Origin of the sequence: Chryseobacterium sp. S0630 (assembly GCF_024158915.1) — a bacterium.
Taxonomy (GTDB): domain Bacteria; phylum Bacteroidota; class Bacteroidia; order Flavobacteriales; family Weeksellaceae; genus Chryseobacterium.
In genome coordinates this window covers 1-57,671 of the sequence record NZ_JAMZGF010000020.1, presented here as the reverse complement: position 1 = coordinate 57,671, position 57,671 = coordinate 1, and the positions used below count along the sequence as shown (strand labels likewise).

At 33.9% G+C, this 57,671-nt stretch carries 53 protein-coding genes and 1 pseudogene (1 of these 54 running past the window's edge); 42 read left to right on the top strand and 12 right to left on the bottom strand.

Going from position 1 to position 57,671, the window contains the following annotated elements:
* The 26 genes from NK356_RS11105 to NK356_RS10980 form a co-directional block, all read left to right on the top strand.
* Window positions 1-2,275, top strand: partial view of a polysaccharide biosynthesis tyrosine autokinase gene (locus NK356_RS11105; RefSeq protein ID WP_034699085.1) — the 3' portion only. It extends 113 nt beyond the left edge of the window; the window shows 2,275 of its 2,388 coding nt (coding positions 114-2,388); its start codon lies beyond the left edge, outside the window; it ends in the stop codon at window positions 2,273-2,275.
* On the top strand, window positions 2,275-3,570 hold the full coding sequence (locus tag NK356_RS11100) for a nucleotide sugar dehydrogenase (protein WP_079242932.1): 1,296 nt from the start codon (window positions 2,275-2,277) through the stop codon (window positions 3,568-3,570). The genes NK356_RS11105 and NK356_RS11100 overlap by 1 nt, the downstream gene beginning before the upstream one ends.
* 6 nt (window positions 3,571-3,576) lie before the next feature.
* Window positions 3,577-4,767, top strand: coding sequence for an L-2-hydroxyglutarate oxidase (lhgO, locus tag NK356_RS11095; RefSeq protein ID WP_034699090.1), 1,191 nt, complete (start codon window positions 3,577-3,579; stop codon window positions 4,765-4,767).
* A gap of 34 nt (window positions 4,768-4,801) precedes the next feature.
* Window positions 4,802-5,926 carry a DegT/DnrJ/EryC1/StrS aminotransferase family protein gene (locus NK356_RS11090; protein WP_253316989.1) on the top strand — a complete coding sequence of 375 codons (1,125 nt, stop codon included), beginning with the start codon at window positions 4,802-4,804 and terminating at the stop codon, window positions 5,924-5,926.
* Window positions 5,927-5,938: 12 nt separating this feature from the next.
* The gene (locus NK356_RS11085; RefSeq protein WP_034699094.1) at window positions 5,939-6,511 is read left to right on the top strand and encodes an acyltransferase; all 573 of its coding nucleotides are present in this window, start codon (window positions 5,939-5,941) and stop codon (window positions 6,509-6,511) included.
* A 10-nt stretch (window positions 6,512-6,521) separates the two neighbouring features.
* A complete protein-coding gene (locus NK356_RS11080) occupies window positions 6,522-7,532 on the top strand; it encodes a Gfo/Idh/MocA family protein (RefSeq protein WP_034699096.1) in 1,011 nt (336 codons plus the stop codon).
* A gap of 107 nt (window positions 7,533-7,639) precedes the next feature.
* On the top strand, window positions 7,640-8,707 hold the full coding sequence (locus NK356_RS11075) for a hypothetical protein (protein WP_253316988.1): 1,068 nt from the start codon (window positions 7,640-7,642) through the stop codon (window positions 8,705-8,707).
* Window positions 8,677-9,420: a PHP domain-containing protein gene (locus tag NK356_RS11070; RefSeq protein WP_051934593.1), complete on the top strand. Its 744-nt coding sequence runs from the start codon at window positions 8,677-8,679 to the stop codon at window positions 9,418-9,420. The genes NK356_RS11075 and NK356_RS11070 overlap by 31 nt, the downstream gene beginning before the upstream one ends.
* Window positions 9,417-10,598 carry a lipopolysaccharide biosynthesis protein gene (locus NK356_RS11065; RefSeq protein WP_034699100.1) on the top strand — a complete coding sequence of 394 codons (1,182 nt, stop codon included), beginning with the start codon at window positions 9,417-9,419 and terminating at the stop codon, window positions 10,596-10,598. Before NK356_RS11070 ends, NK356_RS11065 begins: the two co-directional genes overlap by 4 nt.
* 13 nt (window positions 10,599-10,611) lie before the next feature.
* Complete coding sequence (locus NK356_RS11060) at window positions 10,612-11,952, top strand: polysaccharide deacetylase family protein (protein ID WP_253316987.1); 1,341 nt, start codon at window positions 10,612-10,614, stop codon at window positions 11,950-11,952.
* A 105-nt stretch (window positions 11,953-12,057) separates the two neighbouring features.
* On the top strand, window positions 12,058-13,233 hold the full coding sequence (locus tag NK356_RS11055) for an O-antigen ligase family protein (protein ID WP_081906518.1): 1,176 nt from the start codon (window positions 12,058-12,060) through the stop codon (window positions 13,231-13,233).
* 97 nt (window positions 13,234-13,330) lie between these two features.
* Window positions 13,331-15,163, top strand: coding sequence for a glucosamine 6-phosphate synthetase (locus tag NK356_RS11050; RefSeq protein WP_034699108.1), 1,833 nt, complete (start codon window positions 13,331-13,333; stop codon window positions 15,161-15,163).
* Between the two features lie 19 nt (window positions 15,164-15,182).
* A complete protein-coding gene (locus NK356_RS11045; RefSeq protein WP_034699111.1) occupies window positions 15,183-16,448 on the top strand; it encodes a hypothetical protein in 1,266 nt (421 codons plus the stop codon).
* A 122-nt stretch (window positions 16,449-16,570) separates the two neighbouring features.
* The gene (locus NK356_RS11040; protein ID WP_034699119.1) at window positions 16,571-17,698 is read left to right on the top strand and encodes a glycosyltransferase; all 1,128 of its coding nucleotides are present in this window, start codon (window positions 16,571-16,573) and stop codon (window positions 17,696-17,698) included.
* 1 nt (window position 17,699) lies between these two features.
* A complete protein-coding gene (asnB, locus tag NK356_RS11035; RefSeq protein WP_051934595.1) occupies window positions 17,700-19,550 on the top strand; it encodes an asparagine synthase (glutamine-hydrolyzing) in 1,851 nt (616 codons plus the stop codon).
* Window positions 19,550-20,794 (top strand): glycosyltransferase family 4 protein, encoded by a 1,245-nt coding sequence (locus NK356_RS11030; protein WP_051934597.1) that lies wholly within the window; start codon window positions 19,550-19,552, stop codon window positions 20,792-20,794. Before asnB ends, NK356_RS11030 begins: the two co-directional genes overlap by 1 nt.
* A 37-nt stretch (window positions 20,795-20,831) precedes the next feature.
* Window positions 20,832-22,013, top strand: a complete 1,182-nt coding sequence (locus NK356_RS11025; protein ID WP_253316986.1) for an O-antigen ligase family protein — start codon at window positions 20,832-20,834, stop codon at window positions 22,011-22,013.
* 42 nt (window positions 22,014-22,055) lie between these two features.
* On the top strand, window positions 22,056-22,661 hold the full coding sequence (locus NK356_RS11020) for a sugar transferase (protein WP_034699125.1): 606 nt from the start codon (window positions 22,056-22,058) through the stop codon (window positions 22,659-22,661).
* A gap of 3 nt (window positions 22,662-22,664) precedes the next feature.
* Window positions 22,665-23,306 carry an acetyltransferase gene (locus NK356_RS11015; protein WP_034699128.1) on the top strand — a complete coding sequence of 214 codons (642 nt, stop codon included), beginning with the start codon at window positions 22,665-22,667 and terminating at the stop codon, window positions 23,304-23,306.
* A 1-nt stretch (window position 23,307) separates the two neighbouring features.
* The gene (locus NK356_RS11010) at window positions 23,308-24,444 is read left to right on the top strand and encodes an aminotransferase class I/II-fold pyridoxal phosphate-dependent enzyme (protein ID WP_034699131.1); all 1,137 of its coding nucleotides are present in this window, start codon (window positions 23,308-23,310) and stop codon (window positions 24,442-24,444) included.
* Window positions 24,445-24,458: 14 nt separating this feature from the next.
* Window positions 24,459-25,028 (top strand): sugar transferase, encoded by a 570-nt coding sequence (locus NK356_RS11005; RefSeq protein ID WP_034699133.1) that lies wholly within the window; start codon window positions 24,459-24,461, stop codon window positions 25,026-25,028.
* 14 nt (window positions 25,029-25,042) lie between these two features.
* Window positions 25,043-25,588 (top strand): dTDP-4-dehydrorhamnose 3,5-epimerase, encoded by a 546-nt coding sequence (rfbC, locus tag NK356_RS11000; protein WP_034699135.1) that lies wholly within the window; start codon window positions 25,043-25,045, stop codon window positions 25,586-25,588.
* A gap of 95 nt (window positions 25,589-25,683) precedes the next feature.
* Window positions 25,684-26,985, top strand: a complete 1,302-nt coding sequence (gene rimO, locus NK356_RS10995) for a 30S ribosomal protein S12 methylthiotransferase RimO (protein WP_034699137.1) — start codon at window positions 25,684-25,686, stop codon at window positions 26,983-26,985.
* Window positions 26,986-27,355: 370 nt separating this feature from the next.
* Complete coding sequence (locus NK356_RS10990) at window positions 27,356-27,994, top strand: hypothetical protein (RefSeq protein ID WP_156106571.1); 639 nt, start codon at window positions 27,356-27,358, stop codon at window positions 27,992-27,994.
* Window positions 27,995-28,014: 20 nt separating this feature from the next.
* On the top strand, window positions 28,015-28,734 hold the full coding sequence (locus NK356_RS10985) for a hypothetical protein (RefSeq protein ID WP_034699141.1): 720 nt from the start codon (window positions 28,015-28,017) through the stop codon (window positions 28,732-28,734).
* A gap of 567 nt (window positions 28,735-29,301) precedes the next feature.
* Window positions 29,302-29,673, top strand: a complete 372-nt coding sequence (locus NK356_RS10980; protein WP_034699143.1) for a septal ring lytic transglycosylase RlpA family protein — start codon at window positions 29,302-29,304, stop codon at window positions 29,671-29,673.
* Window positions 29,674-29,742: 69 nt separating this feature from the next.
* Here NK356_RS10980 and NK356_RS10975 read toward each other — a convergent pair whose 3' ends face one another.
* The 5 genes from NK356_RS10975 to NK356_RS10955 all read right to left on the bottom strand — a co-directional run bounded on the left by NK356_RS10975 (window position 29,743) and on the right by NK356_RS10955 (window position 34,659).
* The gene (locus NK356_RS10975; protein WP_034699145.1) at window positions 29,743-30,507 is read right to left on the bottom strand and encodes an exodeoxyribonuclease III; all 765 of its coding nucleotides are present in this window, start codon (window positions 30,505-30,507) and stop codon (window positions 29,743-29,745) included.
* Complete coding sequence (locus NK356_RS10970; protein ID WP_034699147.1) at window positions 30,507-30,797, bottom strand: YciI family protein; 291 nt, start codon at window positions 30,795-30,797, stop codon at window positions 30,507-30,509. The genes NK356_RS10975 and NK356_RS10970 overlap by 1 nt, the downstream gene beginning before the upstream one ends.
* A 101-nt stretch (window positions 30,798-30,898) precedes the next feature.
* Window positions 30,899-31,276 (bottom strand): MliC family protein, encoded by a 378-nt coding sequence (locus NK356_RS10965; RefSeq protein ID WP_051934600.1) that lies wholly within the window; start codon window positions 31,274-31,276, stop codon window positions 30,899-30,901.
* Window positions 31,277-31,398: 122 nt separating this feature from the next.
* Window positions 31,399-32,943, bottom strand: a complete 1,545-nt coding sequence (locus tag NK356_RS10960) for a bifunctional response regulator/alkaline phosphatase family protein (protein WP_034699150.1) — start codon at window positions 32,941-32,943, stop codon at window positions 31,399-31,401.
* Between the two features lie 132 nt (window positions 32,944-33,075).
* Window positions 33,076-34,659, bottom strand: coding sequence for a S41 family peptidase (locus tag NK356_RS10955; protein ID WP_253316985.1), 1,584 nt, complete (start codon window positions 34,657-34,659; stop codon window positions 33,076-33,078).
* Window positions 34,660-34,953: 294 nt separating this feature from the next.
* Between NK356_RS10955 and NK356_RS10950 the strand changes: the two genes are divergently transcribed.
* From NK356_RS10950 to NK356_RS10905, 10 genes are all read left to right on the top strand, one after another.
* The gene (locus tag NK356_RS10950; protein ID WP_034699155.1) at window positions 34,954-36,180 is read left to right on the top strand and encodes an HD domain-containing protein; all 1,227 of its coding nucleotides are present in this window, start codon (window positions 34,954-34,956) and stop codon (window positions 36,178-36,180) included.
* A 71-nt stretch (window positions 36,181-36,251) separates the two neighbouring features.
* A complete protein-coding gene (gene lpxD, locus NK356_RS10945; RefSeq protein ID WP_034699157.1) occupies window positions 36,252-37,283 on the top strand; it encodes a UDP-3-O-(3-hydroxymyristoyl)glucosamine N-acyltransferase in 1,032 nt (343 codons plus the stop codon).
* On the top strand, window positions 37,276-38,673 hold the full coding sequence (locus NK356_RS10940; protein WP_034699159.1) for a bifunctional UDP-3-O-[3-hydroxymyristoyl] N-acetylglucosamine deacetylase/3-hydroxyacyl-ACP dehydratase: 1,398 nt from the start codon (window positions 37,276-37,278) through the stop codon (window positions 38,671-38,673). Before lpxD ends, NK356_RS10940 begins: the two co-directional genes overlap by 8 nt.
* A complete protein-coding gene (gene lpxA, locus NK356_RS10935) occupies window positions 38,674-39,468 on the top strand; it encodes an acyl-ACP--UDP-N-acetylglucosamine O-acyltransferase (RefSeq protein WP_034699162.1) in 795 nt (264 codons plus the stop codon).
* 27 nt (window positions 39,469-39,495) lie between these two features.
* Window positions 39,496-39,834, top strand: coding sequence for a hypothetical protein (locus tag NK356_RS10930; protein WP_253316984.1), 339 nt, complete (start codon window positions 39,496-39,498; stop codon window positions 39,832-39,834).
* Window positions 39,835-39,849: 15 nt separating this feature from the next.
* The gene (efp, locus tag NK356_RS10925) at window positions 39,850-40,413 is read left to right on the top strand and encodes an elongation factor P (RefSeq protein WP_034699164.1); all 564 of its coding nucleotides are present in this window, start codon (window positions 39,850-39,852) and stop codon (window positions 40,411-40,413) included.
* A gap of 70 nt (window positions 40,414-40,483) precedes the next feature.
* Window positions 40,484-41,383, top strand: coding sequence for an LpxD N-terminal domain-containing protein (locus tag NK356_RS10920; protein ID WP_034699166.1), 900 nt, complete (start codon window positions 40,484-40,486; stop codon window positions 41,381-41,383).
* On the top strand, window positions 41,383-41,949 hold the full coding sequence (locus NK356_RS10915) for a hypothetical protein (RefSeq protein WP_034699168.1): 567 nt from the start codon (window positions 41,383-41,385) through the stop codon (window positions 41,947-41,949). The genes NK356_RS10920 and NK356_RS10915 overlap by 1 nt, the downstream gene beginning before the upstream one ends.
* Before the next feature lie 90 nt (window positions 41,950-42,039).
* Entirely contained in the window at window positions 42,040-42,912 is an 873-nt protein-coding gene (gene sucD, locus NK356_RS10910) for a succinate--CoA ligase subunit alpha (protein ID WP_034699171.1), read from the top strand.
* Window positions 42,913-42,927: 15 nt separating this feature from the next.
* Window positions 42,928-43,599 (top strand): porin family protein, encoded by a 672-nt coding sequence (locus tag NK356_RS10905; protein ID WP_034699173.1) that lies wholly within the window; start codon window positions 42,928-42,930, stop codon window positions 43,597-43,599.
* Window positions 43,600-43,669: 70 nt separating this feature from the next.
* On the opposite strand, the gene NK356_RS10900 is transcribed toward NK356_RS10905, so the two are convergent.
* The 3 genes from NK356_RS10900 to NK356_RS10890 all read right to left on the bottom strand — a co-directional run bounded on the left by NK356_RS10900 (window position 43,670) and on the right by NK356_RS10890 (window position 46,357).
* Window positions 43,670-44,980: an ABC transporter permease gene (locus tag NK356_RS10900; RefSeq protein ID WP_034699175.1), complete on the bottom strand. Its 1,311-nt coding sequence runs from the start codon at window positions 44,978-44,980 to the stop codon at window positions 43,670-43,672.
* 4 nt (window positions 44,981-44,984) lie between these two features.
* Window positions 44,985-45,896: an ABC transporter ATP-binding protein gene (locus NK356_RS10895; protein ID WP_034699178.1), complete on the bottom strand. Its 912-nt coding sequence runs from the start codon at window positions 45,894-45,896 to the stop codon at window positions 44,985-44,987.
* A gap of 110 nt (window positions 45,897-46,006) precedes the next feature.
* Window positions 46,007-46,357, bottom strand: coding sequence for a T9SS type A sorting domain-containing protein (locus tag NK356_RS10890; protein WP_034699180.1), 351 nt, complete (start codon window positions 46,355-46,357; stop codon window positions 46,007-46,009).
* Between the two features lie 118 nt (window positions 46,358-46,475).
* Here NK356_RS10890 and hemB point away from each other — a divergent pair, with 118 nt between their 5' ends.
* The gene (hemB, locus tag NK356_RS10885; protein WP_253316983.1) at window positions 46,476-47,465 is read left to right on the top strand and encodes a porphobilinogen synthase; all 990 of its coding nucleotides are present in this window, start codon (window positions 46,476-46,478) and stop codon (window positions 47,463-47,465) included.
* 80 nt (window positions 47,466-47,545) lie between these two features.
* Here the strand turns inward: hemB and NK356_RS10880 are convergent, their stop codons facing one another.
* Window positions 47,546-47,839 (bottom strand): TM2 domain-containing protein, encoded by a 294-nt coding sequence (locus NK356_RS10880; protein WP_034699184.1) that lies wholly within the window; start codon window positions 47,837-47,839, stop codon window positions 47,546-47,548.
* A 154-nt stretch (window positions 47,840-47,993) separates the two neighbouring features.
* Here NK356_RS10880 and lptB point away from each other — a divergent pair.
* Window positions 47,994-48,719, top strand: a pseudogene (gene lptB / locus NK356_RS10875) (LPS export ABC transporter ATP-binding protein); the annotation flags it as partial.
* Window positions 48,720-49,142: 423 nt separating this feature from the next.
* A complete protein-coding gene (locus tag NK356_RS10870; RefSeq protein ID WP_034699407.1) occupies window positions 49,143-50,951 on the top strand; it encodes an ATP-binding cassette domain-containing protein in 1,809 nt (602 codons plus the stop codon).
* Between the two features lie 49 nt (window positions 50,952-51,000).
* On the opposite strand, the gene NK356_RS10865 is transcribed toward NK356_RS10870, so the two are convergent.
* Together NK356_RS10865 and NK356_RS10860 are read right to left on the bottom strand one after the other, a co-directional pair.
* On the bottom strand, window positions 51,001-51,465 hold the full coding sequence (locus NK356_RS10865) for a carboxymuconolactone decarboxylase family protein (protein WP_034699190.1): 465 nt from the start codon (window positions 51,463-51,465) through the stop codon (window positions 51,001-51,003).
* A 188-nt stretch (window positions 51,466-51,653) separates the two neighbouring features.
* Window positions 51,654-52,226, bottom strand: a complete 573-nt coding sequence (locus tag NK356_RS10860) for a Crp/Fnr family transcriptional regulator (protein ID WP_253316981.1) — start codon at window positions 52,224-52,226, stop codon at window positions 51,654-51,656.
* A gap of 84 nt (window positions 52,227-52,310) precedes the next feature.
* On the opposite strand from NK356_RS10860, the gene NK356_RS10855 reads away from it, so the two are divergent.
* Window positions 52,311-53,264: a YafY family protein gene (locus tag NK356_RS10855; RefSeq protein WP_253316980.1), complete on the top strand. Its 954-nt coding sequence runs from the start codon at window positions 52,311-52,313 to the stop codon at window positions 53,262-53,264.
* Window positions 53,265-53,490: 226 nt separating this feature from the next.
* On the opposite strand, the gene NK356_RS10850 is transcribed toward NK356_RS10855, so the two are convergent.
* Window positions 53,491-53,982 (bottom strand): DinB family protein, encoded by a 492-nt coding sequence (locus NK356_RS10850; RefSeq protein WP_034699199.1) that lies wholly within the window; start codon window positions 53,980-53,982, stop codon window positions 53,491-53,493.
* 171 nt (window positions 53,983-54,153) lie between these two features.
* Between NK356_RS10850 and NK356_RS10845 the strand changes: the two genes are divergently transcribed.
* Both NK356_RS10845 and NK356_RS10840 read left to right on the top strand, forming a co-directional pair.
* Window positions 54,154-54,738: a hypothetical protein gene (locus NK356_RS10845; RefSeq protein WP_156106573.1), complete on the top strand. Its 585-nt coding sequence runs from the start codon at window positions 54,154-54,156 to the stop codon at window positions 54,736-54,738.
* 346 nt (window positions 54,739-55,084) lie between these two features.
* Window positions 55,085-57,505 (top strand): TonB-dependent siderophore receptor, encoded by a 2,421-nt coding sequence (locus tag NK356_RS10840; RefSeq protein WP_034699204.1) that lies wholly within the window; start codon window positions 55,085-55,087, stop codon window positions 57,503-57,505.
* The last annotated feature ends 166 nt before the right edge of the window (window positions 57,506-57,671 follow it).

Below are 57,671 nucleotides of genomic sequence, written 5' to 3'. Positions count from 1 at the left end.
TGCAATGGTAGCTTTAACGATTGGCTATTTTGCCATAAGATTTATGACTCCAGTCTATTATGTGGAAACCACCTTACTTATAAAAGATTCCAAAAATTCATCTTCAAATAACGAATTGGGTGTTCTTTCTGATTTATCAGGACTGGGAGGAATGAAAACTAATAGTATTTCCAATGAGATTGAAGTTTTGAAATCAAAAAAGCTGATGAGGGATGTGGTTATCAATAAAAACCTTCAGGCTAATATCATTGTTAAAGGAAAAGTAAGTCGTGTTGAGCTATACAAAGAATCTTCGCCTATTGAAGTAAAAGTTATAAATGAGAAGGTATCCAAAAAAGCAAATAATCTTATTAATGTAGAATTAAAAGGGGAAGAAATTATAATACATGATGAAGAGCAGAAAAAAGATATTATTTCTGGTTATGGAAGAATGATAAATCTTCCTTTTGCTAATATTATCATTACTAAAAATAAAGAATATAACCCTAAAGCATCACCCAATATTGATAAGAAAAATTTAGAATTACTCATATCATCGGTTGAAGCAAAAGTGAATGCATTAACAAGTGCTCTTAATGTAGATTTAGCAAACAAAGAAGCTACTGTACTTAGGCTTTCAATGAATTATCCGGTAATTTCAAAGGCACAAGATATTCTTAATTCATTAGTTGTTGCTTATAATAACGATGCTATCTTGGATAAAAACCAGGAGTCTAAAAAAACATTAGATTTTATTGAAGATAGAGTAAAAAAACTTTCAGTAGAGCTTGGTCAGGTTGAAAATGAAAAAGAGAGTTTTAAATCAAAGAATAATCTTACTGACCTTGAAACAGAAGCTAAAATAGATCTTGAAAGTTCTGCAGAAGCTCGCGGAAAACAATTGGATCTTGATGCCCAATTGGAATTGACAAATTCTTTGATTTCTTTCATGTCCAAGCAAGGACAGTATCAGGTTTTACCAATGAATATCGGATTAAATAATCCTGAAGCTGTTTCTGCAATTACATCCTACAACCAATTAGTAATGCAAAGAGCGAGATTATTAGAATCTGCAACTACAGAAAACCCTATAGTTGTTGAAACTAGTAAACAAATAAATTCAATGCGTACTTCAGTTGTTCAAACTCTACAGAGAAATAAGGCAGGATTAGAACTTGCAAGAAATGAATATGTAGGAGAGCAAAATAAGGTAACAGGAAAAATAGCTAAAATTCCTTCCATAGAAAAAATATTCAGGGGAATAGAAAGACAACAAAAAATTAAAGAAAACTTATATTTATTATTATTACAGAAAAGAGAAGAAACAGCTATTGCGCAATCTATTACGGCACCAAAAGCGAGAGTCATTGATATGGCGTATGCTTTTGCAAACCCTGTTGCACCAAAAACCCAAGCTATTTTATTCGTTTCATTATTTCTTGGATTGTTAGTTCCTTTTATTATTATTTACATGTCTCAACTGTTTAATAATAAAATTGTTACAAAACATGATCTTGAGAAGTTAGTTCATGCACCTATTATTGCAGAATTACCAAGTCTTGAAAAAGGAGATTCTGAAATTGTTAAAATGAATGATATTACGCCTATGGCGGAAGCATTTAGAATTCTTATTACCAATATGAATTTCATGCTTTCAAAAGAGAAAAAAGGGAAAGTAGTATTTGTTACTTCAACTGTAAAGGGAGAAGGAAAAACATTCACCTCCGTGAATTTAGCTTTAACACTGGCAAACCCTAAGAAAAAAGCAATTATCATCGGATCTGATATCAGAAATCCTCAGCTTCAAAGATATAATCCTGCCAGAAAAGGACTTGCTGGGCTTACGGAGTATCTTTACAATGACGACACTAAACTTACAGATATTATTCATGTATCATCTTTTAATCCTTATCTGGATGTAATTTATTCAGGAATGATTCCTCCAAATCCAACAGAATTATTATCCAACGGTCGTTATGAGATTCTTCTCAGCGAACTGAAAGATAAATATGAATATATTATCCTGGATACCGCGCCACTACTTCTTGTAACAGATACTTTCCTTATTGCTGAACTTTCTGATGTTACAATTTATGTATCCAGATCTAAATACACCGAAAAAGCATTATTAGAATTTGCTAATAACAATATTGATCAGAAAAAAATCAAAAATGTTGGATTTGTACTTAACGATGTAAGCCGAGAAAATTTAGGATACAGTAACAAGTATGGTTATGGTTATAACCAACATACAGAACAATCATGGTTTCAAAAAATAAAAAATAAACTTAGTTAATGATAACAACATATAAAATAGCAGTTATAGGCCAAGGTTATGTAGGTCTTCCTTTATCTCTTGAATTTGCAGATCACTATCCTGTTTTTGGATTTGATATCAATACTCAGCGTGTAGATCAGCTTAATAACGGAAAGGATATAACGCTTGAAGCTGATGTTGATAAATTAAATAATGGACTGAAAAAATATAATGAATCCAATGGTTCTTTAGGTTATAAAGCAACAAGTCTGTTATCTGATATTTCTGAAGCTAATGTATTCATTGTAACAGTTCCTACCCCTATTGATAAATATAATGCTCCAGATCTGAACCCATTAATTTCTGCTTCAAAAATGTTAGGAGAAATTATCAAAAAAGGAGATATTGTTATTTATGAATCTACAGTTTTTCCAGGATGTACAGAAGAAGAGTGCGTACCTGTTCTTGAAAAATATTCAGGACTTACCTTTAACGAAGACTTTTTTGTGGGGTACTCTCCGGAAAGAATTAATCCGGGTGATAAAGTAAATACTCTTACAAGTGTTAAAAAAGTAACATCTGGTTCTACCGACAAGATTGCTGAGGAAGTAGATAGTCTATATAAGAAAATTATTACTGCAGGAACCCATAAAGCACCTAGCATTAAAGTAGCAGAAGCTTCAAAAGCGATTGAAAATGCACAAAGGGATGTTAATATTTCTTTTGTTAACGAATTGGCTTTAATTTTCGATAGAGTAGGTATCGATACCAATGATGTATTGGAAGCGGCAGGTACAAAATATAACTTCCTAAAATATAAACCAGGATTGGTGGGAGGACACTGTATCTCCGTAGATCCTTATTACCTTGCACACAAAGCAGAACAGTTAGGATATCACCCGGATGTTATTTTATCTGGAAGACGTGTAAATGACTCTATTGCAAAGTTTGTTGCAGCTAAAGTAGTGAAACTTCTTATTGCAAAAGGGGGAGTGATCAAAAACTCAAATGCTTTGATTTTAGGAGTTACATTCAAAGAAAACTGTCCGGATGTCAGAAATACTAAAGTTGTAGATATTTACAGAGAACTTGCAGATTATGGAGTTAATGTAGATATTTATGATCCCTGGGCGAGTAAAGATGAAGTAAAACATGAATATGGAATTGATATTCTGGACGCTCTTGAGGATGGGAAAAAGTATGATTCTTTAGTGATTGCAGTATCTCACAATGAGTTCCTGGAAATGGATCTGGATCAGCTTAAAAAAGAAAATGCTGTGGTTTTTGACACCAAAGCATGTTTAGACAGAAATCTGGTAGATGCAAGATTATAACAGATCATGAACTATGATATCATAATCATTGGTGCAGGTTTGGTAGGTTTGGCTACAGCCTACCAGACTCAACTTAAAAATCCTGATTCTAAGATTCTTATTTTAGAAAAAGAAAATGACGTGGCATTGCACCAGTCAGGACATAACAGTGGAGTAATCCATAGCGGGATTTATTATAAACCGGGAAGCCTTAAAGCTAAAAATTGTATTGAAGGGTATAATTCAGTCATTAACTTTGCTGAGAAACACGGTATACGATATGACCTTTGCGGAAAGATTATTGTAGCTACTTCGCAGGAAGAATTACCCCTTCTAGATAATATCTATAAAAGAGGAGTAGAAAACGGATTACAAGACTTAAAATACCTTTCAAGAGAAGAGTTCCGTGAAATCGAACCGCATTGTGAAGGAGTAAGAGCAATTAAAGTGCCACAAACCGGAATTATCGACTATCCGGGAATTGCAAAAAAAATAAAAGAACTTTTTGAAGCATTAGGAGGAGAAGTAAGATTTAATCATGAAGTAAAAAATATCATTGATAAAGGATCTGAAATTATTGTCAATACCAATATTTCCGAATTTAAAACCAAAAAGTTAATTTCCTGCGCAGGATTGTATTCCGATAAGATAACCAGAATGACCAACGAAAAAAACGATGTGGTCATTATTCCTTTTAGAGGAGAATATTATAAAATTAAGGATGAAAAAAAATACCTGGTAAAACATCTTATTTATCCGGTACCTGATCCTAACTTTCCGTTTCTTGGAGTTCACTTTACCAGAATGATTGATGGTAATATAGAAGCTGGCCCTAATGCTGTTTTGGCCTTCAAAAAAGAAGGATATAACTTTTTTGATTTCAATTTTAACGAAACCATGCAAACCATGCTATGGCCGGGATTTAGAAAAATTGTAGCAAAATATGGAAAAACCGGAATGGGAGAAATGCACCGTTCACTTTCCAAATCTGCATTTACAAAAGCCCTTCAAAAGCTTTTACCGGAAATACAGGAAAACGATCTTGTTACAGGAGGTTCAGGAGTAAGAGCTCAAGCTTGCGACAGAAATGGAGGTTTGATTGATGATTTTGATATCGTGAAAAACGGAAACATTATTCATGTTAGAAATGCTCCTTCTCCAGCAGCTACGTCCTGCCTTTCTATAGGAAATAAAATAAGTGAGCTGATCATGAATTAAAAAATGCACTCTGTGCACTCAAAAAACTAAGAATATGAAAATTCAAATGGTTGACCTTAAAGGTCAATACCTGAAAATAAAAGAAGACGTAGATATCAGTATTCAGGAATGTATCGATAGTACCGCATTTATTAATGGTCCTGCAGTAAAAGAATTTCAACAGGATTTTGAAAAATATCTGGGAGTAAAACATGTTATTCCATGTGCTAACGGAACAGATGCTCTTCAAATTGCCATGATGGCACTTGATCTGCAGCCAGGTGATGAAGTAATATGCCCTGCTTTCACGTATGTAGCCACTGCGGAAGTTATTGGGCTTTTAGGATTAAAACCAGTAATGGTAGATGTAGACAAAGATACTTTCGATATAGAGTTAAATGGTCTTGAAAAATATCTGACACCCAAAACCAAAGCCATTGTTCCTGTTCATTTATACGGCCAAAGTGCTGATATGGAGAAAATTCTTGAATTTGCGGAAAAGTACAACCTTTTTGTGATTGAAGATAATGCTCAGGCAATAGGTTCTGATTATACTTTTTCTGATGGAACTGTGAAAAAAACGGGAACTATTGGGCATATCGGATGTACCTCATTTTTTCCTTCAAAAAATCTCGGATGCTATGGCGATGGTGGTGCATTGATGACAAATGACGATGAATTAGCTTTTAAAATCAGAATGATTGCCAACCACGGTCAGGAAAAGAAATATTATCACAAAGTTTTAGGCTGTAATTCAAGATTGGATACCATTCAGGCAGCCGTATTAAAAGTTAAGCTTAAGCATTTGGATGAGTATTCTGCTTCCCGAAACAGAATGGCAGATTATTATGATACAAACCTTGCAGAGATAGCTGAAATTCAAACTCCTAAGAGAGCTGTAAATTCTACCCATGTATTTCATCAGTATACCCTTAGAGTGAAAAATGGGAAAAGAGACGAATTACAAAAATATTTGGCAGAAAAGAATATTCCAAGTATGGTATATTATCCTTTGCCTCTTTACAAACAAGAAGCTTTTCTTCAATATGTAGAAGAAGGTTTTAGTCTTCCGGTTACGGAGCAGCTTTGCAAAGAAGTTATTTCCCTTCCTGTACATACAGAATTTAATCAGGAAGTACTGGATGTTATTATTACAGAAATTAAGAACTATTTTAATTAATATAAAGCAGATATGTCGGATTTTTTTGCGCACGAAACAGCCGTTATTGACGAAGGATGTCAAATAGGTGAAGGAACCAAAATTTGGCACTTTTCACACCTTATGACAGGTTGCATTTTAGGTGAAAAATGTAATATAGGTCAGAATGTTGTCATCTCACCTAAAGTAGTTTTAGGACAGAATGTGAAAGTTCAGAATAATGTATCCATCTATGAAGGAGTAACATGTGATGATGATGTTTTTTTAGGCCCTTCTATGGTTTTTACCAATGTGATAAATCCGAGAAGTGCAGTAAACAGAAAAAATGAATATCTGAAGACCCATGTAGGAAAAGGTGCATCTATAGGCGCTAATGCAACCATTGTTTGTGGACATAATATAGGTCAGTATGCCTTTATTGGAGCAGGAGCCGTGGTTACAAAAGAAGTTCCGGATTATGCATTGGTAGTAGGAAACCCTGCAAGACAAATGGGATGGATGAGTGAATTCGGGCAAAGACTTGAATTTGATGCAGAAAATATAGCTGTTTGTGAAGAAAGTGGAGAAAAATACAAATTAGAAAATAATAAAGTTTCAAAGATTTAAAAACATACAAATGAGTGAAAAAATAAAATTTGCAGTCGTTGGCTGCGGACATATCGGAAAAAGACACGCCGAAATGATCACAAGAAATGAAGAATGTGAATTAGTAGGCTTGATTGATGTTAAAGATAAATCTCAATTGGGAATCGAAAGTTATGACGCTCCCTTTTTTGCATCTCTGGATGAGTTTTTAGCTTCCGGGATTGAAGTAGATGTTATTAACATTGCTTCTCCCAACGGATTCCATTTTGAGCAATCTTATAAAGTGATAGATGCAGGTAAGCACGTTGTAGTAGAAAAGCCAATGGCTCTGAAAAAACAGCATGCGGAAAAACTTATTTTTCAGGCTTTGCACAAGCATAAACAGGTTTTTGCAGTAATGCAAAACAGATATTCACCACCTTCTGCATGGGTGAAAGAAATGGTAGAAAGCGGAAAACTAGGGAATATATATATGGTTCAGCTTAATTGCTACTGGAACCGTGATGACAGATATTACAAGACAGAATCATGGCACGGGAAAAAAGATCTTGACGGAGGAACCTTATTTACACAGTTTTCTCACTTTATCGATATCATGTACTGGCTGTTTGGTGATATTACCAATATTCAGGCAAAATTTGCAGATTTTAATCATGCAACTCTTACAGATTTTGAAGATTCAGGATTCGTTAGCTTTGATTTTGTAGACGGAGGAATGGGTTCATTGAATTATTCTACTTCAGTCTGGAATCAGAATCTTGAAAGTTCTATGACCATTATCGCAGAAAATGGATCTGTGAAGATTGGAGGACAATATATGGACAAAGTAGAAGTTTGTAATATAAAAGACTATGTAATGCCGGAATTGGCTCCAACTAACCCTGGAAATGATTATGGTGCTTATAAAGGATCTGCAGCCAATCACCATTTTATCATTGAAAACGTTGTAGATGTATTAAAAGGAAGAAATACCATTACTACGAATGCTTTAGAAGGATTGAAAGTAGTGGATATTATTGAGAGAATATATGATAAAAAATAGGAAATTCTCATTACTTTGGTATAATGATGAATTTGAAAATGAAAGAAGAAAGAACTATACTGTCAGATCCTTGAATTTTGTTCAACCCTGAATAATGAAAAACAGATATGAGAATTTTGATAACGGAAGCAAATTATAAAAACTCTATAGCGCTGCAGAGGGAATTACATAGAGAAAATAGGCACCAAATTTTTGCTATGGATAAAGAATCTGTTTTTTTTGCTAAAAGATTTGGTTATTGTAAAGATTATATTGTTGGGGATTTGGAACAATCAGTCAAACAGATTAACCCCGAATTTATAATTCCTGTAGGGAGCGATGCTGTAAAGATATGCTCTGAAAAATATAGAGAATTATGTTTAATACCTACAAAAGAGAGTCTTGAAATAGCACTAAATAAAGATAAAATGCTAATTTTGAACTCTCTTAGCGATGTAAATTATCCCGAATGTAAATTATTTTCAAATCTGGAGGAATTAAGGCTATACAGTAGAGATAAGAATTGTGTTGTTAAATCAAGCAATGAAAGCTTAGCCAAATTTGATCCGTTATATGTAAAATTAGGCTCTGAATCCGAATTTAAAAAAATAGAAAAATACTTGTCAGGGGGAGTAAAACTATTAATGCAGGAGCAGGTATCAGGAGTAGGCAGAGGCTTTTTTTGTATTGCTAAAGAAGGTAAAATCATTAGCTATTATATGCACCAGCGTATTAGAGAAATACCAATTACCGGGGGATCCAGTACAGCTGCCAAGTCTATTTTTTGTGAAAAAATGTTTAATATATCTAAACAAATTATAGAATATTTAAATTGGTCTGGCCCATTAATGATTGAGTATAAATATGATGAGACGAAACAACAATATTATTTAATAGAGTTAAATCCCAAATTTTGGGGTTCATTAGATTTATCTTATGCAGTAGGACTCAATTTTGGAAAAACGTTGATTGAAGCTTATTCAAATAACATAGAAGAACAAACTGAAAAAAAATATGAAGTTGAAAAAAAATTCTTTTGGGTTTTAGACGGAGATCTTTTGGTTTTACTTAAAACAGGAAAACTGCATAAAATAAAAGAATATTTTTATAAGGACTCTTATACGAACTTGTTTGAAAACTTTTTCGTTGATTCAATCAAATTAATATGGACCATAAAGAAAATTTTCTCAAAGTAAATAAAATGAAAAAGGGAATTTTTCATTTTCATAGTACCTATTCCTATGATGGAATAAATACGATTGAAAAAATAGTGAAAACAATAAGAGATAAAAAACTTGATTTTGTTGTTTTAACTGATCATGAGACCATAAAAGGGAGTTTAGAACTTCAAAGAAAAATAAAAGAACTAAATCTGAATGTAGAGATTCCTATTGCTGCGGAATATAAAACTGATCGGGGAGATGTTATAGCATTAAATGTAAAGAATGAAATTACAGACATGACATGGCAGGAGTTTTATAAAAGTGCAAAAGAACAAAATGCCATCTTGATTTTACCTCATCCATATGACGGGCACACCCAAATAGAAGAACTGGCACAAGCTGTTGATGTGATAGAAGTATTTAACGCCAGATCATCAGTCATTAATAACTACAAGTCTTATCTGTTGTCTCTAAAATATAAAAAACCTGTAATCTGGAGCTCTGATTCCCATATTCCTCAAACTCTTTTAAATGTAGTGGTGGGATATGAAAAAAATGATTTGAAATTTCATGAAGCATTAACGAATGGCGAAATTGCCCCATTATTTCTTAAAAAAAGTTCAGTATCAGATATTTTTTTATCACAAGTTAAAAAAGCGTATGTGAACAAAAATTTTAAATTGTTTATATATATTGTATATAAAACTCTTTTTAAGAGAACTAAAGAAGATTATTTAAATTTATGAAAAGAAAAATAATATCTTTTTTAGGTAGCAATATATTATCTCAGTTAATATTACTGATTGCAGTTCCATTAACCGGAAGAATTTATTCTGATTACGAAATTGGAGTACTTTCCTTTATTTTATCAATTTCAGCCCCATTAGCGTACTTTTATACTTTATCCTACAACAAAGCAATTATGTTACCAGCAAAGAGCGAAGAATATAGTATGCTATATGCTGTTTCCATTTTTTTAAGTATAACCATCTCATTAATTTCCTTTTTCGTTATACTTATTTCAATGTTATTTTTTGATATAGATTCCTATTTTTTAATTGTACCGTTGGTTGCATTTAGTCAATCTTTATATGGTGCATCAAAAGATATTCTTATAAAAAAAGGCTTGTTGAATATTGTCAGTAAATCAATGATACTAAGCTCTGTGTTTGCAGTTATCATTATACTTTCTGGTTATTATATAAAATTATCATACTGGGTTTTGATATTATCTTATGTGATTCCTAATTTTTTTGCTACTATATTTATATTGTTTTATCTCAAAATACAAAGAAGAAATTTTGTTTACAAAGAGTTCTACAATATTATAATTAAATATAAGTCCTTTCCATTGCATCAGATGCCCGCTTATTTTATTAATACTTTTAATGCGGAGTTACCTAGTTTCTTTATAAAACATTATTTTGGAGAAGCTATTTTGGGGAATTATTTTATGGCTTCCAAAATTGTGAATAAACCACTAAGTTTAATATCTGAAAGTTTAAATGGGTTAATATACAAGGATTTGTCAGAAACCAATAAAGCGAAACTCAATAAGAAAATGAATACCTATGTTGGATTATTATTTTTGGTTTCCCTACTATTTGCTATTGTATATTTAATTTTTGGGGAATATTTTTTCTCTTTATTTTTTGATATTAATAAATGGAGAAAGGCATTTGATATGAGTAAAATAATAATTTTCACGACTGTTATTTCATCGTCTTTTTCTCATTATTCAAGTGGTGTATTGGTTAAAAGAAAGAATAAAATTTTCCTCGTTTGGGAGGTAATTACCACTTTGGTTTTGTTTGTTTCATTTTTTTTAGGAAAGAGCTCTACAATAGATTTCTTTATATGGATTTATGTAGGAGTAATTTTATTTAGATATTTATTACTTTCTTTACTATTTAATAAATCTTGATTTTTTTGTTTCCATGAAAGTAATGTTAAAAAAATTGCGAACAGAAAATGCTATATTATATACAATTAAGTTTTTACTGAAAATTGCATTTGGCTATACCGTTTCTCCAACTTTAGAATTTTTATCGGAAGATAGTGTAACAATTCAGGTTGAGGGAATAAGAATTAAATTTAAGTTATGTTCACACGATAAATTGCTTGATTTGATAGAAGGCAAAGCTCATATGAAGTCTATACCTTCATATGATGATTATCATTACATTCCGGTTATTGATGAAAATGTAAGTGATTTTTATGAATGTAATAATGGACATATTCAAATCAATTATGATATTATTACTTTATCTTTTGTTTTATTATCATGCTATGATGAATTGACCTCAGAAGCGCGAGATGAATTTGACAGATTCAGATATAAAGATAGTTTAGTCTGTAAATATAATCTGATTACTACACCCGTTGTTGATGAATACGCATTTCTGATCAGGAAAATTCTTAAAAATGAAGTACAAAGTTTTACTCCCTCATTAAAGCCAACAATAATTGTTCCTACTCATGATATAGATAACCTTTATAGATTTGACGGTTTTTTTACATCGGTTAAGACTTTGGCTGCAGAAGCTATTAGAGAAAGAAGACCTTTACAATTATGCAGTTCAATACTGAACATGTTAAAAACTATTGTTTTTAAAAAAGAAGATCAGTACCTTAAAGGCATAGAGCAATTGTATAAAGATTCAAAAAAATACGGTTTAAGATCAGTTTTTTTCTTTATGACTGCGAAGCCATCTCAATTTGATAAAGGTCAGGTGATAAATAAAAATGTTTTAAAGGTGATTTCTAAAATTACAGATGCAGATATGCTGCTGGGTATTCATCCAGGCTTTAATACGTTCAGGGATATTGCTGTTATGAACGATGAAATAGAGAGGCTTAGAAATACATCAGAAAGAGATATTGTATTGGCAAGACAGCATTATCTTAGATTTGACCGTAGAGTAACTTTTGAAAATCTTGAGAAATGTGGTATAAAGGTCGATTATACTATGGGATTTGCAGACCATGAAGGATTTAAATGTGGTACAGCACACCAATTTCACCCATATAATTTTGAAAAAGACCAACCTTACAACATTCTTGAGAACCCTCTAATTGCTATGGATGCTACATTGACGCATTACCAAAAATATTCTATGGATAAAGCTTTTGAGGTATTGGAAAATCTTTTCAAAATAACAAAAAGAGTTGAAGGTGATTTCACCATACTTTGGCATAATGATAGAGTTTTCAGAGATCAAAAGTGGTATAAGAAGGTGTATTTAAGATTTATTTCACAATATAATATGAAAAAATAGAAACTTACAATAATAACAAAAAAAGATTTCATCCAGCCTATCATGATTGATTGTAATAAATGAAAAGCTTCCTTAATTTTAATAAAAAAAATATAATTGAAAAATATGTCATTATTTACAGACAAGTTTACATTTTTTAAAGTATTCATTTATTTTATTTTTGTTTTTTCGGGGTCTCTAAAGTGGTTGCCTATTCCAATGGATTTGACCCTATTGTCTCTTTTGCTTTGTTTTGTGGTAATGATCTCGGAATTGCGTACAATAGTTCCGCTACAAGTAAAGGATCGCCTCATCGTTATTTTAATGCTTATATTGAGTTTTATTTTTCTTATTTCTAATTTTTATTCAGTATCTACTATCTATGCCCAATCTAAATCCCTTGCTGTTGTTCTGAATATTTTTACAGTAATGTACCCCATTGTTGTATTTAAAAAATCTATTTTTTCTGAATTGAAATTATTGATGTATCTTATTGGTGGATTAATGATTGTAGGATTGTTTTATCTGTATTTTAATAATATGTTTATTATATTCCATGATTCTGAATTGTTAGTGGATAAAGTTCCTACATATTTGGTTATTGGAATCATGCTGTGTGCATGTTTTATTTTCTCTCTGGCAAGCAAATTAACATGGTATGTTGCAGCTTACAGATTATCAATATTATTTTTACTATTTCAACTGGGTGGAAGAGGTCCAATTATTAATTTGATATTATCCTTAATTATTTTCTTTACTTTGAATCTTAAAAATTATAAGATAAATTATAAAACAGGATTTGCAATAGGAGCATTATTTTTTACCATTCTTATTTTTGGAGAGAATATTTATACTTTTGCATTTCAAAATGTTGACTTTGAACGATTTAATATATTTAAAGTTTATAACGATGATGCTAGTTTATCAGTAAGAGGAAACTTTCTTGAAATTGGACTGGAGTCAATACTGGATCATTCTTTTTTTGGATTGGGAATTGGAAGTTCTGGACTTATATTGGATGGCATTGATCAAAGTAATTATCCGCATAATTTGTTTGTTGAAGCAATGATGGAATTAGGGATATTAGGTGGATTATTATATCTATCAATATATTTATTATTTTTTTTTAAGAACTATTCCATTTCTAAAAAAAATAAAAATATGCTGATATTATTTATTATAGTTTTATTATTTTATCTGGAAGACAACAAAAGTAACTCTTTTGATTCCTGGAGATGTAGTATTATATGGATTATGTTTTTTATATCTGAAAAAAGATACAAAGCTGGAATAACTAATTAAAAATTTGAAATAATGTATAATATTAATTTTGTAAAAATTGATTATACTTATATAAGTTCCTATAAATATTATTTAATTTAAAAAAAGAAAAAAACAAATGTGTGGAATTTTTGGTGTCGTATCGAACACCAGCATTAATAAACAAAAGTTTCAAACTCTGGTAAAGCATTCCGAACAAAGAGGAGTAGATTCTAGTGGTTTGATTTATTATCAAAATAACCAATATAAAGTAAACAGAGCTGATTATAGCATTGAAAAATTACTGAATAAGGTAAAACCATATAATAACAATATTGTTTTAGGACATAGTAGATTGATTACTAATGGACTGGGGGATAATCAGCCAGTCATCAGAGGAAATATATGTGCAATACATAATGGGATTATTGTAAACGAAGAAGAAGTCTGGAGTAAGCTATCGGTAAGAAGACAATTAAAAATTGATTCCGAAGCTATTGTGGCTATTGCAGAAGAGTTTCTTAATAACGACGAAAACAAATTAGAAAACCTTCCTAAAGAGATATTTTCTTTATGTCAGGGAGTTATTGCCTGTGCTCTTGCTCTGCCAGAAAAAGGAAAACTTCTTCTTTTTTCTAATAATGGAAGTTTATATGTAGGTTATAATGAGGACAAAACTTATTTTGCATCAGAAAGCTACGGACTTAGAATCATAGGCTGCGAAAATATCACCCAGATAAAAGAAGAGTCTTTGATTTTGGATATTCCTGTCTCAAAAGAAAATCTTACCATCACAGATGAAAAAAGCAGAGTAGAAAACTTAATCCCCGAGTTTAAATTTAATACTATTGAAGAAGGACTGCTTGAATATAAAAAGCTTAATATCAAAAGGTGTACTAAATGTATTCTCCCAGAGACAATGCCTTTCATAAAATTTGATGAAGAAGGAGTATGTAATTACTGTAAAAGCTACAAACCAAGAAATAATCCAAAACCGAAAGAAGAATTATTTAAATTGGTTGAACCTTACAGAAGAAAAGGTAAGGAACTGGATTGTATTGTTCCTTTTTCAGGAGGTCGAGATAGCTGCTATGGATTGCACCTTATTGTAAAGGAACTGGAGATGAAACCTGTTACTTATACCTATGATTGGGGAATGGTAACGGACCTCGGTAGACGAAATATCAGCCGTATGTGTGCTGATCTTGGGGTAGAAAACATTATTGTTGCCGCAGATATTTCATTGAAAAGAAAAAACATCAGAATGAACCTTGAAGCATGGCTGAAGTCACCTCATTTAGGAATGATGGCAATGCTTACTGCAGGAGATAAACATTTCTTCAGACATGTGGAAGATATCAAAAAACAAACTGGGATCAACCTTAATCTTTGGGGAGTAAATCCATTGGAAGTAACTCACTTTAAAACAGGATTTTTAGATATTGAACCTGATTTTGAAGAAAAAAGAGTATACAGCCATGGTGCTATGAAACAGCTGAGATATCATTCCAAAAGATTCAGAGCGATGATGGAGAGCCCTGGATATTTCAATAGTTCACTTTGGGATACCTTGTCTGGTGAATACTATCGCAGCTTCACAGAAAAACAGGATTACTATCACATTTTTGATTATTGGAGATGGGATGAGGAGCAGGTAGATAATACTCTTTTAAATGATTATAATTGGGAAAAAGCAATTGATACTACCACTACCTGGAGAATTGGTGATGGTACAGCAGCTTTTTATAATTATGTATATTATACTGTAGCTGGTTTTACAGAGCATGATACGTTCAGAAGCAATCAGATCAGAGAAGGACAAATAACAAGAGAAAGAGCTTTAGAACTTGTTGAAATAGAAAATACTCCACGTTATCAGAATATCAGATGGTATCTGGATACTTTAGGACTTGATTTTGAAAGAGTAATTAAAATCGTGAATAAAATTCCGAAATTGTATACTGAAAAATAATTTAAATTTTTGTTCGTAAATGAAAAGCTCTACCCTGATTTTTAAGATTACTTTATTATTTACTTATTGGATGTATAGTAGTTCTTTCTGTTTGGCTATGCCTATTTTTAAACCAGCACCAGCAATACAGAATAAATTAATATTTACATCGGATAATCCCACATTTACGAACAAAAACTTAAGCGTTAAGGAGATTTCCAAAATGTTGGATTTTTATACGGATGTATTTAGCTCAGAGACTCAACTGTCCAAGTGGTACAGTTCTGTCTATGATAGTTCAGCTCTTTTGTATGTTCCTATGCAATATGCTTATGATACTCAAAATAATGAGTTAATAAATAAATTTCAGAAGCTGTTTACTTATAATACATTACTTATTGTAAAAAAGAATTCACAGGCAGATGATTTGGCTAAAAGAACCTTTTACTTTACTGTTTCAGAATATTTAAGAAGAAGTGGCATAAAAGGCAATGCCGAAAATACCAAGATGTATGATTTCATAAAAAGTGAAGTATTATATTATTGGAATAATAATCCCGCAAACATTTGGGATGCTGAATCAAAGAAATTTTATGGTGCAAAACAAAGAATAGATTATATCTTAAGTGGGAACTTTAATGGTAATCTAAGTTATTATAGAGCAATTACTGATTTTGAGCTATACGTTATGGGAACTGGTGTAAGTCTTTTACTCATTGAAAAAGATGCCAAACGAACCGTAACTCCTGATTTAGTCTCTATTAAAGACAGATTCTATCAGGTATTGAAAAAAGAAGTAAGTATTAAAGATAAAGGATGGTATCTGCAGCCAAATATTTGGAAAGATCATCCGGATTTTAAGGATGTAGCCCTTGAAAAGAGCCAAAATGTTAATTGGGATGCCTCTCATTTTTCGAGAATGTGTGCTTATCTGCATCTGTTGAAAATTAATTTTCAAAACGATACAATAAAATACAGTTATTTGGAAAAACTCACCACATTACTTTCAAATCAGTTGATAACCAACATTGCTGTTTATAATTCAAAAAATGATTTTTATACCTTCAATAATTATATAGATGGTAATAACAGTAGCTTTCGAAGTGATGTTAAAGGTGGGAAAAAAGGAATCCAGCCATCTCAGAACTTTGAACATATTTTTATTGGCTGGTGGAAAATGTTAAATACCAGAGAAGTCGATATCATGTATGAAAGAATAGCAGGAAAATTCCCTTATTATTCCGAGCAGAGTGCCTATATCACCCATGATAAAGGTTTTTTTCAGGAAATTGTAAATCTGAAATAATCTCATTTAGCATGGTTGTATTTCAAGTATGTAATTCTCCATCTGTTAGAAAACCAAATAATTAAGAATGAAACATAACTAATGTTTAATAGGAAACCTGAAAATTTTCCAAAATCCAATTAATGAATAAAAAATACGAATTTCACATATGCCATCTGACAAGTGTTCATCCGAGAAATGATTCCAGAATATTTCATAAGATGTGCAAAAGTCTGGCATCCAATGATATTAAGGTATCATTGGTAGTTGCTGATGGTAAAGGTAATGAAGTGATAGATAATGTGGAAATTATAGATATAGGTGCACCTGATGGTAGATTAAAAAGAATTACGAAAACTACATACAAAATTTTTAATAAAGCTAAGGAACTTAATGCAGATGTATTTCATCTTCATGATCCCGAACTTCTTTTAGTAGCAAACAAACTTAAAAAACTAAATAAAAAGGTAATCTTTGATTCTCACGAAGATACAGTAAACACAATTTTAGTTTCACCTTATCTAAAATCCCCTTTTTCAAATATAATTTCTCTATTATATGAGAATTTCGAACGTTATATCTGTAAAAAAATAGACGGAGTAGTTGGTGCCACACCTCATATTGAAAGTTATTTTAAAAAATTTGTCAAACAAACTGAAAATATCAATAACTATCCCATCTTATCTGATAAGAAACAGGAGAGCATTTCCTGGGATGAAAAAAAGAATGAAGTTTGTTATGTGGGATCCATTGATGATACAAGAGGAATCAAAGATTTGATGAATTCATTGGAGCTTACAAAATCAAAGGCCAAACTGAATCTGGCAGGAATGTACTCTTCTCCTGCTCTGGAAAAAGAGATAAAGGAACATAGAGACTATCACCTGGTTAATGACTTTGGATATGTAAATTCTGAAGAAGTAGATAATATTTATAACCGTTCGTTAGTAGGTGTGGTTACTTTGCATCCCATTCCAACATTTTTAGTGAGTTTGCCCATAAAAATGTTTGAATATATGGTTGCGGGAATTCCGTTTATTGCCTCAGACTTTCCTTACTGGAGAAGTTTATTGAAAGGGAGTGATTGTTGTATTTTCGTAAACCCTCAAAAGCCTCAGGCAATAGCCGATGCTATCGATTATTTCATTCTTAACAAAGAAAGAGCTAAACAAATGGGCGAACTGGGACAAAAGCTAGTCTATGAAAATTTTTCATGGGAAAGCCAGTCTGAAAAATTATTAACGTTTTATCAAAAAGTTTTATCAAACTAATATGTGCGGAATAACAGGAGCAATAGAGTTTAAAAGATCACAAAACCTCAATTTTGAAGAAGGAAGTGATTTACATAATTATATACGAAGAAGAGGACCGGATTACTATGGAGTTGAAAAAACAGAATATGAAGGATGGTCAGTAACTTTAGCTCACTCCAGGTTAGCAATTATTGATCTTTCAGGAGCTTCTAACCAACCTATGATTTCTCATGATGATAGATATACTATTACTTTTAATGGTGAAATATATAACTATCAGGAAATCCGTGAAGAATTAATATCAAATGGTTTTACATTCAGAACAACAGGAGATACTGAAGTTCTTTTAAGAGCATGGGAATGCTGGGGTGAAGGCTGTTTGGATAGACTAAACGGGATGTTTGTTTTTGGTTTATTTGATAAAATTAAAGGAGAGTTCTATCTGGTAAGAGACAGATTTGGAGTTAAACCATTAATATATACTTTTTTTGATGGTCAGCTATTGTTTTCCTCTTCCATAGCCTCTGTTGCAAAACAAATAAATCAGGAGATAGATCTGGAATATTGTTCCAGTGGAATAAGGTTCGGTTTTTTTGAAGGATATGAAGACAGAACTCCTTTCAAAAATGTAAAATATCTATTGCCAGGATCATTGATGAAATGTACGTTGGATGGAGAACTGAAAATAGAAATAAAGTCATGGTATTCCCTGGAAGAGCAGGTGGCAAAAAAAAGAAAAGAACTTGAATCTTTAAGCTCAGATGAACTAATTTCCCAAGGGAAAGCTCTGTTGGAAAGTTCAACCAAGATACGTCTGAGAAGTGATGTTCCTCTGGCAATTTCTTTAAGTGGTGGGGTAGACTCATCGTCTATAGCAGCAATTACAGCGAAAGAAGTAGATCACCTGATGGCCTTCAGCTATGGAGCTCCGGATCATCCGAAATCAGAGGGACCCATTATTAATAAATTTGCAAAGGATAAAAATATTAATGTTGAGTATATTCACCATTCTTACACCCCAGATGAGATGGGTAATATTTATGATCAAACCATGGAGGCACAGGAATCTCCATTTCTTGGATTAAGTATTATTGCACAACATGAAGTCTATAAACAGGTAAAAGAAAGAAATATTAAAGTTTTACTGGGAGGCCAGGGTGGAGATGAAATTTTTGCAGGATACAGGAAATTTTTTTTAGTAGCACTGAAAAAGGCAATAGAAAAAAAGGAAATCCTTCCGGGGTTGCAATATTTTCATTCCTTAGCACTTATGCTGATATTCGAAACCAAGCAAATAAAAACATATTGGAATGAGAAAAACAGGTATCTGAAAACAACAGGAAAAGATACTTCATTCCTTGATTGCCTGCCAAATATTTCCTTAAATCTCTTTGAAAATACATCTTTGTCAAACAGACAGATTTCAGATATTCAGAAATACAGTATTCCCTCACTGTTAAGATATGAAGACAGAAATTCAATGTATTTTTCTATTGAAAGCAGACTCCCTTTTATGGATTATAGATTGGTAGAGTTTGCTCTGGCATTGCCGGATCTGCTTAAGATTAAACACGGATATGGAAAATGGATACTGCGTGAAATGATGAAAAAAGACGTACCAGGCTATATTCTTAAAAACCGTTTAAAAAGAGGTTTTGACGTTACCCAGAATTGGGTAAATGATGGTGTGGGAGAAAGAATACAATCAAATATTTTAGAAAATAAAAATAAAGTAAAAGATTTTGTCTCTGACATCAGTAGACTTGAAGATGCCCTTACAATCAAGAATCTTAATAACAGCAATATTTTGAATGAAGCAATCATGCTTGATTTCCTGATAGATCCTATTAAAAAACCAACACTTCAGTGATGAAAACGAATAAAAACACCTGGCTGATTTCCAAATATGCCTCACCTCCTCAATATGCAAAAGCCCCGTCACGCTTATTCTATCTGGCAAGGGAGTTTAAAAAATTGGGTAATGAAGCATTATTAATAACATCAGATGCTAATCATTTTACTAATTGTCCCGAAACTGACAAGATTTATAATGATGAAGAACATGATGGGGTAGACATAAGATGGATTAAAACAAAAAAATATACCAAAACTGCATCAATAGACAGAATATTGTCCTGGTTTGATTTTGAAAGAAAGCTTTTCTCAATGAAACTTTCCAACATGACAAAACCTGATGTAGTTATTGTTTCGTCACTTTCGATTTTTACCATTATCTATGGTTATTATCTGAAAAAGAAATTTGGTAGTTTTTTAGTCTTTGAAATCCGGGATATATGGCCTTTAACTATGACAGAAGAAGCCGGTTTTTCCAAATGGCATCCACTTGTCTTACTGATAGGGTTTATAGAAAAATTTGGGTATAAAAAAGCGGATCTGGTAGCAGGAACAATGCCAAGATTAGATCTACATGTAGAACAATTACTGGGATATAAAAGACCTTTTCATTGTTCACCATTAGGATTTGATCCAGAAAACTATTCTGAAGACTTTTTAAAAGATACAAATCCGTTTTCAGGGATAGTATCATCAGGCAAAGTCATTATAGGCTATGCCGGCAGTATGGGAGTTACCAATGCATTGGAACCTTTTATTGAAACAATACAAAGGATGAAGGAGAACAGTAATATCCATTTTTTACTTGTTGGAAGTGGTGATCTCAGAGAGTCTTACGAAGAACAACTAAAAAATTGTTCCAATGTGACATTTTTACAAAGAATTCAGCAAAGTGAAGTTAAATATTTTCTTGATGCCTGTGATATTCTGTACTTGTCTACTAAAGATTCAAAAGTATGGGATTACGGACAATCGATGAATAAAGTGGTAGAATATATGCTGGCTGCGAAACCTATTATTGCTTCGTATACCGGATATCCTTCAATGATTAATGAAGCTGATTGTGGTAAGTTTATCAACAGTACTTCTGCAGAGGATATTAAAGATGCCATCTTATATTATGCCAATATGAGCCAGGAAGAAAGGGTTGAGATAGGTGATAAAGGAAGAAAATGGATTTTTGAAAACAGAACGTATCCGGTGTTAGGAAAAAAATATATGGATGCAATTGTATTTCATTCTGTAAAGCAAAAGAAATAATTTTGCAAAAGTTGAAATATAAATATTAGGATTTATCTTGAAAATTACTATTAATAATAATTTCATTTATAAACTATTCCTGTTATCCGTTATGGTAGGAAATACCATTGCTATTTCTTTTGCAAAGCCTTTGGAAATGGATCCAAGGAACTTTTCTATCCCTTATCGGATTTTTATTATTGTATTTTCTGTATTCATAATTTATAGAGAAAGAAGGAATATTAGTTTTAAAAATATTTCATTGATAAGCCTTGTTGGATTTTGGATTTTCTATATTATCAAGCTTATCTATTCGTTTAATAATTATTCGTTTAACAAGGATGTAATAGTATTAGAGAATGAGGATATCTTCAGAATTTTATTTATGAATCTCCTTCCTAGTGCAGCGTTATTATGTATTAATTACAATAAAGTAGATTTCAAAAGTATTACAAAGTACTGTCTCTTTATTTTATGTGGTCTTCTTGTTGTTAATTATATATATGGTTATATCAACTTAGATCATATATTTAGTACATACTACATTATGTATGGTCATATAGGAGCCTCATTGTTTATCATCTCTTTATTTTTGCTTTTATTTTGTAAAAAAGATTATAAATCATATTTTTTATTCTTCTGTCTTTTTTTAGGACTTTTTAATGTAATACAATCTATGGCCAGAAGTCCTTTAATGGCTATTGCTGTATGCTCTTTTTACATGGTTCTTTTAAAGGGAAATAAAAAATATCTGTTATATGCCATTACATTAATTTTGTTATTGATAGGTCTTATTTTTCTCCATGAACAATATGGTGACGGATTCATAACAAGCTTTAACAGAATGTATAAATGGCTTGCCCTGGGAGATACCTCGAGCAGAGAACCATTATATAGAGGAGCTCTTGAAATTTTTAATTCAAATCCTGTCTTAGGAGGAAGAATTTTATTTGAAGATGGAGTTCACCCGCATAACATCTTTTTAGAACTTTTAATGGCAACCGGTATTCTAGGGTTCATTATTTATTTTCTAAAGTTTTTGCCAGTATTTCAAAATGCCTCTATTTTCTGGAACATAAATAAAAGTAATATATACTATAAAGTTATTTTTGCTTTATTTTTGCAATATTTTACGCTCGTACAGACATCTTGTAATCTTTTTAGTATACCGGAATTTTTGTACTTTAGTTCAATAATTATTGGTATTAGTTATAGCGCAAAAAACAAAAGAATTGAGTAAAAGCTCACCATGTATTATGACGAACAGATCTAACTTTTAAGAATGTATAAAAATTATTTAAAGAGGATTTTTGACTTTGTATTTTCTCTGATGGGAATTACCTTATTGCTTCCGATTTTCCTTGTTGTGATGATAGGATTATTCCTGGCTAATGATGGAAAACCCTTTTTCTTCCAGTTAAGACCTGGGAAAAATGGGAAAGTATTTAAAATTATAAAGTTTAAAACAATGAATGATAAAAAGGATTCCAATGGAAACCTTTTATCAGATGCAGAAAGACTAACAGCTATAGGCTCATTCGTTCGTAAAACATCCTTGGATGAAATTCCACAGTTGATCAATGTTTTGAAAGGAGATATGTCTCTTATTGGTCCCAGACCTCTTCTTGTACAATATCTGCCGCTTTATAACGAGCACCAGGCACGAAGACATGAAGTGAGACCCGGAATTACAGGATGGGCTCAGGTAAATGGAAGAAATGCCATATCATGGAACCAAAAATTTGATTATGATGTTTGGTACGTTGATAATTTATCATTTATCTTAGATGTGAAAGTTTTCTTTCTAACAGCAAAAAAAGTATTTATTAGAGAAGGAATTTCTCAAGAAGGGCAAGCAACAATGGAACCTTTTAAAGGAAATATTTAAAATATGAAAAAAATAGCAATTATTGGAGCAGGAGGATTCGGACGTGAGGTGAAAATGCTGATCGATCATATCAACCAAAAAAATGAACAATTTGAAATTCAAGGTTTTTATGATGATAAACATTATGATCATGATATTAATGGAGTCCCATACTTAGGAAAGATTGAAAAAATAAATGAAGTAAAGGAGCCTTTATGTATTGCGGTCGCAATTGGAGATCCTAAAACAAAGAAAAAAATTATACAAGGTATCCATAATGCGAATATTGAATTTCCAACTTTAATTCACCCATCAGTAATTATTGGGCAAGATGATACCAAAATTGGAAATGGAAATATTATTTGTGCAGGGGTTATTATTACGGTAAATATCGTCATTGAAAATTTTGTAATCCTTAACCTTTCCTGTACCGTAGGACATGATACAATAATAAAGGATTACAGCTCATTCATGCCAACAGTTAATATCTCTGGAGAAGTTGTAATCAATGAAGCGGTATATGTAGGGACAGGGGCAAAAATTATAAATCTTCTTGAGATTGGTGAAAATACTATTGTCGGAGCAGGAGCAGTAGTTTATAAAAGTCTTCCTGCCAACTGCACAGCAGTAGGAATTCCAGCTAAACCTATAAAATTTCACGATTAATATGAATACTAAAATCTGGTTGTCCTCACCACATATGGGAGGGAATGAACAAAAATATATCAACGAAGCATTTGAAGAAAACTGGGTAGCCCCATTGGGACCTAATGTTAACGGATTTGAAAGTGATCTGGAGCAGTTTTTAGGCGGAAATGCAAAAGTGGCTGCACTTTCTGCAGGTACTGCAGCATTACACCTTGCTCTTATTGAATGTGGAATTGTACATGGTGATGAGGTAATCTGCCAATCAATGACTTTCTCTGCTTCAGCTAACCCAATTGCATATTGTGGAGCAATTCCCGTTTTTGTGGATAGCGAACCAGTTACATGGAATATGTGCCCAAAAGCATTAAGAGAAGCTATTGAAGACAGAATCCAGAAAGGAACAAAGCCTAAAGCAATCATTGTAGTTCACCTTTACGGTATGCCTGCAAAAATGGACGAAATTATGGCTATTGCTCAGGAATTCCAGATTCCTGTGATTGAAGACGCAGCAGAAGCACTTGGTTCAACTTATAAAGGACAGGCATGCGGAACATTCGGACGTTTTGGGATTTTAAGTTTTAATGGAAATAAAATTATTACCACTTCCGGAGGAGGAGCTATGGTTTGTCATACTCAGGAAGATAAAGATAAAACCGTTTTCCTTTCTACACAGGCCAGAGATAATGCTCCTCATTATCAGCATTCGCAGATTGGCTTCAACTATAGAATGAGTAATATTGTAGCAGGAATAGGACGAGGACAGATGGAAGTTCTTAAGGACAGAGTTGCTGCCCGTAGAGCCATGCACAGCTTCTATGTTGATCTTTTTAAAAATATTGAAGGTGTAACTGTATTTTCAGAATCTGGAGATGATTTTTATTCAAATCACTGGTTATCTGCGATAATCATTGATCCTGAAATTACAGGTAAAGACAGAGAAAGTTTAAGACTTGCGTTCTTAGAAGATAATATAGAATCAAGACCACTTTGGAAACCAATGCATTTACAGCCGGTTTTTGAAACTTCTCCTTACTATGGGGGGAATGTTTCTGAAAAACTTTTTGATAACGGATTATGTCTTCCTTCAGGTTCTAATCTGTCAGATGATGACAGAGAGAGAATAACGAAAGTAGTGCATGCTTACTTTGGAATTTAATACCATTGAATTGAATGAATCAGTATAAATATTGGAAAACGATTTTTGATTTTGTCTTAGCGGCAATATTGATTCTATTTCTTATGCCGGTACTGATTATTTTATTTGTAATTGCAAGTTTGGATACATCTTCCAATGGAATTTTTTTTCAGACCCGAATAGGGCAATATGGAAAACCATTTACCATTTTTAAGATTAAAACAATTCATGAACAGAAGAGAACGTGTTCAAAAATAGGGCAGATTCTCAGAAAATTTAAGCTGGATGAATTTCCACAATTGTTTAATATTTTAAAAGGTGAGATGAGTTTTGTAGGTCCCAGACCTGATATTGAAGGCTATTATGATAAGCTTACCGGAGCAGACAGAAAAGTTTTGGAACTCAAGCCCGGGCTTACCTGTGAAGCAAGTATTAAATACAGAGATGAAGAATATCTTCTGAAAAACCAGGAAGATCCCTTAGCTTATAATGATGAAGTATTATTTCCGAACAAAGTAAAAATGAATCTGGACTATTTTGAAAATATGTCTTTCAGAAACGATATGAAAATCTTGTTTAAAACATTAATAACCACATTGAAATAGAGTTTTTAACTATTATGAAAATTAAAGAAACCCCGCTTAAAGACTGCTATATCATAGAGCCTACTATTTTTGAAGACGAAAGAGGCTACTTCTTTGAAAAGTTCAACGAAAAAAAATTCGAGGAACTTACCGGAATGAACGGGCACTTTGTGCAGGATAATATTTCCAAATCCTCCTATGGAGTTTTAAGAGGACTCCATCTTCAGAAAGGAGAACATGCCCAGGCAAAATTGGTATCATGCCTTGAAGGAAGCGTTTGGGATGTGGCTGTAGACCTTAGAGAGGATTCTCCTACATTCGGAAAATGGTTCGGAATAGAACTTACTGCTGAAAATAAATTACAGCTTTATGTACCGAGAGGTTTCGGACATGGTTTTTCTGTATTGAGTACCCATGCTGTATTTTCTTATAAATGTGATAATTTTTATAACAAAGAATCAGAAGGCAGTGTGAAATTCAATGATCCCGATCTTGATATCGATTGGAAGGTAGATGAAAAAGATGCCATACTTTCAGATAAAGATCAGAATGCTCCCGGATTTAAAGAAAAAAACTTTTAAAGTATATCCCTGAAAACCACTTTTATAAAGTGGTTTTTATTTTTTAATCCTAACTCTCCAATATTTTGTATCTTTGCAGACTCAAAATCAAAACGATGCGTACAAAATCTGTAGGGAAGAAGAAAATCAATGTAGTCACTCTTGGATGTTCCAAGAATGTATATGATTCTGAAGTATTAATGAGCCAGCTGAAAGCCAATGGCAAAGAAGTGGTTCACGAAGACCGTGGGGACATTGTGGTCATCAATACCTGCGGATTTATTGATAATGCTAAAGAAGAGTCTATCAATACCATCCTTGATTATGTTGATGCTAAAAACAGAGGTGAGGTCGAGAAAGTATTCGTTACAGGATGTTTATCTGAAAGATATAAACCGGATTTGATAAAAGAAATTCCGGACGTAGACCAATATTTCGGAACAAGAGACCTTCCGATACTTTTAAAGCATCTTGGAGCAGATTATAAACATGAACTGGTAGGAGAAAGATTAACAACAACTCCAAAACATTACGCATACCTTAAAATTTCTGAAGGCTGTGACAGACCATGTTCTTTCTGTGCAATCCCATTGATGAGAGGAGGACATATTTCAACTCCAATCGAGAAACTGGTTTTAGAAGCTCAGAAACTGGCCAAAAAAGGAACAAAAGAATTAATTCTTATTGCTCAGGATCTTACTTACTATGGTCTTGATCTTTATAAAAAAAGAGCATTGGGTGATCTTTTAAAAGAATTGGTAAAAGTAGAAGGCGTAGAATGGATTCGTCTTCACTATGCTTTCCCAAGCGGATTCCCTGAAGATGTTCTTGATATTATCCGTGAAGAACCTAAAGTATGTAACTATATAGATATTCCTCTTCAGCACATCAATTCAGATTTACTGAAATCTATGAAGAGAGGAACTACCCATGAGAAAACGGATGCTCTTTTAGGAAAATTCAGAGAGAAAGTTCCAGATATGGCGATCAGAACAACACTTATCGTTGGATACCCTGGAGAAACGGAAGAGATATTTCAGGAACTTAAAGACTGGGTGAGAGAACAGAAATTTGATAGATTAGGTTGCTTTACTTATTCTCACGAAGAGAATACGACTGCCCATGTTTTAGAAGATAATATTCCACAGGAAGTAAAAGAGGCAAGAGTAGAGGAAATTATGGAATTGCAGTCTCAGATTTCATGGGAAAAAAATCAGGAAAAAATAGGTAAAGTATTCAGATGTGTTTTTGACCGTAAAGAAGGAAATTATTTCATCGGAAGAACGGAATATGACTCACCAGATGTAGATAATACAGTTCTGGTTTCTGCAGAAGATACTTATATTTCAATAGGAGAATTTGCAGATGTTAAAATTACCTCTGCTGAAGAATTTGACTTATACGGAGAATTAGTCTAGTTAAACGCTTGTTAATCAGTTAAAAATGATGTTTTTGAAACCGAATTATTAACTAAAATTAACATAGAATTTTCTCGGTAACCGGTTTTTATTTAATTGATAATCAATTTATTAATATTTTGTGTAATTAAGATTCTTTAATTTTCTTTTATAATGTATTTAAAATCGAAAATTATGTCTTAAATTTGCGCAAGAAGCAATATTTTTAAATCATGTGCTTTCAGCAAGTTAATCATTAAAAAAAGACTAAAAGTCAATTGAAATCAGTATTTAATTATTTTAGTCTTAAAGCAATGTTCACAAGTTGGGATGTGTATTCTTTTTTGGAAATATTGATGAAAAAAATGTAATTAAAAATCTTTAAAAACTTATGAAAAAATTTTTATTAACAGCAATTATGCTTGTTGGCCTTTCGGCCGTTTCTAAGGCTCAACAAGGGCGAGTGGGGATTAACACAACCACACCTGCCGCAACATTAGACGTAGTAGCAAATACTACAGACAATGCAAGACCAGATGCCTTATTAGTCCCTCGTATGACGGCAGCGCAACTATCTGCAAAAGATGACACTTCCGGTACTTATGGTACACCTCAAAATGGAGCTGTTGTTTATATTACTGCAGGTACAGGAACTGGAGCTAGAAAAGCTAAGATTACAGGACCTGGATTTTACTACTTTGATTCTGTAGTTCCTGAATGGAAACCTCTAGGTGGAGGAGCTGTAGCAACAGGAATGACTGTAAGAGCACAAACAGCAGGTACCATCTCTGATGCTGACTTAAATAACGGTGTTATTGTAAGTACTTCAGGTACGGTTTTCAATCTGGATGCTTTAACCAAGACAAATGGTAAAACGATTACATTCATTGATAATACAACCTCAGGGTTCAGTATTACAGGTACTGCAGGTACTATCAGTAATCAGGCAACACTTTCTCCTACAGGACCTGGTGGATCATTAAGCTACATTTGTGATGGCGCAGTTTGGTATAGCTATAGCAGCTTTTAATCTTAAAAACACATTCAATTATGAAATTATATTTAACATCAATAGTTTTAGCTCTAACAGCATCAGCTAACGTAGCATTTGCACAATTAAGAGCGAATAATGCTATTAGTACAAACATTACAGGACAATCTGCATTTATAGATGCTTCTGCTAATGGATTCTCAAATGGGGCTAATAATGGTAAAGGTCTGGCGTTCCCTAGAACAGATTTAACTGTTTTTACTTTTGTTACGGGTACTACAAGTAACTTTAACTTCCCGACTGCATACGATGGTATGGTTGTTTACAACTCTAAAACAGGTACTACTCCAGCAACTGGATCAGGTATCGGAGGACAATCTGTTACACCAGGTTTCTATTATTTCTCTAACCCGACAGGAGGTTCTGCTAATGCATATGCAACTTCTACAGGTCAGTGGTTACCGTTTAATGCTAGTACTAAAGAAAACATTCTTACTACTGAAACTGTTACAAACAGACAAGTAAATAGCGCACAAATTTATGGTATAAAAGGAACTTTTGCTGCAAACGGTACTACTACTGCAGTAACAATTCCTGCTCCTGCCGGAATTACTGCTATGTACGGAATTACTATTTATAAAGCGGGTACTAATACAGTATATTCCAGAGAATTATATTCATATGATACATCTACAGGAGCTGCTGTTACAGGATCTCCAAGTATGTCTGTGGTATATCCAAACGGAACGTATGATTATGTTTTAGAATATTTAAAATAATAAATATTTATTTATATAAAGTAAAAACCAATGATATTTTCATTGGTTTTTTACATTTAAGGATAGACGTTCTTTCATTTTTTCGCCGTTAATAATCATAATCTTGGTTCTATATTTAGTACCTGATGAAGACATTTTATTAAATAAGATAATAAGCTGCAAATTTTAACACTGTATTTAGATGTTAAAATCTGGTTCTGAAATTTGATATTATAAGGCTCAACATATTCTGGTGGTCATTTTCTTCACATCTTGGATTTAAGAATTTTAATTTTGGAATTATTTTTTTTGATTAAAATCTTAACAGTATGTATTTTTTAAATTATTGATTATCAGTTTGTTTTGTTTTTTAAGTTTTTAAATTATGTATAAATTAGTTAATTATGTTAACTTTTTAAGTGTTTTTTTAACACTTTTTAACAGTGTGGTGTAAAAGCCCTATCCATAGGGGGTTACAGCTTTGTTTAACATTTTGTTAATATTTTATTAACTGTTTTTAACATATTGAATAGGGTTTTATAAAGATTCCTGATACATTTGCTCCGTCAAAACCAATAAAAGTTCAAAATGATGAAAAGATTCATTCTCGTAATCATAATGATGATTTCAACCTTAGGTGTTTACTCTTTTACAAGTAATGCCTTAGATGCGAAAAAAACAAGTTATGCATCGTACTACCACGATAAATTTAACGGTAGAAAAACTGCTAGCGGAGAAATCTTTGATAACTCAAAGTTTACTGCAGCAAACAGAACGCTTCCATTTGGAACAAATGTTAAGGTAACAAACCTTAAAAATGGTAAAGAGGTAATAGTGAGAATTAATGACAGAGGGCCTTACCATTCATCAAGATCTTTAGACATGTCTAAAGCTGCGTTCGATGAGATCGGAGATATCAGTCATGGTACCATTCCGGTCGAATATGAAATTGTCGATTAATTTTATGATTTAAATTAAAAAAAAGCCAGCTGTTCAGCTGGCTTTTTGTATGGATGAATATAACGTTGATTATACATCTAATTCCAATAAAGCAGGACAATGGTCAGAATGCACCGCTTCCTTTAAAATAACAGCCCTTGTGAGCTTATCTTTTAAACTATAGGAAGTAAAGTTATAATCTAACCTCCAACCTTTATTTCTTTCCCTTGAATTTTGTCGGTAGCTCCACCACGTATAATTATCCGGTTCATTATTAAAGAATCTGAAACTGTCAATCAGTTCACAGTCATTGATGAAACTGGTCATCCATTCCCTTTCCATAGGAAGAAACCCTGAGACATTCTTTAGACCAACAGGATTGTGAATATCAATAGCTTCATGGCAGATATTGAAGTCGCCGGATATAATAAGGTTGGGAATTTCTTTTTTCAAATTCTTGATGTACTCAAGAAAGTCATGGCAAAACTGCATTTTAAAATCGAGTCTTTCGATATTAGAGGCAGAAGGGACGTACACTGAAATCACAGAATATCCATCAAAATCAGCACGGATGATTCTTCCTTCATTATCATAGCTTTCGATACCACAACCATACTCTACATGATTGGGTTTTATTTTTGAGGCAATTCCGACCCCGCTATAGCCTTTTCTTACTGCAGAATGCCAATAACTGTGATATCCTAATTTCTCAAGGCTTTCGATATCTATCTGATCGTTTCCTGCCTTGCTCTCCTGAATGCAGATGGTATCCGGATCGGCAGTTTTCAGCCAGCCCAGAAAATCTTTCGTGAAAGCCGCTCTGATTCCATTGACATTGTATGTAATTAATCTCATTAGTCTTCTATAAAAATTTTAAAGTTTTCGTTGTATTTGGATGGGATAAATTCAGTGATAGCATAATCCGCAACCTCGTGAATATAAAAAGGATCTTCAGTGATGATCTGCTCAAGCTCTTTTTTAGAGGCTGCTTTAGCAATAATGATCCCTCCCGTTCTTGGTTCTTTTCTTCCTGAGGCAATGAAATGCCCGGAGTCATAATGTTTGTTGAGGAAAATATTATGCCGGGGAATAAGTTTTTCTATACTTTCAATAGAACTCTTATAGGTAAGCGAAATAATAAACATGATTTATTTTTTACGAAGATATGAACTATAAGAAAGAGGCAAAAATAAAAAAGCCGGTTTTGAATTTCAAAGCCGACTTTTTATATTTTTAGTAAGGGATCTTATTTTTTGAAAACTGTTTTACCGTCTTTTGTCAATTCTATTTCCTCTCCTTTACCTCTCAGCTCATAATGATCATTCTTATACCATATTCCTGATGCAGGTTTTTGCCCCTGAAGTTCAATTGTTTCATTATTGAAAACTACTGTTGCTGTATTTTTGGTATTATTGAAAGTCATATCCAGCGTTTTTCCACTGCTGTCTTTCGAAGTGCTTTTTACAATTTCATCCTGAGTTCCTGATACAGCTGCTGAATCAGACGGCTTAGAAGCAACACTGTCTGCAGGAGTAGAAGCAGAATCTGTTACTTTCTTTTCTTTATTACATGAAGTTAAAAATAAGGCTGCAAATGCTGCTGCAATAAAAATGTGCTTTTTCATAAGATTATATTTATTTAAGGTTGTCTACTAGTATGCAAAATAGATGCCTTAAAAAAGAGGCGGAAAAAATCATTCGATTTTTTCCGCCTTTTAACCCAAAATTAAATAAACTATGAAAAAAACTACTTGGGTTCTAATACGCTGATAGGAATAATACACTCTTCAAGTGAAATTCCTCCATGCTGGTAAGTTTCTTTATAGTAATTAACAAAATGATTGTAATTTTTAGGATAAGCCAGGAATATATTGTTTTTAGCAAAAATATATTTCGAGCTTAGGTTTCCTTTTGGAAGGAAAAGTTTTTCCGGGTTGGTAATGGCCCATACATCACTGTCATCATACGTTAAGCTTTTACCTGTTTTATATCTGATATTCGTAGAAGTTTCTCTGTCTCCTACCACTTTACTTGGTTTTTTCACGTATACCGTTCCGTGATCTGTAGTGATAACCAGCTTATACCCGTTTTCTGCAGCCGATTTAATAATCTTCAGTAAGGAAGAATTTTCAAACCAGTTGAAGGTAAGGGAACGGAAAGTCTTATCATCGCGGATCAGCTGATCTACAATATGGTTGTCTGTTTTCGCGTGTGACAGGATATCAATAAAGTTATAGACAATTACAAGTAGATCATTGTTTTTATGTTGATTGAAATCATCATAGATCTTTCTTTCAAAGTCAGCGTTCAGTACTTTAAGGTACTTCATAGATTTTGATCCGAGACCAATTCTCTTCATCTGGTCTTCAAGGAAATCACGCTCAAATTCATTTTTGTTTCCTTCTTCATTATCATTGAACCATTTATCAGGGAAACGTTTCTCAATCTCAGACGGCATTAATCCTGCAAAGAAAGAGTTTCTTGCATACTGTGTTGCCGTAGGAAGAATACTGTAGTAATAATCTTCTGAAACTTTATTGTAATATTTTGTGAATAAAGGTTCAATCACTTTCCACTGATCGTAACGAAGATTGTCCACCATCAGTAAAAGAACTTTTTCTTTTTCTACTTCCGGCTTTACTTTTTCCTTGAAAAGTGTGTGGCTCATTAGAGGCTTGTCTGTATCAATAAGCCAGTCAGCATAATTTTTCTCTATAAATTTGGCAAACTGAATGTTAGCTTCCTCTTTCTGAGACTGCAGAAGATCGGCAAACTCATTGTCTGCTACTTTATCAAATTTGATTTCCCAGCTAAGGATCTTTTTATAATATTCAGCCCATTCCTGATACGTTCTCAGATAAGAAAGTTCCATGGAAAGGTTTCTGAATTCCTGCTGGTATTGTAGAATTGTTTTTTGTTCAACAAGATTATCCTGCTGAAGGTTTTTCTTTAAGGAAAGTAATATCTGATTAGGGTTTACAGGCTTTAATATATAATCGGCAATCTGGGAACCGATAGCCTCTTCCATAATGTGTTCTTCTTCGCTTTTGGTCACCATGACGATTTTTAAGGCATTATCTTTTTCCTTAATCATAGGAATGGCTTCCAATCCGGAAATACCCGGCATATTTTCATCAATTAGCGTTAAAGCAAATTTCTCTGAATCCATAAGTTCCAAAGCCTCATTCACATTATTGACAGGAGTTACCTGGTAACCCTTCTTTTCTAAAAATACGATATGAGGTTTAAGTAAATCTATTTCATCATCGATCCATAATATCTTTTCTGACATAATTTATTTTTTACATGGTTATTGTATCAAAATGTTGACCAAATCCTTTTAAAATCTCACAAAATCGAAAGATTAAAAGTTAAATATTAGTTAAATGAAAATACGGTAAAATAATTCACATTTTCGTTTCATTTAATCCGTGGTTTTTATATACTCCAAAGCCTTTTCCAGTACTTCGTCTTTTCCGTTTTTGAGTCCTTCTATACTTGGTTTTATAAAGATGTCAGGAATAATTCCGATTCTTTGAGTTTCTCTGCCATCAGGGTAATAAGCACCCAGACCTGTAAACCGTGTATCAAGATCAGCAATTGTAAACATAATGACATCTCCGTTGGCTCCTGAAGTATTACTTCCTATAATTTTCGCTTTCGGATGCTGTTTGAACATCATGGTTGTAGTTTCTGCCTGGCTTTGTGTATTCTCATCTACTAAAACGATTACATTTCCTTTATAGTATTCAGGATTCTTCCTGCCTGTAACATTTTTTCTGATGTAAAATTTTCCGGGATAGCTTGTATTGGGAAAAGTAAACTGATAATAGATTGAAGGGTTGGGAAGAAGAAGATAACTTAAGGGAATGATCGTTTGTCTTGGATAATTCCTGAGATCAAAAATAATGGATTTTGCAGATTTTAAACTGTTGTACATTTCATCAAGATCTTCCTTTTCTAAAATTCCCATATGGACATACCCGATTTTCTTTTCATCATCCATAAATTTCCACTTTTTAGGAGCCGGAATTTTTTCATGAATAATATCTTTAATAAGGTATGTCTTGGTTTTTATTTCCAGATTTTGTCCATCCCTTTCAATCTTTACACTAATAGAATCATTCTTGCTGAATAGCAGTTTGTCTTTTATTTTGCTGACCTTACCCCATGAGTTGGAAGCTGGTACATATTTTGCCCAACTATTGATCACTTGCGGGATGGTTTTTCCTTCAATATCATAAATGACATCCCCCGGCTGCAGAGGGCTTTTATGTCTGGATCGTGTGTTGTTAATTTTTGTAATCACTAATTTTCCTTCGGCATAGGAGTATTCTACCGGAACTTTTCGTTGACCATACAAATTAAGCTGAATTTCTTTTGACGAAATGTAAGCGTGTGAGTCATCCGTTTTCGCTACGAGTTCTGCTAATGCCAGGTGAAGATTTACATCATTATCAATCAATAGAAATTTGGGAATCATTTCTGTAAGGACATCATTCCAGTTCTGATCGGTTTCATATTTATAAGGAAAGAAATATTCTACATAATTCCAGTATCTGAATAATTCCAGTAAGCTAATTGTTTTGGAATTAAATTGAGAGCCATAGGATTTTTCATTCCTGAAATATATTTTTCTTCCTCCCTTTCCAAAATAGTGATTGTCTCCAATATTCCTGTTATTTTCAATATAACGAAGTTTTTGAGATACATCATCAGAGAAAATTTGCGAATTGTCAATCCAGCGTAGGTCAAAGTTTTTGAGAAAATAAACTTTCTGATCTTTTACTGAACATTCTTTACATAGTGGAACTTCTCCGAGACTTTCAATCCATTCGGAATAAAGAGTATTGAGAGATTCCTTATCATGAATATTTTCAAGCTCCTTGATTTTTTGAAAAAGCTGTTTGTCCCAGTTCAGATTTCCTTTTGCAACGTGAGGATGGTAATATTTTAAAAATCCCCAAACCCTGCACAGAGATTCCAATTTTTGGGTCCCGGTGATCATTTGTGCGGAAAAGTTTAAACTTAAAAATAAAAAGAGGAAAAGCGAGAAGCGTCTCATTAAAGGTTGCCGTGTTTTCTCTCAAAGATAATCCTTTAATATAACAGGCGCAAAAGGTTTTCAAAAAATCTTGAATTGATAATAAGCAGATACCAAGGAATTTCTGAAGTTGATACGATGACGTTTTTGATGAAAAATATTCGGGAGATCATCGTCTTATCCCAATATCTTAATAGTAATTTAATAAAAGGCTAAATTTTAAAATGCCTAACTTTGTTTACTAATACTGAAGTTTCAATGCAGAATAAGCTAAAAATCATCAACGATCCTGTTCACGGGTTTATCAAAATTCCACACGAAATTTTATTTGATATCATAGAGCATCCCTATTTTCAGAGATTAAGAAGAATCGGGCAGACCGGACTTTTGAATCTGATATTTCCCGGTGCTACCCATACAAGGTTTCACCATGCTCTCGGAGCAATGCATTTGATGTTCACTGCTTTGGAAACATTGAAGCAGAAAGGAGTGAAAATTTCTGAGGAAGAAGAAAAAGGAGCGATGCTGGCTATTCTGATGCATGATATTGGTCATGGTCCGTTTTCGCATGCGCTGGAAAGTATGCTGATGGATGACTGGCATCATGAAAACCTTTCTTTATTATTGATGAATAAGCTAAATGAAGAATTTGAAGGTCAGCTTTCAATGGCTATTGAGATGTTTCAGGGGAAATATCACAGAAAGTTTTTCAATCAATTGATCTCTTCCCAATTGGATGTTGACCGTTTGGATTATCTTAAAAGAGACAGTTTTTTTACAGGAGTTTCCGAAGGAAATATTAATACCCAGAGAATTATCTCTATGATGAATGTCTGTGAAGAAGGCGAGCTGGTGATTGATGCAAAAGGGATTTATTCCATTGAAAATTTCCTGACGGCCAGAATGTTTATGTACTGGCAGGTGTACTATCATAAAACTTCAGCGTTGGCAGAGTTTCTTTTAGTTAAAATCCTTGAAAGAGCAAAGTATCTGATTTCCCAGGGAACAGAACTTCCTGCAACGGATAATCTGAAATATTTCTTATACCGTGAAAAAAGTGCTGCAACGGATGAAGATATAGAGCGATTTACCAGACTTGATGACAATGATGTGATTCAGGCAATGAAAGAATGGCAGAATTCTGATGATTTTGTTTTGTCGTATTGGTGCAAATGTGTAATTCAGAGAAATTTGCCTAAAACCATTATTTCATCACATCCGTTTGACCAGGAAATAATTGAGGAAAAAATAAAAAAGAGCAATGAACTTTTCGGAATCAATAATGGTAATGAATTGGTTCATGAAATTAAAAGAAAATTATTGCCTTATCATGCAGAGAAACAACCGATTTATTTACTGCATAAAAATGGGAGAAAAACACGGCTGCATGAGTCGGAAGATCAGCTTTTATCAGGATTAATCGTGAATAAGACGACCCGCTATATCCTTATGTTTCCAAGAGATATCTCCAGACTAGACTCTTAAAGAATATTAAAATTTACGATCTGAAACTAAAACATGTTTGCAAATTATAGAATTTCTTATCTTTGCAGAATATGGAATTTACAGCTTCGCAAATTGCAAGTTTTATTGACGGAAAAATAATAGGTGACGAGAATGCACTTATTACGGGAGTTTCACCAATTGAAAATGGGGAATCAGGACATCTATCTTTTATAGCACAGGATCGGTTTTCTCATTTTTTGGATAGCTCAAAGTGCTCTGTTATCATCGTTTCGGAACAACTTCTGGAGAAAAATCATTATAACCCTACCTTAATCGTTGTAAAAGATGCCTATCTTTCTTTTCAGATTCTGATGAATTTATATCAGGAGATGCAGGGAAGAAAAGAAGGTGTTGAAAACGGTTCGTCTATTCATGACACCGCTGTCATAGGAGATAAAGCCTATATCGGAGCATTTACATATGTTTCCGAGAAAGCTAAGATCGGGGAAGGATCACAAATCTATCCACATGTATATATAGGAAAAGGTGTGAAAATTGGTAAAAACTGTAAGATAGACAGTGGTGCCAGAATTTATGACTACTGTATTATTGGGGATAACTGTGTAATTCATTCCAATACGGTAATTGGAGGTGACGGTTTTGGTTTCCAGCCAACAGCTGATGGCTTCAAAAAAATACCGCAGCTTGGAAATGTGATTATTGAAGACGATGTAGAAATTGGTTCAAACTGTAGTATCGACAGAGCTACAATAGGTTCTACAATAATAGGAAAAGGAACTAAGATTGATAACCTGATTCAGATTGCCCACAACGTGAAAATTGGTCAGAACAACGTAATTGCTGCACAGGCAGGAATTGCAGGTTCCACAACTATCGGTGACTGGAATCAGATTGGTGGCCAGGTAGGTATCGTAGGACATATCAAAATAGGAAACCAGGTGAAAATTCAGGCTCAGAGTGGCGTGAATTCCAGTGTTAATGACAGAGAAACATTGTACGGTTCTCCAGCAATCAGTTACAATGACTATTTAAGGAGTTATGTTCATTTCAGGAACTTACCTGGAATAGTAAATAGAATAAATAATCTTGAGAATAACTCAAAAGATAATACTAATGAGTGATATGCAAAAAACACTTCAGCAAGAGGTAACTCTTTCTGGAATTGGCCTTCATACTGGTAAAGAAGTAAAACTTACCATTAAACCTGCTAAAGAAAATACAGGTTTTGTATTTGTAAGAACAGACTTGGAGGGACATCCTCAGGTAGAAGCTGATGTAAATTATGTTGTAGCAACTGAAAGAGGAACTACATTAGAAAAATTAGGGGTAAAAATTACCACTTGCGAACACCTTTTAGCAGCCCTTGTTGGTTGTGATATTGATAACGCAATTTTAGAAATGGATGCCTCTGAACCTCCTATTTTGGATGGATCTTCAAAATATTTTGTGGAAGCTATCGAAAGTGTAGGAGTAGCAGAACAAACGGTTGCAAGAGAATATCTTGTGGTAAAAGAAGTTCTTACGTACAGTGATCCGGCTACAGGTTCGGAAATCACCATCATTCCTTCAGATACTTACGAAGTAACTACTATGGTAGATTTTGGAACTAAAGTATTAGGTACTCAGAATGCTACTCTTAAAAATATTTCAGAATTTAAAGACGAAATCTCATCAGCAAGAACATTCAGCTTCCTGCATGAATTGGAAATGCTTTTAGATCATGGTTTGATCAAAGGTGGAGATATTTCCAATGCTATTGTATATGTGGATAAAGATCTTACTCCTGATACTACAGAAAAATTAAAGAAAGCCTTTGGAAAAGATAATGTATCTATCAGACCAAATGGTATTCTTGACAATCTTAATTTAAACTATCCTAACGAAGCAGCGAGACACAAATTACTGGACGTAATCGGTGACCTTGCTTTGGCAGGTGTAAAAATAAAAGGTAAAGTTATCGCTAACAAACCGGGACACTTTGTGAATACTCAGTTTGCGAAAAAACTAAACCGCCAGTGGAAATTGCAGAAAAAGAAAAACGTTCCGGATTTTGACTTAACAAAAGAACCGGTATTCGATATCAACGGAATTATGAAGCTTATGCCTCACAGACCTCCGTTCTTATTAATTGATAAAGTTCTTGAACTTTCAGACTCTCATGTTGTAGGGTTGAAAAATGTAACAATGAACGAACCTTTCTTCGTTGGACACTTCCCTAAAGAACCTGTAATGCCTGGAGTTCTTCAGGTAGAAGCATTAGCACAAACAGGAGGAATTCTTGTATTGGCCAGCGTTCCGGATCCTGAAAACTATTCTACATATTTCATCAAAATTGATAAGGTGAAATTCAAAAGAAAAGTAATTCCAGGAGATACGCTTATATTCAAAATTGAATTAATTGAGCCTATCAGAAGAGGAATTGTTCATATGCAGGGATATGGATATGTAGGAGACACTGTAGCAGTAGAAGCAGAGCTTATGGCTCAAGTTGCAAAAAATAAAGTTGATTAAATGATTCATCAATTAGCAGCCGTAGATAAACGTGCGAAAATCAGCAAAAATGTAATCGTAGAACCTTTCACTACCATTGCAGGGGACGTAGAAATCGGAGAAGGAACATGGATTGGTCCTAATGTAACCATTATGGATGGAGCAAGAATAGGGAAGAACTGTAGGATTTTCCCTGGGACTGTAATCTCTGCAATTCCCCAGGATCTGAAATTTGATGGTGAAGATACCCAGGTAATTATTGGTGACGAAACAACAATCAGAGAGTGCGTTACCGTAAACAGAGGTACAAAGGCTTTAGGATATACTAAAATAGGTGCTCACTGTCTTATTATGGCTACTTCACACATTGCACATGATTGCGTTATCGGAGATCACGTTATCATCGTAAACGGTTGTGGTATTGCAGGGCACGTAGAGATTGGTGATTATACTGTAATGGGAGGTTTATCAGCAGTTCACCAATTTGGTAAAATCGGAAAACATGTAATGATTTCCGGAGGTACTTTGGTAAGAAAAGATATTCCGCCTTATGTAAAAGTAGCAAGAGAACCTATGTCTTATGCTGGTATTAATTCTGTTGGTTTAAGAAGAAGAGGATTTACGAATGAAAAGATCTTTGAAATTCAGAAAATCTACAGAGCAATCTTCCAAATGAAGATGAACGTTTCTCAGGCTATTTCCCATATTGAAAAAGAAATGCTCCCAACGGCTGAAAGAGATGAAATCTTACAGTTTATTCAAAACTCACCAAGAGGTATCGTAAAAGGATACGGAACAGGAAAGGATAGAGAATAGTAAAAAAAATATAGAACACAAATATAAATGAAAAACTTAACCTCACTAATCTTGCTTTCTGCAACATCTTTTCTGTTTGGGCAGCAAACAGAAAAGTCTACAGTTGGAAAGAATGAAAAGGCCTTCAGCATAGAAAGAAAACTTTCCAAAGAGTCTAATGATAGTATTGCTAGAAATAATTTGAATGACATTCTGAAACAGAAAAATATTGGAGGAAGTTCGATTTTGGGAACTACAAATCAGTATAATTCCGAAATTCAAAAGAATGTAAACAGATTGAATAATAATGTGAATATGTTCAATAATAATACATTTGACAGGATGATGCCGCAAGGGCAAGGTATTGAAATTAAAAAAAGAAAATAAATATTTACATAATTAATGGCAACAAGTAACGATATCAGAAAAGGTCTTTGCATCGAGTATAGCAACGATATTTTTAAAGTAATCGAGTTTCTTCACGTAAAACCAGGGAAAGGACCTGCTTTCGTAAGAACAAAATTAAAATCTGTGACCAACGGAAAAGTAATTGATAACACTTTCTCTGCTGGACACAAAATTGATGAAGTAAAAGTAATCACCAGAAAGTTCCAGTATCTGTACGATGATGAGAATGGATTCCACTTCATGAACAATGATGACTTCTCTCAACTATATATCAATAAAGAAATGATTGAGAATGCTCAGTTTATGAAAGCTGGTGAAGAAGTAACAATCATCCTGAAAGAAGTTGATGAAACTCCACTTTCTGCTGAACTTCCACAGTCAGTATATCTTGATGTTATCGAAGCTGATCCGGGAGTAAAAGGAAACACTGCAACAAATGCCCTTAAAAACGCAATCGTTGAAACAGGAGCAAGAGTAATGGTTCCTTTGTTCATTGAACCGGGAGACAAAATTAAAGTAAGCACTGAAGACGGTAGCTACTTAGAAAGAGTGAAATAATAAATAAAATTTACATAAATTCGGTTTGCATCAGCACTCCGAATTTTGTTTTATAAGAAAATCTATTGTTATGAGATTCCATTCTCCGCAAAAGCTTAAAACGATTGCAGATTTAATAGGCTCAGCATTTGTAGGGCCGGAAGATTTTGAAGTATTGGGAACTAATGAAATTCACATGGTAAAGCCAGGTGATATCGTTTTTGTGAACCACCCTAAATATTATGACAAAGCATTAAACTCTGCAGCCACTATTATTTTAATTGATAAAGAAGTAGACTGCCCGGAAGGTAAGGCACTTTTAGTTTCTGATGATCCTTTCAGAGACTTTAATAAAATCAATACCCATTTTACCAGAATCTATAATTTTACAGAAGAACTTCACGATGTTGAAATAGGAGAGGGAACAAAAATCCATTCTTCAGCAGTGATCGGAAACAATGTGAAAATCGGGAAAAACACCTTAATCTTTCCTAATGTTGTCATTGGTGACCGTACGGAAATCGGAGATAATGTTATCATCCAGTCCAACACTGTTTTAGGAGGTGATGCATTTTATTACAGAAAATTAAACGGAAATTTTGACCGTCTGATTTCTGTAGGAAATGTTATTATTGAAAACAATGTAGAGATCGGAAACGGCTGTACCATAGACAGAGGAGTTACAGACTCTACCATCATTGGAGAAGGTTCTGTTTTAGATAATCAGATTCAGATCGGACATGATACCGTGATCGGAAAAAAATGTCTGATTGCCTCTCAGGTAGGAATTGCAGGATGCTGTATCATCGGAGATGAGGTGACATTATGGGGGCAGGTAGGAATTGCTTCAGGAAACAAAATAGAGTCAGGATCAGTGCTTCTGGGAAAAACCGGTGTGAACAGAGATCTTGAAAAAGGAACCTATATCGGGATGTTTGCAGAAGATTTTAAAACTTATCTGAAAAAAGAAGTAAAACTGAGAAAACTGTGATGAAGAATTTATTAGCTCTATTCCTTTTTATATATTCAATAAGTTTCGCTCAGAAATCACAGATTGAATCAAAGGTTACATTTAGCGACAACAGAACAGTAGATGCAAAAATACCTTTTATAACAAATCTTTTTGATAGTAATCAGATTGATGAGATTACCATTAGCGACAGAAAAGTTAAGATTCTCGAAGATGGAAAAGCTATTAAGTACCAGCCTTCTGAAATTCAGAAAATAGAATTTACAGATCTTAAAGGTAAGCCAAGGATTTTCATTTATTTTCCTTCAGAATCTACAAAAACACTTGTAGAATTGGTATATGACGGGAAGAAAATAAAATGGGTGAAAGCATATACACGCCACGCCTATGACGGGTCTACTCTTGTATCAGATGTTTTGTTCAAAGGAGATATAAGACAGCCATTGAATATTATGGTTAATAACAGGAAAAAACTGAAACAGCTAATGGTTGAAAAACCCGAACTTGAGCCGCTTATTGAAAATATTAATTATAACAGACTTAAGGAACAGGATTTAATCGATCTCTTGAAAAAATATGATGAATAAAATCAGATTTAAAAATTTTTTTAACGACAAATAATCATTATTTTTGTCTGACGTATAAACTGAAAATAAATAAATTAAAACAACAATAAAATGTCAATTTTAGTAAACAAAGATTCTAAAGTAATTGTACAAGGATTTACAGGGAACGAAGGAACTTTCCACGCTGGCCAGATGATTGAATACGGAACAAACGTAGTAGGTGGTGTTACTCCGGGAAAAGGAGGTAGCGAGCACTTAGGAAAGCCTGTATTTAATACTGTAGCTGACGCTGTTTCAAAAGCAGGAGCAAACGTAAGTATCATTTTCGTACCACCGGCATTCGCAGCAGACGCTATCATGGAAGCTGCTGAAGCAGGAATCAAAGTAATTGTATGTATTACTGAAGGTATTCCTGTAGCTGATATGGTAAAAGTAAAATCTTACATCGCTGACAGAGACTGCAGATTAATCGGACCAAACTGCCCTGGAATCATTACTTCTGAAGAAGCTAAAATTGGTATTATGCCAGGTTTCGTTTTCAAAAAAGGAAAAGTAGGTATCGTTTCAAAATCAGGAACTCTTACTTATGAAGCTGCTGACCAGGTTGTAAGAGCAGGTTATGGCATCTCTACTGCAATCGGTATCGGTGGTGACCCAATCATCGGAACAACTACAAGAGAAGCTTTAGAGCTATTCATCAACGATCCTGAAACTGAAGCTGTTGTAATGATCGGTGAAATTGGTGGAGGTCTTGAGGCTGAAGCTGCAAGATGGTACAAAGCTAGCGGATCTACTAAACCAGTTGTAGGTTTCATCGCTGGACAGACTGCTCCAAAAGGAAGAACAATGGGACACGCAGGTGCTATCGTAGGTGGTGCTGAAGATACAGCTCAGGCTAAAATGGAAATCATGAGAGAAAACGGTATCAACGTTGTTGACTCTCCTGCCGATATTGGTGCTACTGTAGCTAAGATTCTAGGATAATCTAAAACCCAACATATGAAAAAATTTTTATTAGCCTCAGCTTTAACACTTTCTGCCTTATCATTTGCACAGGTGCAATGGAAAAGCACAAGATTTGGAGTAACAGGAGGTTTAAACTACTCCAGAGTATCTAACGCCCACAACCCTTCAGGGCCAAGATATACTTTCCAGGCTGGAGCTTTGGCATTGATTCCCGTAGGAAAGGCAAACCAATTCTTTATTCAACCTGAAGTACTGTACTATGGTGCAGGAGAAACAGGAAAAGATAAAGATGCTAAAGGTGTAAGTGGCTATGATGCAGTATATGCTAATAACTACCTGAGTGTGCCTCTTTATTTCAAAGGATATTTCTCTGAAGCAGAATCAGAGTTCTTTGGATTATTAGGACCTAGATTTAACTTCTTGCTAAGCCAAAACGTTAAAGATGCTCCTGCAAGCAGACCTTATTATGACCCGGATGTTACCGATCCTAACCAGCCGGCAGGCGTAAATGGTAAGGCGAAGAGCTTTAACTGGGGACTGGGACTGGGAGTAGGATATAGCTATAAAAGACAACTTGAAGTAGCTGTAAAATATGACTTAGGTCTTGGTGATACTTACCCTGGTCTTAAAAAAGAAACCAAGGGTACTGATAAGAAAAAATCAGAACAGGTAATTGCACTTACTTTAAGCTATATATTCAAATAGAATATTTTCAGAATATAAAAAATCCCGGAAACTCAGTTTCCGGGATTTTTTATTGATAGATTTTTATTTCTTATCCTCTTATCCATTTCCAAAGCTCTTTTAACGTAGCTTTATTCCCGTACATCAAAATACCTACACGATAGATTTTTCCGGCCAGGAAGATCATGAAAACAGTGGTTACCAGCAATAAGGTAATAGACAATGCGATCTGCCACGCAGGAACTCCAAACGGAATTCTGGCAATCATGGCTACCGGTGATGTAAACGGAATGATGGATAACCAGAAGCCTAAAGGACCTTCCGGATTATTCATCAAAGTGAAACTTCCGTACATTCCTAATGTTAATGGCAAAATAGCAAATAAAGTAAATTGCTGTGTCTCTGTTTCGTTATCCACTGCAGAACCAATGGCTGCATAAATAGAACTATAGAAAATATATCCCAAAAGGAAAAATACGATGAATACAAAAATAATCAATGGGAAATTCAGTTCCAGTAAGCTGTGAGAAATCTGGGTAGCAAGCTGTCCCATATCCAGTTTACTTGCAATCTCTTCATTTCCTCCAGGAATATTCTTCTGAAGAGGAGAGAAGCCTGTATTGAGTACCAATGCACCAATAACAGACATGGTAATCCAGATCAGAAACTGGGTCAGGGCAACCATCGTTACTCCCAGAATTTTACCCATCATCAGTTCAAAAGGTTTTACAGATGAAATAATGATCTCTACAACACGGTTATTTTTCTCTTCAAGTACACTTCTCATTACTCTTACCCCATAAATAATAATGAACATAAAAGTAACATACATCAGTACCATACTTAATCCGGATTTCACTCCAAAAGCAAGATCAGAATCTTCTTTATTATTATCCGTAACGTTAATGGTTTTTAGGGTAAAGTTTTTATCAAGATCATTCAATTGAGTTTCCTGAATACCCAGTTGCTTTATTTTTTCTTTTCGAACAACATTGCTGATATCAGATACAATTTGTTGTTTGGTATCAAACCCTATTTTACTATTGATAATGAGTCTGGTTTCTTTTTCAAGGCCATCAAAATTCTGATTTTTCAATTCAGGAAGAATCAGGATGCCGTCCAGAGATTCATTTCCTTTTAAATTGTTAATCTTGGACTTTTCATCAGCCGCAGAAACAAAAACGTAATTTAATTTATCATTAGATTTAAGCTGATTGGTAAACAATCCACTCTTATCAACCACTTCTATGATACTGTGTGACTCATTTGCCTTAAACATTAATCCTACAACTGCTCCGAAAGCAATAATCATAACAGGGGCAAGCAAGGTCAATATGATGAAAGACTTTTTCTTAACCTGTGTAAGAAACTCTCTTTTGGTAATTAAAAAAATATTATTCATAAAATTAAGAATGGTTACTTACAGCATTAATAAACACTTCATTCATACTTGGAATTCTTTCGTCGAATGATCTCACTTTACCTACCTGTACAAGATCAAGAAGAACATTATTCTGGCTCTCTTCATTTTTCAGGTCGAAAGAAACAAGATTATTTTCATTGGATAGGTTGAAGATCTCATATTTGTTTTTGAAATTTTCAAACTGATCATTGCTTACTTCAGAAAGTGTAATCCCAAAAATATTTTTCTTAAATTTTTCTCTTACATCAAAAACCCTTCCGTCAATAATTTTCTTTGAATTGTTGATCAAAGCAACATAATCACACATTTCCTCTACACTTTCCATTCTGTGGGTAGACAGAATAATGGTTGTTCCGTTATTTTTAAGGTCAATGATCTGATCTTTGATTAAGTTGGCATTCACCGGATCAAAACCTGAAAACGGCTCATCAAGAATTAAAAGATGAGGTCTGTGAAGAACGGTTACCACAAACTGGATTTTTTGTGCCATACCCTTAGAAAGTTCAGAAAGCTTTTTCTTCCACCATTGATCGATGTTCAGCTTTTCAAACCATTTTTTAGCTTCATTTAAAGCATCACTTTTCTTCATTCCCTTCAGTTCCCCGAAATATAGGATCTGGTCACCAACAGTCATGTTTTTGTATAATCCTCTTTCTTCAGGCATATAGCCAATATCTTTAATATGACTTGGATTAAGCTTTTGGCCATTGATATGGATTTCTCCAGAATCTGCCTGAGTAATTTGGTTAATAATACGGATAAAAGAAGTTTTTCCGGCTCCGTTAGGACCTAAAAGGCCATAAATACTGCCTTTTGGAACATGGATGCTGAAATCATCCAGTGCGACCTTTTTTCCGGCATTATAGGTCTTTTTAATATGTTCAGCTTTTAGCATTAAAATTTGTTCTTTTTACAATTAGTATAAAAAAGTTCCGAAAGTTACGGAAATATTAAAACAGAATTAATGTAAAAAGAAAAAATCCTGATGATTATCAGGATTTTAATTTATTGTTTCACGATTTGAGTAACTTTCTGTGTGTTGTCACTTAAAATATATCGGATCATATATTTTCCGGGTTTTAATTTTTCAATATTAATCTCTCCGGAATTCATATTTACGGTATAACTAGCGACCTGCATACCCAAAATTGAATAAAAAGTCACACTTTTGATTCTTAAAGAAGAATCTTTTGCCTTAATAATAAGGAAATCCTTTGCAGGATTTGGATAGGCAAGCAATACACCATCATCTGCTTTTTGAGTGATGGAACCCGGCTCTCTAAGCTGAGCTTTGAAATTGTTGGAAAATCCAACAAAAGTGCCTACAAATAGAAATAAAAGTAAAAGTTTTTTCATCAAATTTATAATTTCTCGAATATATATAACAAATGTAATAAATTCTACAATTTCGTACAATAGTTTTTTGCAGAACTTATATTAAATTTGTAGAAACTTATTCAAAAAGTATTCCAAAATGATACATTCAAGAAATAGAAGACTTAGAGTTAATGAATCTATCAGAAGTTTGGTAAGAGAAAATGTGCTTACAACTGATGATTTTGTAATGCCGATCTTCGTAATGGAGGGCGAAAACAAGCAGGAGGCAATCCCGTCTATGCCGGGAATTTTTAGGCGCAGTATAGATTTAACAGTGAAGGAATGTAAGGAATTATTTTCTTTGGGAGTAAAAGCTGTCAATTTGTACATGAAAGTGTCAGAACATCTTAAAGACAATACAGGAAAAGAAGCCTGGAACAAAGACGGATTGATGCAGAACACCATCAAAGCAATCAAAGATGCCGTTCCGGGAATGATCGTTATGCCGGATGTAGCTTTAGATCCGTATTCCATCTACGGACACGACGGAATCATTGAAAACGGAAAAGTTTTGAATGATGCTACCAATGATGCCCTGGCAAGAATGTCAGTATCTCACGCAGAAGCAGGAGCAGATCTTGTAGCACCAAGTGATATGATGGACGGAAGAGTACTGGTTATTCGTGAGGCATTGGAAGAAAGCGGATTTACAGATGTTGGAATTGTAAGCTATGCTGCCAAATATGCAAGTTCTTTCTATGGACCTTTCAGAAGTGCCTTAGATAGTGCTCCGAAAGATGATATGGAAATTCCAAAAGATAAAAAAACGTATCAGATGGATTTTCACAATACCCGTGAAGCATTGAATGAAGTATACAAAGATATTGATGAAGGAGCAGATGTAATCATGATTAAACCAGGATTACCTTATCTGGATATTGTTTCCAAAGTGCGTGAAGCTATTGATCTTCCAATCGCAGTATACAATGTAAGCGGAGAATATGCCATGGTAAAAGCTGCCGCTCAAAACGGATGGCTGGATAACGACAAAACGATCATTGAAAGTTTAACATGTTTCAAAAGAGCGGGTGCAGATATGATTTTTACCTACTTTGCAAAAGAAGCAGCTATTCTTTTAAATAAATAATGATTAAATTCATTTCAATAAAAAAGAGACTACTCAATCGGTAGTCTCTTTTTTATTTCGAACGAGGTGATGATAATTTTTTACAACCATCCTTTTTTCCCATAAACATACGTATCATCGAATTGTTTATCGCTCATAAAAAGATAGAGAATTCCCTCAATAAAAGGAATAATTGAAGCCGCACCAAAAGTAACGACATTCAGAACCAGCTGAATAATTCCCTCCTTCGTATAGCCCAGATAAAATTTATTTAAAGCCAGCCATCCCACAAGAATTCCCAATATAGCTGCAGGGATTTTCTTTTCTGAACGGTAAGGAACACTGCTTTGCTGGTTTTGCGCATTTTCTGTTTTTGTATAACCGTAATTTTCCATTTCTTAATACTTATAATTGATTGATATGTTTTACGATGAGTAGATTAAAATAATGAAAAGTTACAATGGGTTGTAAATGAACAAGTTTGCATTTAACGTAAACAAGTTGATATTAACCTATAAGTGAAGTTTATATTTTTGATATATTTGCCCTATGATTTTACGAGGAGAAAACTTAATCAAGGAATACGGTCCTAAAAAAGTTGTAAAAGGCGTTTCTGTACAGGTTCAACAGGGAGAAATTGTTGGTTTGCTGGGTCCGAATGGAGCAGGAAAAACCACATCGTTTTATATGATTGTAGGGTTGGTTAAGCCCACTTCAGGGAAAATTTTCTTAGACAAGCAGGAGATTACTACAGATGCCATGTACCGAAGAGCCCAAAAAGGAATCGGGTATCTGGCGCAGGAAGCTTCGGTTTTCAGAAAGTTGTCTGTGGAAGAAAACATTATGGGAGTATTGCAGCTGACCAAGCTTTCTAAGCGTGAGCAGCAGATCAAATGTGATGAACTGATTGAAGAGTTTTCTTTACAACATGTCCGTAAAAACAGAGGTGATCTTCTTTCCGGAGGAGAAAGACGTAGAACCGAAATTGCACGCTGTCTTGCAACAAGCCCGAATTTTATCCTTCTGGATGAACCTTTCGCAGGGGTAGACCCGATTGCTGTGGAAGATATTCAGAAAATTGTAAGAAGCCTTGTGGATAAAAATATCGGAATTCTGATTACCGATCACAACGTACAGCAGACTTTAGCAATTACCAATAAAACCTATATCATGTTTGAAGGAAAGATCCTGAAAGAAGGACTTCCGGAAGATTTAGCGAATGACCCGCAGGTAAGAGAAGCCTATCTGGGTGAAAACTTCGTCTATCAAAGTATTTTAGATAAACCTAAAAAGAAGAAATACGCTTACAATATCTGGGCTGGTAACTTTGATTCAAAACCACAGTTGCAGGGATTTGTAGACGAAAACTTCAGACAGTTTGATGATCTTAGACTGATGTATGGTTTTGAAGATATCAGTTTTGCTTCACTAGGAAACCCTGAAATTAAGCATATCTTTGATGAAGTTATAGACAAGAATGCTAACAACTCATTTGTTTTCCAGAAAAAGGAAATCAATTCCCATTACTCTCTGGAACAGGCAGAAGCAGAATCTAAAGAAGCCAGCAAAAAAGAACTGCACTATCTTACTACGTATATGTATGAAGGATAAAATATAAAGCATTTACTTGCTGAACATAATAATAAAACGTACCTTTTTCTTTTGAAAGCGGTACGTTTTTCATTTAAAATGACTTCTATGGCTAAACCTTTTAACAGAACCGTTACCTTATTCGGAATCTATAAACAGCTTGTCCCATTCATCAGACCTTACCGACCCATGATTTATGGTACATTATTTCTTACTTTTCTGGGAGCTCTTGCAGCACAGGTCAACCCGATTGTTTTGAAATATACCGTAGATGAGGTGACTAAACTTACCCATCTTCCGCATCCAATGTCAGAGGGAATTCATATTCTCATTATCATTTCCATTATTTTGCTGGGAAAAGAACTGTTAAACATCTTTATCAACTTCGGACAGAAATTTTATGGAGAAAAAATAAGGATTAATGTGAGTTCTGTGCTGGCGCAATCAGCTATTGATAAAATTCTGACTTATAGAGTAGCTTATTTTAACGATGAAAACCATGAGTCCGGAAAATTACAGATTAGAATAGACCGAGGAATAGAAAGTCTCACAAAACTGGTGCAGAATTTTTTTATTGATATTCTCCCTCTCTTTTCCAATGCCATTATTGCCCTCATCATTATGTATATGCAGAACTTGTATGTGGGATTGGTTTCTACGATTATTGTTCCGATTTATTTCTACATCAGTTCTCTGCAGGCCAAAAAACTAGGCGGAGTGAGACGTCAGCTTAGAAATCAAAGAGAAAGAAAAACATCCGGACTTTTGAACCTGATTAATTCAATTATGGTCATTAAAAGTTTTGTCCGCGAAAAATTTGAAGGAAAAAAACAATACGACCTTCAGATGGAGTTGATGGAAAGCCAGATGATTACAAGGAGAACCAATTTTATTTATGATGGTTTAAAGACTTTCATTGAACAGTTTGGGGTTGTTTTGATTATCCTTTTAACCGTTTATCTGGTGCTGGATCAGCAAATGACTATCGGGGCAATCATGCTTCATATTATGCTTTTTAACAATGTTTCGGCACCTATCCGACAGCTTCACAGAATTTATGATGATATGAACGATGCTATGATTTATGCCGAAGGATACTTCGATATTCTGAATGCAGATAATGAAACAGAATCAAACGGAAGTTTTGTAGAAAAAGAAATTAAAGGAACTTTTGAATTGAAAAATGTTGATTTCACCTATCCTAACGGAACAAAAGCTTTACATAATGTTTCCATGAAAATTGAAAACGGAAAAACAACAGCTTTGGTAGGATTAAGTGGTGCAGGAAAGTCAACGGTTATTAATCTTTTGTGTAAATTCTATCTTCCGGATTCCGGGGAAATTCTTCTGGATGGGGTAAACCTTAATGAATTTGACAATACTTTTCTGAGAAGTGATCTTGGGCTGGTGCTTCAGAGAAATCACATCTTTCAGGGAAGCATAGAAGATAATATCAGATATGGAGATATGAATGCCAGTTTTGAAGAAATTGAAGAAGCCGCAAAAAAAGCTTATCTGCATGAACAGATTATGGATCTTCCGGAAAAATATCAGCATGATGCTACCCAGCTTTCCGGAGGGCAACAACAAAGGATTGCCATTGCAAGATTATTTCTTAAAAATCCTCCAATTATTTTTCTGGATGAACCTACAGCCAGTCTGGATGCTATTGCTACCGAACAGATCAAGAACTCTTTGGATGCGATCAAAGAAGGCAGAACGGTGATCATTATTTCCCATTCCCTGTCACAGATTTTAGATTCAGATACCATTTATGTCATGAAAAAAGGAAGAGTGGTGGAAAATGGAACTCATGATGAATTGTACAATAAAGAAGGAACGTATCGTGAGATTTTTGATGCCTCAGCCCGCAGCCTGAATCTCGATAAACTGGTGAATACTTTTAAAGAAAATTAAATAAAAAACTCAGCGGATAGGCTGAGTTTTTACGTTTTTATAATACAATTTAATGAGCTTTTTCCGGAACCTGATAAGCTCCTACATCTGCTCCGAAAGCAATATTAATTCTGTTATAACTGTTAATGGCAATTACAGCCATAGTTAAATCTACCATTTCAGTTTCAGAGAAGTGATGACTTACCTTTGAATAAATTTCATCATTCACTTCTTTCCCGTTTAAAGCAGTTAAAGTCTCTGCCCATAAAAATCCGGCCTTTTCTTTATCCGTATAAAATGAACATTCTCTCCACGCACTTACCAGAAATATTCTTTGTTCCGTTTCACCTTTTGCTAGTAATTCTTTAGAGTGCATATCGAGGCAAAAAGCACATCCGTTCATTTGTGAAACACGGAAATACATCAGTTCCAGAAATGAATTGTCCAGTGATGAGTTCTGTACCTGAAAACCCATGTTATGAAGTGCATTTACAGCCTTGTTTCCGATCGCAAATGCGTTGATTCTTTGTGACATAATATTTGTTTTTGATTAATTATGTGACAAATGTAGAAGGTAATTTTTCTGATTTTTTTTACAAATGATAAATTTTAAAAGGAAAGATTTTTGAAGCTGGAGGATGGAGGCGGGATGCTGGAAATTACTATTAGGTAAATGATGTATATTTGGGCTACAATAACTTCCCTCTTCCAGCATCCCTTCCATTAAATTTTTTGCGCTCTGATTCTACTTAAAGAAACCTGAGTGATTCCAATATAATCTGCCATATCTCCAAGACTGATACGCTGAATGAGATCAGGTCTTTGTTTCAGGAAATTATGATAGCGCTTTTTTCCATCGTCTTCCAGCATCTCACTGATTCTTCCCATCATATTCACAGGAGCTTTGGAATAGAGTTTACTGAAAAGGGTTTCTGCAGTATGATATTTTTTACATAATCCTTCAATCACATCTTTGTGTACACGAAGAACTTCCGTAGGTTCCAGAGCAACAATCATATATTTTGACGGCTGTCCGGTAAGAAAGCCGCTCAGTTCTGCGAAGAAAGCATTTTCAGCAAAAAAAGTCATGATGAAATCTTTGTCTCCATTATCAAAAAACAGTTTCACAAGTCCTTTTTCAATAAAATAAAAATATCTGCAGGTTTCATCTGCTTTTAAGAGAAAATCTCCTTTTCTGTAAGTTTTGGTTTCCAAATGAGAAACAAGTTCATCTATGACTACCTGTTCCGGTTTTAAAACTTTTTCAATAGACTGAACAAAATGAGTATGAAGCATAAAAAAGCGACTGTTTGGTGAAAAATAAAATTAATAAAAAAAGCCTTCTCATTTCTCAAAAAAGAATTTTAGCTTTGTTACATCATGAACGATCACTATCTAAAAAAACTCGATAGGGTAACAGCTATCCTTACCCAATTACAGTCGAAACCTGTTGTGAGGGCACAAGATCTGGCTGAAAAATTCGATGTAAGCATCAGAACCATTTATCGTGATGTGAAAACCCTTGAAAATGCAGGTATTCCTATTGTTGGCGAAGCGGGAAATGGGTATTCTTTAATGGATGGTTACAAGCTTCCTCCCATTATGTTTACCAAAGAAGAAGTGTTAAGTTTCATTACCGCTGAAAAACTGATGCAGAAATTTTCCCACCAAAGTTTAGGAAATCACTATCAGGCAGCAATGGAAAAGGTTCGTTCGGTATTGAAATATTCTGATAAAAACCTGATTAAAAATATTGAAAAGCAGATCGATGTTTTCAGCTTTCATACAGATTCAGGAGATTCTCTTAAAAATGTAATTCCTATTATTCTGGAAAGTATCGCGGAGAAAATCCAGCTCAATATCAGATATAAGACGGTAGATGGAAGAGTGAATAACAGAACTATTGAAACAGTCGGGATGTTTTTCGAATTTAATATCTGGTACATCATGGCGTATTGTACCTTGAGAAAAGATTTCAGACAGTTTCGTATTGACAGAATTCTTGAAATCTCAAAAACACAGAATCCTTTCCTGCAGGAATATGGACAAGTGAATGATTATCGTAAAAAGTCAAATGGAAATAAGGTTAAAGCCAAACTTCTGGTGGACAAAAAGATAATGAATCACCTGGTAAATTCTAAAAAGTACTACGGATTGATAGAAGAAGTAGAAACCGAACAAGGTATGGAGCTTACTTTTGAAACAGAATGGATCAGTGACGGATTTCCCCGCTGGCTCATCACTTTTGCAGATTATGCTACAGTGTTGGAACCGGAAAGTCTTCGTGTCCGTTTGAATGAACTGCTTGTGAAAATGGTTGAAAGACATCAATAATAAACCCCAACAAGGCAGCTGTTGAGGTTTAAAGACTTAATTGAGGCAAATAAATGAAATGGTTAACAAGCCAAGGGTAAAATCGCAAAAAAGCTAAATTTGTTTAGTCGCAAAAAATGATATAAGTTGTTGAGATGGAGAAAATCACTTTTAGAAAATGACATTGCAGATGTATTTTTCATGATTTCTGCCTTTTTGCAATTTTACCTCTTCACTTTTATTGAAATTAAAATCTCTCCCAGAAGAAAGGAGGTTCAATACCTAAAGCTCTCAGATAAACATAACCTTGTCCACGGTGATGAACTTCATTATCTACAAAATAAAGAATGTTCTGATATACCGGAAATTCATATTGTCCGAATAAATTAAAGGTCTCCTGGAAACGTTCTTCAGAAATCTGATTGAAATAATGGTTGATTACTTCTGTTTCTTCATCCCATTTTTTCAAAATTTCTTCCTTAGTTTTCGGATTGAATGCTTCTTCACTGTAAGCTTCTATATTTCCTTCCACAATTCCTTTTAAAGCAGGTCCGCCAATACTGATCAGTTCTACTGCCAGTTTTGCAAATGGTCTCATTCCGCCTACAGAAAATTCGAATAGCTCTTTTTCAGGAAAAGATTCAATCACTCTTCTTGTAAGATTTCTGTGTCCCTGCCAGTCTTCTAATAGCTGTTCAGAAGTCATAAATTGTTTAGTGGCTGTTGCTGTAGTTGTCATAATGTATTTGTTTTGTTTGTTGTTGATACAAAGGTAAGAGAGGGTAATGACAACAGTTTGTCAGTAGTATTTTTGATAATAAAAAAATATTTTTTCTTTCTTAAAATATTGATCCCTACTTTTGCGTTAAAAGAAAAGTGTATTAATAAAAAAATCGCCATTATTAGAATTATGAAGAAGTATATTTTGCCTGTTATCACCGCTTTTTTATTAGTATCATGCAATAAGATAGAGGAAAAAATAGATCAGACTGTTCAGAAAACAACTGAAACTGTACAGCAAAAAACACAACAGGTTGTAGAAGAAACCGTAAAGAAAACTGTGAATGAATCTATCAATTCTTTAACCAATTCTGAGGATGTTAAGTTCAATTCCGTTTTCCCAAGTACTGGAGCATCTATTGTTTCTGAAGAAAAAGGAAAGAAAATCAATATTCCCGGAAGACCAGAAGGATATATTTTTAAGTATAAAGCTGATATTGCAGTATTGCTTCCGTTTCTGGAAAGCCAGCCTACTTCAGATGAAAGTAAATCGGATAAAACTGCCCGTAAGATTGATGGCCAGAATATCATTGATAAAATAAGTTTCATATCGAAATTCCTTCCTGACAATACCTTTGACACCAAGATTCTGGAAGATATTAAATCCGATAAAAACATTCAGTATTATAAACTGAAAAGATTTCCTACCAGTAGTACCATTATCTACAACCCAAAAAATCAGACCATCATACAATACGTAGAGGTAAATAAATAATTTGGATATGGCCGGTTTCTCCCGGCCATTTTTTATTCCCAGTCATTTCCAGTCATTGCGAAACATAGGCGAAGTCATCTCAACCCGTTGAAAACTACTTATCAGAAATAATAAAATCATGTTTATTTCTGATGTTAATTAATTGATTTTTTTTATATAAATATGATGTTATTGATTTATTTTTTTTCATGTTATTAATCAATCACTTTATGTTTTGTAGATTAATTATTGTTTTTATGAAATGGTATGATTTTGGCAATTATGAAATCAAATTATTATCTTATGTTTTGTTTTTGTATTTAATGTTGATTTTTTTATTAGATTTATTGAATAATTAACAATTGGTATGAAGAATAATTTATTTAATGGAAAAATCTATGCATTAGTATTAAGCGGAGCGGGTGCAATGGGATATGCTCAGGACAGCATAAAACAAAATAAAATAGACGAAGTGGTGGTTACCACGGGTAGAACCAAGCCCAGAACCATCATTACCTCAGCAATTCCTATTGACAATATTTCCGCCGTACAATTAAAATCCACAGGGCAGGTAACTTTTGATAAAGCTTTAACCTATGCCGTTCCCTCTTTCAATTCATCGCAGCAAACCGTTTCTGATGCAACAGCTCACTTTGATCCTGCAGATTTAAGAGGATTAGGTCCTTCCCGAACATTAGTGTTGGTGAATGGTAAAAGAAAAAATCAAAGTGCCTTAATTTATGTAAATGATACCCCGGGAAAAGGTGAAGTAGGTACAGATCTGAAAAGTATTCCTTCAGCAGCCTTACAGAACGTAGAAGTACTAAGGGATGGAGCATCTGCACAGTACGGATCTGATGCTATTGCAGGAGTTATTAATATTATTCTTAAGAACAGTGTTGGAAAAAGCACCGTCAATCTTTTTTCAGGTATTACTTCAAAAGGAGACGGTTTTAATATCGGAGCAGATTTTAATACAGGAATCAAAGTAGCAAAAACGGGAAGTCTGAATCTTACCTTCGGATTTTCCTCTCAAAATAAAACGAACCGAGCGGGTTCTGTTACAAAAGATGAACTTTTTGGTGTAGATAATGCCTGGACGCAAGCCAATCCAGGTTTAGGAATGATTATAGGACAGCCAGAGACCAAAGTGGGCAATATGTTTGTCAATTTTGAGTTACCAACAGGTGAAACGGGCAAATTTTATGCTTTTGGTGGAACAACCTACAGAAGTGGGACCAGTTTTGCTTTGTATAGAACACCTTATTGGGTAACTTCAGATTTTGGTTTATTAACTCCAAAAGGGCAGGCTTACAACGGATTTCAACCGGAATTTAAAACAGATGTTTACGATTATAATTTAACTTCCGGATGGAAAGGTATGTTTGGAAAATGGAGTTTTGATGGAAGTGCAACCTTTGGTTCTAATGCCGTAGATTATGCTGTAGCAAATACCATTAATACGTCTTTAGGTGCAAATTCACCAACGTATTTTAAAGCAGGTGGGCATCAGTTCAGTAATATTATAGGAAACGTAGATATCAGCCGGGATTTTGGTGCGCTTGTTTTAGGAGCAGGAGCTGAAGTGCGCAATGAAAATTATCAGGCAAGAGCAGGAGAGGAAGCGTCTTATATAGGAAGTGGTGCAGAATCATTTCCGGGGCTGCAGCCTCAAAATGAAGTTAATAAAAACCGTCAGAATATCGGAGCTTATATGAATGCGGAATGGGATGTTACGAAAAACTTATTACTTGGAGGAACGGTGAGGTATGAAAATTTCAGTGACTTCGGGAATAATGTTTCATGGAAAGGAAATGCAAGGTATAAAGTGCTAGATGATAAATTGGTTTTCCGTGGATCTGTTTCTACAGGATTCCGTGCCCCTTCATTACACCAGATTTATTATTCCAATGTTCAAACTAAAATTACAGGGAATACGGTAGCGAATCAGGGTACTTTTAATAATGACTCTCAAATTATAAGATCTGACCTTGGGGTACCTAAATTAAATGCTGAAAAAGCCTTTAACATTACAGGAGGATTTGCTGTAAAACCTTTTAAAAACCTGACAATTACAGCAGATTATTATAGAATAAAAATTAAAGACCGTGTACTTTTCTCAGGAGATATTGGGTATAAAACCGGTGCTCCGGGAAGTCCGGATCTGACAAACCCTGTAGAAGTAATATTAAACAATAATAAAATAACCTCTCTGAAGTTTTTCACCAATGCTGTGAATACAGTGACGCAAGGGGTAGATTTTGTAGCTAATTATTATACTTCCGCTATTGGAAAAGGAAGATTGGGAATTATTGCTGCTTTCAATTATAACGAAACTAAAATAGTAGATAATATTGCTGTTCCACCTATTTTGGCTCAAAATGGTTACTCAGAAAACTTTTTTGATAGAAAAGAACAATCCAGAATTATCTCTGCAAGACCAAAAACAAAAACTATTCTTAGTCTTTCGTATGATATTTCGAAGTTTAATTTTAACCTTAATAATACGTATTTTGGTTCTGTTACATGGCAGCATGCCACTGATCCTGCCAAAGATCAGACATTTTCCGGTAAGGTAGTTACAGACATCGTTTTAACCTATAAAATCACGAACGACCTTAAAGTTTCCGGTGTTGTAAATAATTTATTTAATATTTATCCGGATGTAATAGACAGCAAAGGAGATGTGGTGACAGATCTTGGAGGAAGGTTCAAATATCCTTGGGAGGTTAACCAGTTTGGATTTAACGGAACCATTTTTCAATTAAATGTTAATTATACTTTTTAATCTATACATAAAGGAATTGGAATTTGCCTGTCATGCTCTAACAATGAGAAAGCAATTTCAAAAGATATAAAACCAACCTACGTAAAAATTGAAGCCGTCTCATTTTCCTTGAGGCGGTTTTTGTTTATAAACTACCCATATTATTTTTTTAGGATGATTTTTTTGA

Bases quoted from the DNA above. Each gene is read 5' to 3' on its own strand.
- NK356_RS11100 (WP_079242932.1), top strand. From the start codon at position 2,275: ATGATAACAACATATAAAATAGCAGTTATAGGCCAAGGTTATGTAGGT.
- lhgO (WP_034699090.1), top strand. From the start codon at position 3,577: ATGAACTATGATATCATAATCATTGGTGCAGGTTTGGTAGGTTTGGCT.
- NK356_RS11090 (WP_253316989.1), top strand. From the start codon at position 4,802: ATGAAAATTCAAATGGTTGACCTTAAAGGTCAATACCTGAAAATAAAA.
- NK356_RS11085 (WP_034699094.1), top strand. From the start codon at position 5,939: ATGTCGGATTTTTTTGCGCACGAAACAGCCGTTATTGACGAAGGATGT.
- NK356_RS11080 (WP_034699096.1), top strand. From the start codon at position 6,522: ATGAGTGAAAAAATAAAATTTGCAGTCGTTGGCTGCGGACATATCGGA.
- NK356_RS11075 (WP_253316988.1), top strand. From the start codon at position 7,640: ATGAGAATTTTGATAACGGAAGCAAATTATAAAAACTCTATAGCGCTG.
- NK356_RS11070 (WP_051934593.1), top strand. From the start codon at position 8,677: ATGGACCATAAAGAAAATTTTCTCAAAGTAAATAAAATGAAAAAGGGA.
- NK356_RS11065 (WP_034699100.1), top strand. From the start codon at position 9,417: ATGAAAAGAAAAATAATATCTTTTTTAGGTAGCAATATATTATCTCAG.
- NK356_RS11060 (WP_253316987.1), top strand. From the start codon at position 10,612: ATGAAAGTAATGTTAAAAAAATTGCGAACAGAAAATGCTATATTATAT.
- NK356_RS11055 (WP_081906518.1), top strand. From the start codon at position 12,058: ATGTCATTATTTACAGACAAGTTTACATTTTTTAAAGTATTCATTTAT.
- NK356_RS11050 (WP_034699108.1), top strand. From the start codon at position 13,331: ATGTGTGGAATTTTTGGTGTCGTATCGAACACCAGCATTAATAAACAA.
- NK356_RS11045 (WP_034699111.1), top strand. From the start codon at position 15,183: ATGAAAAGCTCTACCCTGATTTTTAAGATTACTTTATTATTTACTTAT.
- NK356_RS11040 (WP_034699119.1), top strand. From the start codon at position 16,571: ATGAATAAAAAATACGAATTTCACATATGCCATCTGACAAGTGTTCAT.
- asnB (WP_051934595.1), top strand. From the start codon at position 17,700: ATGTGCGGAATAACAGGAGCAATAGAGTTTAAAAGATCACAAAACCTC.
- NK356_RS11030 (WP_051934597.1), top strand. From the start codon at position 19,550: ATGAAAACGAATAAAAACACCTGGCTGATTTCCAAATATGCCTCACCT.
- NK356_RS11020 (WP_034699125.1), top strand. From the start codon at position 22,056: ATGTATAAAAATTATTTAAAGAGGATTTTTGACTTTGTATTTTCTCTG.
- NK356_RS11015 (WP_034699128.1), top strand. From the start codon at position 22,665: ATGAAAAAAATAGCAATTATTGGAGCAGGAGGATTCGGACGTGAGGTG.
- NK356_RS11010 (WP_034699131.1), top strand. From the start codon at position 23,308: ATGAATACTAAAATCTGGTTGTCCTCACCACATATGGGAGGGAATGAA.
- NK356_RS11005 (WP_034699133.1), top strand. From the start codon at position 24,459: ATGAATCAGTATAAATATTGGAAAACGATTTTTGATTTTGTCTTAGCG.
- rfbC (WP_034699135.1), top strand. From the start codon at position 25,043: ATGAAAATTAAAGAAACCCCGCTTAAAGACTGCTATATCATAGAGCCT.
- rimO (WP_034699137.1), top strand. From the start codon at position 25,684: ATGCGTACAAAATCTGTAGGGAAGAAGAAAATCAATGTAGTCACTCTT.
- NK356_RS10990 (WP_156106571.1), top strand. From the start codon at position 27,356: ATGAAAAAATTTTTATTAACAGCAATTATGCTTGTTGGCCTTTCGGCC.
- NK356_RS10985 (WP_034699141.1), top strand. From the start codon at position 28,015: ATGAAATTATATTTAACATCAATAGTTTTAGCTCTAACAGCATCAGCT.
- NK356_RS10980 (WP_034699143.1), top strand. From the start codon at position 29,302: ATGATGAAAAGATTCATTCTCGTAATCATAATGATGATTTCAACCTTA.
- NK356_RS10975 (WP_034699145.1), bottom strand. From the start codon at position 30,507: ATGAGATTAATTACATACAATGTCAATGGAATCAGAGCGGCTTTCACG.
- NK356_RS10970 (WP_034699147.1), bottom strand. From the start codon at position 30,797: ATGTTTATTATTTCGCTTACCTATAAGAGTTCTATTGAAAGTATAGAA.
- NK356_RS10965 (WP_051934600.1), bottom strand. From the start codon at position 31,276: ATGAAAAAGCACATTTTTATTGCAGCAGCATTTGCAGCCTTATTTTTA.
- NK356_RS10960 (WP_034699150.1), bottom strand. From the start codon at position 32,943: ATGTCAGAAAAGATATTATGGATCGATGATGAAATAGATTTACTTAAA.
- NK356_RS10955 (WP_253316985.1), bottom strand. From the start codon at position 34,659: ATGATCACCGGGACCCAAAAATTGGAATCTCTGTGCAGGGTTTGGGGA.
- NK356_RS10950 (WP_034699155.1), top strand. From the start codon at position 34,954: ATGCAGAATAAGCTAAAAATCATCAACGATCCTGTTCACGGGTTTATC.
- lpxD (WP_034699157.1), top strand. From the start codon at position 36,252: ATGGAATTTACAGCTTCGCAAATTGCAAGTTTTATTGACGGAAAAATA.
- NK356_RS10940 (WP_034699159.1), top strand. From the start codon at position 37,276: ATGAGTGATATGCAAAAAACACTTCAGCAAGAGGTAACTCTTTCTGGA.
- lpxA (WP_034699162.1), top strand. From the start codon at position 38,674: ATGATTCATCAATTAGCAGCCGTAGATAAACGTGCGAAAATCAGCAAA.
- NK356_RS10930 (WP_253316984.1), top strand. From the start codon at position 39,496: ATGAAAAACTTAACCTCACTAATCTTGCTTTCTGCAACATCTTTTCTG.
- efp (WP_034699164.1), top strand. From the start codon at position 39,850: ATGGCAACAAGTAACGATATCAGAAAAGGTCTTTGCATCGAGTATAGC.
- NK356_RS10920 (WP_034699166.1), top strand. From the start codon at position 40,484: ATGAGATTCCATTCTCCGCAAAAGCTTAAAACGATTGCAGATTTAATA.
- NK356_RS10915 (WP_034699168.1), top strand. From the start codon at position 41,383: ATGAAGAATTTATTAGCTCTATTCCTTTTTATATATTCAATAAGTTTC.
- sucD (WP_034699171.1), top strand. From the start codon at position 42,040: ATGTCAATTTTAGTAAACAAAGATTCTAAAGTAATTGTACAAGGATTT.
- NK356_RS10905 (WP_034699173.1), top strand. From the start codon at position 42,928: ATGAAAAAATTTTTATTAGCCTCAGCTTTAACACTTTCTGCCTTATCA.
- NK356_RS10900 (WP_034699175.1), bottom strand. From the start codon at position 44,980: ATGAATAATATTTTTTTAATTACCAAAAGAGAGTTTCTTACACAGGTT.
- NK356_RS10895 (WP_034699178.1), bottom strand. From the start codon at position 45,896: ATGCTAAAAGCTGAACATATTAAAAAGACCTATAATGCCGGAAAAAAG.
- NK356_RS10890 (WP_034699180.1), bottom strand. From the start codon at position 46,357: ATGAAAAAACTTTTACTTTTATTTCTATTTGTAGGCACTTTTGTTGGA.
- hemB (WP_253316983.1), top strand. From the start codon at position 46,476: ATGATACATTCAAGAAATAGAAGACTTAGAGTTAATGAATCTATCAGA.
- NK356_RS10880 (WP_034699184.1), bottom strand. From the start codon at position 47,839: ATGGAAAATTACGGTTATACAAAAACAGAAAATGCGCAAAACCAGCAA.
- NK356_RS10870 (WP_034699407.1), top strand. From the start codon at position 49,143: ATGGCTAAACCTTTTAACAGAACCGTTACCTTATTCGGAATCTATAAA.
- NK356_RS10865 (WP_034699190.1), bottom strand. From the start codon at position 51,465: ATGTCACAAAGAATCAACGCATTTGCGATCGGAAACAAGGCTGTAAAT.
- NK356_RS10860 (WP_253316981.1), bottom strand. From the start codon at position 52,226: ATGCTTCATACTCATTTTGTTCAGTCTATTGAAAAAGTTTTAAAACCG.
- NK356_RS10855 (WP_253316980.1), top strand. From the start codon at position 52,311: ATGAACGATCACTATCTAAAAAAACTCGATAGGGTAACAGCTATCCTT.
- NK356_RS10850 (WP_034699199.1), bottom strand. From the start codon at position 53,982: ATGACAACTACAGCAACAGCCACTAAACAATTTATGACTTCTGAACAG.
- NK356_RS10845 (WP_156106573.1), top strand. From the start codon at position 54,154: ATGAAGAAGTATATTTTGCCTGTTATCACCGCTTTTTTATTAGTATCA.
- NK356_RS10840 (WP_034699204.1), top strand. From the start codon at position 55,085: ATGAAGAATAATTTATTTAATGGAAAAATCTATGCATTAGTATTAAGC.